The 54,300-nt window shown below is 66.3% G+C and carries 60 protein-coding genes (2 of these 60 only partly in view); 37 read left to right on the plus strand and 23 right to left on the minus strand.

The window, feature by feature from the left end; translation table 11 throughout:
- A protein-coding gene (locus tag I6J77_RS05790; protein WP_204110893.1) for an anti-sigma factor crosses the window boundary here: on the minus strand, positions 1 to 274 show its beginning. Its footprint begins 524 nt before the window's first position; only the first 274 of its 798 coding nucleotides appear in the window; its start codon is at positions 272 to 274; its stop codon lies off the left edge, out of view.
- A complete protein-coding gene (locus I6J77_RS05795) occupies positions 261 to 833 on the minus strand; it encodes a sigma-70 family RNA polymerase sigma factor (protein ID WP_204110894.1) in 573 nt (190 codons plus the stop codon). Before I6J77_RS05795 ends, I6J77_RS05790 begins: the two co-directional genes overlap by 14 nt.
- 123 nt (positions 834 to 956) lie before the next feature.
- Between I6J77_RS05795 and I6J77_RS05800 the strand changes: the two genes are divergently transcribed.
- Both I6J77_RS05800 and I6J77_RS05805 read left to right on the plus strand, forming a co-directional pair.
- Positions 957 to 1,904, plus strand: coding sequence for a metallophosphoesterase (locus tag I6J77_RS05800; RefSeq protein WP_204110895.1), 948 nt, complete (start codon positions 957 to 959; stop codon positions 1,902 to 1,904).
- Positions 1,901 to 2,239, plus strand: a complete 339-nt coding sequence (locus I6J77_RS05805; RefSeq protein ID WP_204110896.1) for a cupredoxin family copper-binding protein — start codon at positions 1,901 to 1,903, stop codon at positions 2,237 to 2,239. The genes I6J77_RS05800 and I6J77_RS05805 overlap by 4 nt, the downstream gene beginning before the upstream one ends.
- A gap of 46 nt (positions 2,240 to 2,285) precedes the next feature.
- Here I6J77_RS05805 and I6J77_RS05810 read toward each other — a convergent pair whose 3' ends face one another.
- Both I6J77_RS05810 and I6J77_RS05815 read right to left on the minus strand, forming a co-directional pair.
- On the minus strand, positions 2,286 to 3,899 hold the full coding sequence (locus I6J77_RS05810; RefSeq protein WP_204110897.1) for a sulfotransferase: 1,614 nt from the start codon (positions 3,897 to 3,899) through the stop codon (positions 2,286 to 2,288).
- Between the two features lie 80 nt (positions 3,900 to 3,979).
- Positions 3,980 to 5,896, minus strand: a complete 1,917-nt coding sequence (locus I6J77_RS05815; protein ID WP_204110898.1) for a DEAD/DEAH box helicase — start codon at positions 5,894 to 5,896, stop codon at positions 3,980 to 3,982.
- Between the two features lie 143 nt (positions 5,897 to 6,039).
- Between I6J77_RS05815 and I6J77_RS05820 the strand changes: the two genes are divergently transcribed.
- The 5 genes from I6J77_RS05820 to fghA all read left to right on the plus strand — a co-directional run bounded on the left by I6J77_RS05820 (position 6,040) and on the right by fghA (position 9,336).
- The gene (locus I6J77_RS05820) at positions 6,040 to 7,101 is read left to right on the plus strand and encodes a hypothetical protein (protein WP_204110899.1); all 1,062 of its coding nucleotides are present in this window, start codon (positions 6,040 to 6,042) and stop codon (positions 7,099 to 7,101) included.
- A gap of 33 nt (positions 7,102 to 7,134) precedes the next feature.
- Positions 7,135 to 7,284: a hypothetical protein gene (locus I6J77_RS05825; RefSeq protein WP_204110900.1), complete on the plus strand. Its 150-nt coding sequence runs from the start codon at positions 7,135 to 7,137 to the stop codon at positions 7,282 to 7,284.
- A gap of 77 nt (positions 7,285 to 7,361) precedes the next feature.
- Entirely contained in the window at positions 7,362 to 8,009 is a 648-nt protein-coding gene (locus tag I6J77_RS05830; protein ID WP_204110901.1) for a hypothetical protein, read from the plus strand.
- Between the two features lie 58 nt (positions 8,010 to 8,067).
- On the plus strand, positions 8,068 to 8,403 hold the full coding sequence (locus I6J77_RS05835) for a hypothetical protein (RefSeq protein WP_204110902.1): 336 nt from the start codon (positions 8,068 to 8,070) through the stop codon (positions 8,401 to 8,403).
- A gap of 84 nt (positions 8,404 to 8,487) precedes the next feature.
- On the plus strand, positions 8,488 to 9,336 hold the full coding sequence (gene fghA, locus I6J77_RS05840; protein ID WP_304627170.1) for an S-formylglutathione hydrolase: 849 nt from the start codon (positions 8,488 to 8,490) through the stop codon (positions 9,334 to 9,336).
- Between the two features lie 65 nt (positions 9,337 to 9,401).
- Here fghA and I6J77_RS05845 read toward each other — a convergent pair whose 3' ends face one another.
- Both I6J77_RS05845 and I6J77_RS05850 read right to left on the minus strand, forming a co-directional pair.
- Positions 9,402 to 10,733 carry a DEAD/DEAH box helicase gene (locus I6J77_RS05845; protein ID WP_056717234.1) on the minus strand — a complete coding sequence of 444 codons (1,332 nt, stop codon included), beginning with the start codon at positions 10,731 to 10,733 and terminating at the stop codon, positions 9,402 to 9,404.
- Between the two features lie 162 nt (positions 10,734 to 10,895).
- Complete coding sequence (locus tag I6J77_RS05850) at positions 10,896 to 11,555, minus strand: class I SAM-dependent methyltransferase (RefSeq protein WP_204110903.1); 660 nt, start codon at positions 11,553 to 11,555, stop codon at positions 10,896 to 10,898.
- Between the two features lie 138 nt (positions 11,556 to 11,693).
- Here I6J77_RS05850 and I6J77_RS05855 point away from each other — a divergent pair, with 138 nt between their 5' ends.
- Positions 11,694 to 12,923 carry an MFS transporter gene (locus tag I6J77_RS05855; protein ID WP_204110904.1) on the plus strand — a complete coding sequence of 410 codons (1,230 nt, stop codon included), beginning with the start codon at positions 11,694 to 11,696 and terminating at the stop codon, positions 12,921 to 12,923.
- A 69-nt stretch (positions 12,924 to 12,992) separates the two neighbouring features.
- A complete protein-coding gene (locus I6J77_RS05860; protein ID WP_056765475.1) occupies positions 12,993 to 13,478 on the plus strand; it encodes a peptidylprolyl isomerase in 486 nt (161 codons plus the stop codon).
- A gap of 127 nt (positions 13,479 to 13,605) precedes the next feature.
- On the opposite strand, the gene I6J77_RS05865 is transcribed toward I6J77_RS05860, so the two are convergent.
- The 4 genes from I6J77_RS05865 to I6J77_RS05880 form a co-directional block, all read right to left on the minus strand.
- Positions 13,606 to 14,106, minus strand: coding sequence for a C40 family peptidase (locus I6J77_RS05865; RefSeq protein WP_204111407.1), 501 nt, complete (start codon positions 14,104 to 14,106; stop codon positions 13,606 to 13,608).
- A 140-nt stretch (positions 14,107 to 14,246) separates the two neighbouring features.
- Positions 14,247 to 15,611 carry a TonB family protein gene (locus tag I6J77_RS05870; RefSeq protein WP_239309200.1) on the minus strand — a complete coding sequence of 455 codons (1,365 nt, stop codon included), beginning with the start codon at positions 15,609 to 15,611 and terminating at the stop codon, positions 14,247 to 14,249.
- Complete coding sequence (locus tag I6J77_RS05875) at positions 15,499 to 15,885, minus strand: BlaI/MecI/CopY family transcriptional regulator (RefSeq protein WP_204110905.1); 387 nt, start codon at positions 15,883 to 15,885, stop codon at positions 15,499 to 15,501. The genes I6J77_RS05870 and I6J77_RS05875 overlap by 113 nt, the downstream gene beginning before the upstream one ends.
- Positions 15,886 to 15,991: 106 nt before the next feature.
- Complete coding sequence (locus tag I6J77_RS05880; RefSeq protein ID WP_239309201.1) at positions 15,992 to 17,338, minus strand: hypothetical protein; 1,347 nt, start codon at positions 17,336 to 17,338, stop codon at positions 15,992 to 15,994.
- A gap of 156 nt (positions 17,339 to 17,494) precedes the next feature.
- Between I6J77_RS05880 and hutG the strand changes: the two genes are divergently transcribed.
- Positions 17,495 to 18,274 (plus strand): N-formylglutamate deformylase, encoded by a 780-nt coding sequence (hutG, locus tag I6J77_RS05885; RefSeq protein WP_204110906.1) that lies wholly within the window; start codon positions 17,495 to 17,497, stop codon positions 18,272 to 18,274.
- A 33-nt stretch (positions 18,275 to 18,307) separates the two neighbouring features.
- On the opposite strand, the gene I6J77_RS05890 is transcribed toward hutG, so the two are convergent.
- The 7 genes from I6J77_RS05890 to asnS all read right to left on the minus strand — a co-directional run bounded on the left by I6J77_RS05890 (position 18,308) and on the right by asnS (position 24,356).
- Positions 18,308 to 18,739, minus strand: coding sequence for a RidA family protein (locus tag I6J77_RS05890; protein ID WP_204110907.1), 432 nt, complete (start codon positions 18,737 to 18,739; stop codon positions 18,308 to 18,310).
- Entirely contained in the window at positions 18,736 to 19,401 is a 666-nt protein-coding gene (gene can / locus I6J77_RS05895; RefSeq protein WP_204110908.1) for a carbonate dehydratase, read from the minus strand. The genes I6J77_RS05890 and can overlap by 4 nt, the downstream gene beginning before the upstream one ends.
- A complete protein-coding gene (locus I6J77_RS05900) occupies positions 19,398 to 20,918 on the minus strand; it encodes an aldehyde dehydrogenase (RefSeq protein WP_204110909.1) in 1,521 nt (506 codons plus the stop codon). Before I6J77_RS05900 ends, can begins: the two co-directional genes overlap by 4 nt.
- Before the next feature lie 79 nt (positions 20,919 to 20,997).
- A complete protein-coding gene (locus I6J77_RS05905; protein WP_204110910.1) occupies positions 20,998 to 21,789 on the minus strand; it encodes an SDR family NAD(P)-dependent oxidoreductase in 792 nt (263 codons plus the stop codon).
- A 16-nt stretch (positions 21,790 to 21,805) separates the two neighbouring features.
- Positions 21,806 to 22,120: a hypothetical protein gene (locus I6J77_RS05910; protein ID WP_056717224.1), complete on the minus strand. Its 315-nt coding sequence runs from the start codon at positions 22,118 to 22,120 to the stop codon at positions 21,806 to 21,808.
- Complete coding sequence (locus I6J77_RS05915; protein ID WP_056717223.1) at positions 22,117 to 22,941, minus strand: MalM family protein; 825 nt, start codon at positions 22,939 to 22,941, stop codon at positions 22,117 to 22,119. The genes I6J77_RS05910 and I6J77_RS05915 overlap by 4 nt, the downstream gene beginning before the upstream one ends.
- A 14-nt stretch (positions 22,942 to 22,955) precedes the next feature.
- A complete protein-coding gene (gene asnS / locus I6J77_RS05920; RefSeq protein WP_204110911.1) occupies positions 22,956 to 24,356 on the minus strand; it encodes an asparagine--tRNA ligase in 1,401 nt (466 codons plus the stop codon).
- Positions 24,357 to 24,506: 150 nt separating this feature from the next.
- Here asnS and I6J77_RS05925 point away from each other — a divergent pair, with 150 nt between their 5' ends.
- The 7 genes from I6J77_RS05925 (at position 24,507) to radA (ending at position 30,600) form a co-directional block, all read left to right on the plus strand.
- Entirely contained in the window at positions 24,507 to 24,833 is a 327-nt protein-coding gene (locus I6J77_RS05925; protein ID WP_056765495.1) for an iron-sulfur cluster assembly accessory protein, read from the plus strand.
- A 209-nt stretch (positions 24,834 to 25,042) separates the two neighbouring features.
- On the plus strand, positions 25,043 to 25,471 hold the full coding sequence (rpsF, locus tag I6J77_RS05930) for a 30S ribosomal protein S6 (protein ID WP_007804738.1): 429 nt from the start codon (positions 25,043 to 25,045) through the stop codon (positions 25,469 to 25,471).
- A gap of 14 nt (positions 25,472 to 25,485) precedes the next feature.
- A complete protein-coding gene (gene rpsR, locus I6J77_RS05935; protein ID WP_007081973.1) occupies positions 25,486 to 25,716 on the plus strand; it encodes a 30S ribosomal protein S18 in 231 nt (76 codons plus the stop codon).
- A 144-nt stretch (positions 25,717 to 25,860) separates the two neighbouring features.
- Complete coding sequence (gene rplI / locus I6J77_RS05940) at positions 25,861 to 26,310, plus strand: 50S ribosomal protein L9 (protein WP_056717220.1); 450 nt, start codon at positions 25,861 to 25,863, stop codon at positions 26,308 to 26,310.
- Between the two features lie 287 nt (positions 26,311 to 26,597).
- Positions 26,598 to 27,992: a replicative DNA helicase gene (locus I6J77_RS05945; RefSeq protein WP_204110912.1), complete on the plus strand. Its 1,395-nt coding sequence runs from the start codon at positions 26,598 to 26,600 to the stop codon at positions 27,990 to 27,992.
- A 19-nt stretch (positions 27,993 to 28,011) separates the two neighbouring features.
- The gene (alr, locus tag I6J77_RS05950; protein ID WP_204110913.1) at positions 28,012 to 29,100 is read left to right on the plus strand and encodes an alanine racemase; all 1,089 of its coding nucleotides are present in this window, start codon (positions 28,012 to 28,014) and stop codon (positions 29,098 to 29,100) included.
- Positions 29,101 to 29,214: 114 nt separating this feature from the next.
- Positions 29,215 to 30,600, plus strand: coding sequence for a DNA repair protein RadA (gene radA, locus I6J77_RS05955; protein ID WP_204110914.1), 1,386 nt, complete (start codon positions 29,215 to 29,217; stop codon positions 30,598 to 30,600).
- A gap of 7 nt (positions 30,601 to 30,607) precedes the next feature.
- On the opposite strand, the gene I6J77_RS05960 is transcribed toward radA, so the two are convergent.
- The gene (locus tag I6J77_RS05960; protein WP_204110915.1) at positions 30,608 to 31,405 is read right to left on the minus strand and encodes an inner membrane protein YpjD; all 798 of its coding nucleotides are present in this window, start codon (positions 31,403 to 31,405) and stop codon (positions 30,608 to 30,610) included.
- 95 nt (positions 31,406 to 31,500) lie between these two features.
- On the opposite strand from I6J77_RS05960, the gene ffh reads away from it, so the two are divergent.
- From ffh to rplS, 5 genes are all read left to right on the plus strand, one after another.
- Complete coding sequence (gene ffh, locus I6J77_RS05965; RefSeq protein WP_204110916.1) at positions 31,501 to 32,883, plus strand: signal recognition particle protein; 1,383 nt, start codon at positions 31,501 to 31,503, stop codon at positions 32,881 to 32,883.
- 163 nt (positions 32,884 to 33,046) lie between these two features.
- The gene (gene rpsP / locus I6J77_RS05970; RefSeq protein ID WP_056717214.1) at positions 33,047 to 33,301 is read left to right on the plus strand and encodes a 30S ribosomal protein S16; all 255 of its coding nucleotides are present in this window, start codon (positions 33,047 to 33,049) and stop codon (positions 33,299 to 33,301) included.
- 2 nt (positions 33,302 to 33,303) lie between these two features.
- Positions 33,304 to 33,819: a ribosome maturation factor RimM gene (gene rimM / locus I6J77_RS05975; RefSeq protein WP_007804751.1), complete on the plus strand. Its 516-nt coding sequence runs from the start codon at positions 33,304 to 33,306 to the stop codon at positions 33,817 to 33,819.
- A 36-nt stretch (positions 33,820 to 33,855) separates the two neighbouring features.
- Positions 33,856 to 34,629 carry a tRNA (guanosine(37)-N1)-methyltransferase TrmD gene (trmD, locus tag I6J77_RS05980; RefSeq protein WP_056717213.1) on the plus strand — a complete coding sequence of 258 codons (774 nt, stop codon included), beginning with the start codon at positions 33,856 to 33,858 and terminating at the stop codon, positions 34,627 to 34,629.
- Between the two features lie 42 nt (positions 34,630 to 34,671).
- Entirely contained in the window at positions 34,672 to 35,079 is a 408-nt protein-coding gene (gene rplS, locus I6J77_RS05985) for a 50S ribosomal protein L19 (protein ID WP_056717212.1), read from the plus strand.
- Positions 35,080 to 35,187: 108 nt separating this feature from the next.
- On the opposite strand, the gene I6J77_RS05990 is transcribed toward rplS, so the two are convergent.
- Positions 35,188 to 37,230 carry a GGDEF and EAL domain-containing protein gene (locus tag I6J77_RS05990; protein ID WP_204110917.1) on the minus strand — a complete coding sequence of 681 codons (2,043 nt, stop codon included), beginning with the start codon at positions 37,228 to 37,230 and terminating at the stop codon, positions 35,188 to 35,190.
- Positions 37,231 to 37,362: 132 nt separating this feature from the next.
- Complete coding sequence (epmB, locus tag I6J77_RS05995) at positions 37,363 to 38,373, minus strand: EF-P beta-lysylation protein EpmB (protein ID WP_204110918.1); 1,011 nt, start codon at positions 38,371 to 38,373, stop codon at positions 37,363 to 37,365.
- A gap of 88 nt (positions 38,374 to 38,461) precedes the next feature.
- Between epmB and efp the strand changes: the two genes are divergently transcribed.
- The 7 genes from efp to folE2 all read left to right on the plus strand — a co-directional run bounded on the left by efp (position 38,462) and on the right by folE2 (position 44,156).
- Positions 38,462 to 39,040, plus strand: coding sequence for an elongation factor P (gene efp / locus I6J77_RS06000; protein ID WP_007804756.1), 579 nt, complete (start codon positions 38,462 to 38,464; stop codon positions 39,038 to 39,040).
- A gap of 139 nt (positions 39,041 to 39,179) precedes the next feature.
- Positions 39,180 to 40,511 carry a TRZ/ATZ family hydrolase gene (locus I6J77_RS06005; RefSeq protein WP_056765520.1) on the plus strand — a complete coding sequence of 444 codons (1,332 nt, stop codon included), beginning with the start codon at positions 39,180 to 39,182 and terminating at the stop codon, positions 40,509 to 40,511.
- A gap of 12 nt (positions 40,512 to 40,523) precedes the next feature.
- Positions 40,524 to 40,775: a YciI family protein gene (locus I6J77_RS06010; RefSeq protein WP_056717208.1), complete on the plus strand. Its 252-nt coding sequence runs from the start codon at positions 40,524 to 40,526 to the stop codon at positions 40,773 to 40,775.
- A gap of 89 nt (positions 40,776 to 40,864) precedes the next feature.
- On the plus strand, positions 40,865 to 41,569 hold the full coding sequence (gene ubiG, locus I6J77_RS06015) for a bifunctional 2-polyprenyl-6-hydroxyphenol methylase/3-demethylubiquinol 3-O-methyltransferase UbiG (protein ID WP_204110919.1): 705 nt from the start codon (positions 40,865 to 40,867) through the stop codon (positions 41,567 to 41,569).
- Positions 41,566 to 42,249, plus strand: coding sequence for a phosphoglycolate phosphatase (gene gph, locus I6J77_RS06020; protein WP_204110920.1), 684 nt, complete (start codon positions 41,566 to 41,568; stop codon positions 42,247 to 42,249). The genes ubiG and gph overlap by 4 nt, the downstream gene beginning before the upstream one ends.
- Positions 42,246 to 43,100, plus strand: coding sequence for a phytoene synthase (locus tag I6J77_RS06025; protein WP_204110921.1), 855 nt, complete (start codon positions 42,246 to 42,248; stop codon positions 43,098 to 43,100). The genes gph and I6J77_RS06025 overlap by 4 nt, the downstream gene beginning before the upstream one ends.
- Before the next feature lie 108 nt (positions 43,101 to 43,208).
- Positions 43,209 to 44,156 (plus strand): GTP cyclohydrolase FolE2, encoded by a 948-nt coding sequence (gene folE2 / locus I6J77_RS06030; protein WP_204110922.1) that lies wholly within the window; start codon positions 43,209 to 43,211, stop codon positions 44,154 to 44,156.
- Between the two features lie 37 nt (positions 44,157 to 44,193).
- Here the strand turns inward: folE2 and yidD are convergent, their stop codons facing one another.
- Positions 44,194 to 44,466: a membrane protein insertion efficiency factor YidD gene (gene yidD, locus I6J77_RS06035; protein WP_204110923.1), complete on the minus strand. Its 273-nt coding sequence runs from the start codon at positions 44,464 to 44,466 to the stop codon at positions 44,194 to 44,196.
- 115 nt (positions 44,467 to 44,581) lie between these two features.
- Here yidD and dksA point away from each other — a divergent pair, with 115 nt between their 5' ends.
- Complete coding sequence (gene dksA / locus I6J77_RS06040) at positions 44,582 to 45,814, plus strand: RNA polymerase-binding protein DksA (RefSeq protein ID WP_239309202.1); 1,233 nt, start codon at positions 44,582 to 44,584, stop codon at positions 45,812 to 45,814.
- Between the two features lie 178 nt (positions 45,815 to 45,992).
- Here the strand turns inward: dksA and I6J77_RS06045 are convergent, their stop codons facing one another.
- Together I6J77_RS06045 and cysS are read right to left on the minus strand one after the other, a co-directional pair.
- Complete coding sequence (locus I6J77_RS06045) at positions 45,993 to 46,430, minus strand: SufE family protein (protein ID WP_204110924.1); 438 nt, start codon at positions 46,428 to 46,430, stop codon at positions 45,993 to 45,995.
- Between the two features lie 73 nt (positions 46,431 to 46,503).
- The gene (gene cysS / locus I6J77_RS06050) at positions 46,504 to 47,934 is read right to left on the minus strand and encodes a cysteine--tRNA ligase (protein WP_204110925.1); all 1,431 of its coding nucleotides are present in this window, start codon (positions 47,932 to 47,934) and stop codon (positions 46,504 to 46,506) included.
- 190 nt (positions 47,935 to 48,124) lie between these two features.
- Here cysS and I6J77_RS06055 point away from each other — a divergent pair, with 190 nt between their 5' ends.
- From I6J77_RS06055 to I6J77_RS06085, 7 genes are all read left to right on the plus strand, one after another.
- Entirely contained in the window at positions 48,125 to 48,664 is a 540-nt protein-coding gene (locus I6J77_RS06055) for a glycine zipper 2TM domain-containing protein (RefSeq protein WP_204110926.1), read from the plus strand.
- Positions 48,665 to 48,966: 302 nt separating this feature from the next.
- The gene (locus I6J77_RS06060; protein WP_204110927.1) at positions 48,967 to 49,974 is read left to right on the plus strand and encodes an N-acetylornithine carbamoyltransferase; all 1,008 of its coding nucleotides are present in this window, start codon (positions 48,967 to 48,969) and stop codon (positions 49,972 to 49,974) included.
- A gap of 6 nt (positions 49,975 to 49,980) precedes the next feature.
- Positions 49,981 to 50,601: an FMN-binding negative transcriptional regulator gene (locus I6J77_RS06065; RefSeq protein ID WP_204110928.1), complete on the plus strand. Its 621-nt coding sequence runs from the start codon at positions 49,981 to 49,983 to the stop codon at positions 50,599 to 50,601.
- Entirely contained in the window at positions 50,598 to 51,071 is a 474-nt protein-coding gene (locus I6J77_RS06070) for an OsmC family protein (protein WP_204110929.1), read from the plus strand. Before I6J77_RS06065 ends, I6J77_RS06070 begins: the two co-directional genes overlap by 4 nt.
- Positions 51,072 to 51,093: 22 nt before the next feature.
- Positions 51,094 to 52,287, plus strand: coding sequence for an argininosuccinate synthase (locus I6J77_RS06075; RefSeq protein WP_204110930.1), 1,194 nt, complete (start codon positions 51,094 to 51,096; stop codon positions 52,285 to 52,287).
- Positions 52,284 to 53,384: an acetylornithine deacetylase gene (locus tag I6J77_RS06080; RefSeq protein ID WP_204110931.1), complete on the plus strand. Its 1,101-nt coding sequence runs from the start codon at positions 52,284 to 52,286 to the stop codon at positions 53,382 to 53,384. Before I6J77_RS06075 ends, I6J77_RS06080 begins: the two co-directional genes overlap by 4 nt.
- Positions 53,381 to 54,300, plus strand: the 5' portion of a protein-coding gene (locus tag I6J77_RS06085; protein WP_204110932.1) for an acetylglutamate kinase. The gene runs 397 nt beyond the window's last position; only the first 920 of its 1,317 coding nucleotides appear in the window; the start codon lies at positions 53,381 to 53,383; its stop codon lies off the right edge, out of view. The genes I6J77_RS06080 and I6J77_RS06085 overlap by 4 nt, the downstream gene beginning before the upstream one ends.

Consider the following 54,300-nt stretch of genomic DNA (forward strand, 5'->3'; position numbering starts at 1 on the left):
CCCAGACGGTGGACGTGCGCCGCGGACGGAGTGCCGCTGGCGGCGCGGCGTGGTCGTGTCGCGGCGTCCAGCGTTCGCGCAGTGCTGCCGACGCGCGCCGGTACAGGTCCGGCTGCGCCAGCGCCAGCGCGCTGCGCAGCCGCTCGTGTTCGCGAGCGCGGGCGGCGCAGGCGGCGCAGCCTTGCAGGTGGTCGGCCATCGCCGCGCTCTGCGCGACGTCGAGTTCGTCGTCCAGCCAGGCGTGCAGCAGCAGTCCGGCGTCAGCGCAAATCATGATGGCTGGCCTCCCCGACGCAATGGGTCAATTCGAGTTTCAGCCGCTCGCGGGCGCGGGCGAGCCGTGACATCACCGTGCCGATCTTCTGGCCGGTGATGGCGGCGATCTCCTTGTAGGAGCACTCCTCCAGCTCGCGCAGCACGATGGCCTCGCGCCACGGTGGCGGCAGCCGTTCCAGTGCCTGCCGCAGCAAGCCGACGTCGACCGCAAGCAGGGTCAGCGCCTCCGGCGAGGCCTGCTCGTCGGAGAGTACGTGGACATCTTCGTCCAGCGGTTCGAGCAGATGTCCCGGCGGCGTCCTGGTGCGCATCGTGAAGTACGTGTTGCGCACGATGGCGAGCAGCCACACGCGTGCGTCGCCACCGCGGAAGCTGTCGAAGTAGCGCAGGGCGCGCAGCATCGCCTCCTGCACCACGTCCTGCGCATCGGCGTCGTCGCGGGCCAGCCAGCGCGCGAGGTTCCAGGCGGCGTCCAGCCACGGCAACACCACCGCTTCGAAGCGCGCGCCGATGGCGGGCTGCGGTGGCGGGGATGCGGCTGGCGCTTCGTTGGGCATGTAAGGAGTTACCGCGCTGCCGGCGACTTTATTCCCGGCCCCGAAAAAGCGGAATAGGCCGCCGAGGCGCGCGGTAATCCATGGCGAAGGGCGCCTTCCGTGCCCGCCTTGGAGCGAACGAACATGTCAGACCAGCAAGACAACGAGAACCCGGGTCGCCGCCGGTTCATGGAGTGCATGGCCTGGGCCGGCGCCGGCACGCTGCTGCTGATGAAGGGGGGCGTGCTGCACGCGCGCAGCCTGGGGGACGATGCGGGTGGGGCGATGAAGGACGCCACCTTCAGCTTCGTCCAGGTCAGCGATTCGCATATCGGCTTCCGCTTTGCGCCGAACCCGGACCCGGTCTCGACGCTTCGCGCCGCGTTGGCCCAGGCCGACGCGCTGCCGGCCAGGCCGGACTTCCTGCTGCATACCGGCGACATCACCCATCTGTCGCGGCCGGATCAGTTCGCCGTGGCGGCCGGGCTGATGCAGGAATCGCGCGTCGGCCGCGGCAAGGTGTGCTACGTGCCAGGCGAGCATGACGTGATCGGCGACAACGGCGCCGAGTTCTTCCGCCGCTTCGGCGAGCGGCAGCAGGCGGGCGGCTGGTACAGCTTCGATCATCGAGGCGTGCACTTCGTGGGCCTGATCAACGTGCTGAACCTGAAGGCCGGCGGGCTGGGTCATCTCGGCGCCGAGCAGCTCGCGTGGCTGAAGAAGGATCTGGCGCCGCTGTCCGCCGAGACACCGGTACTGGTGTTCGCGCACATGCCGATGTGGTCGTTGTACCCGGCGTGGGGCTGGGGCACCGAAGACAGCCTGGAGGCGATGGGCTACCTGCGCCGCTTCGGCTCGGTCAGCGTGCTCAACGGTCACATCCACCAGATCCAGCAGAAGGTGGAAGGCAACATCACGTTCTATACCGCGCGCTCGACCGCCTATCCGCAGCCGGCACCGGGCGTGGGGCCGGCGCCGGGGCCGTTGAAGACGGTGGCGCCGGGCGCGCTGCACAGCTACCTCGGCATCCGCAGCGTGCGGCATGTGCAGGGCGGGCACGCCCTGGCCGTCACTGAGGAGGTGATGCCATGAGCCGGCTTGCCTGCGCGATGTGCCTGCTGCTGGCCCTGGGCGGTGGCGCGGCGATCGCTGCCGAGGTCACGGCGAATCATGCGGCGACGAAGCAGATCGAGATCCGCAACTTCATGTTCGCGCCGAACACGCTCACTGTCCCGGCGGGTTCCAGGGTGACGTGGATCAACCGCGACGAGGAGCCGCACACCGTGGTCAGCGCAAACGGGCAGTTTGCGCCGTCGAAGGCGCTGGACAGCAACGACCGTTACGTGACCACGTTCAGCAAGCCGGGCACCTACGTGTACTACTGCACGGTGCACCCGTTCATGACCGGCACGGTCGTCGTGAAGTGACCGCGGGCGGGCCGCTGCCGACGCGGCGGGTATCCCCTGTCCGCGCTCAGCCGAGCATCGGCAGGCCCAGGCCGAAGCGCAGCGGATCGAGCAGGGCGCCGTAATGCTCCGCGCGTGCCGTGTCGTGACGCAACGGCTGGCGTACCTGCGCCGCGCTGGCCGTGCGCACGTTGCGCGAGGCGCGATGGTAGTCGAGGCAGGCCGGGTCGAACGGCAGGTCGCAGAACGCCAGCAGCGCGCGGATCTCGTCTTCCGGTGTGGCCAGCAAGGCCTCGTAGCGCTGGATGCGGATGCGCTGCGGCTCCGCTGCCTGCCAGGCGCCCATGATCCGTTCGTAGTCGCGGACATAGGCGGCGATGTCGGTCAGCGTGCAGGCGAAGTGCGGCAACTTGTAGAACTGCTGCTTGTAGCAGGACCAGCCCGCTTCCAGCGCATCGCGGCGGGCATCGATGATCGGTGCGCCCGGCAGCATCGCGCCCAGCACGCCGGCCAGCAGCCAGTTCGACGGCAGCTTGTCGGTATGCCGGGGCTTGTGTCGGCGCCAGCGGGCGGTGAGCTCCAGATAGCGGCGGCCAAGTCGTTGCCAGTCGTCCGCGCCGGCCTCGCCGAGCCATTGCAGCAGGGGTTTCCGCCGCCGCGCGGATTCCTCGCCGAGCACCTGTTCCAGTTCGGTGAGCTCGCTGGCGCCTTCCACCTCGGGATGGGCGGCAAGGATCTGCTCGAACAGGGTCGAGCCCGAGCGTGGCAAGCCCACGATGAAGATCACTTCGCGCCCGAGGCCCGCATCGATGGGCGGCGGTAGCCGCCGGGATGCCGCAAGCAGGGCTTCGGCGTGGCCGTGGAAGGCCGAGGCTTGCCACGGCCTGATCTCGCGCAGTGCGGCATTGGCGCGATTCAGCGCGTGGAAGGCTTCCTCGTAGCGTCCCTGATCCTCGCAGACCTTGCCCAGCGCGAAACCCATCGCGATGCGATCGGCCGGGGCGATGCCGGGCTGTCGCAAGGCGGTGCCCAACTGTTCGCGATCCGCGTCCGACAGCGGCCGCGTCTTCATGTTTGCCAGCCCGCGCCAGGCATCGCCGCAGGCCGGATGCAGGGCCAGTGCGGCACGGTAGCGTGCGTCGGCTTCGTCGAAGCGGCCGGCGTGGACCAGGGCATCGCCGAGCAGGATCAGCGCCGGCAGGAAATCCGCCGCCAGCGCATGCGCCTGCTGCAGCGCCTCGATCGCGTCGTCGGTGTCGCCATGCAGCTGCAGGTTTCGGCCCAGGTTGAACCACGGCATCGGCGCAGCCGGCGCCAGCGCGCAGGCTTGCCTCCAGCTGGCGAACGCCGCCTCCATGTCTCCGCGTGCCTGCTGCACACCGCCCAGGTCCGACCAGGCCAGCGCATAGTCGGGCCATTGCGCCAGCACCTGCTGCAGGCAGGCCTGCGCCTCGTCCTGGCGTTGCGCGCGGGTGTGCAGGATGGCGTACAGGCGCAAGGCCTCGGGATGTTCCGGGGCGAGTTCGAGGGTCGTGTCCAGCGCCTTGCGCGCCGGCGCTTCGGCGCCATCGCGAATGGCGCGTGCGGCCGCCTGCAACTGTTGCAAGGCCGCCGGCGGCAGGCCATCGATGCGCGGCTCGGAGCCGCTGGGCGGTTGCTGTTCGGCGTTGCGGCTGGGCATGCGACGGGTTCGCGGTGGCGATGATCCGTCGATGTTACGTGGTCGCGCCGCCGCTTATCGAGCGGCGCGACCCGAAGCGCCTACTTGCGCTTTGGCGGCTTGCCGCCGGCGGGGCGCGGCTTGAAGCCGCCGGGCTTCCTGGAACCGCCCGGCTTGTGCGACGGCGGCGCGCTGGTGCCGGTGTCGGTGCCATCCCACTCGTGGATGCGCAACTGCTGCTGCACCACCCAGACCTTCTTCAGGTGCTCGAACACTTCCTTGGGCATGCCGTCGGGCAGGTCGATCAGGCTGTAATGGTCGCGGATGCTGAGGCGGCCGATGTACTGGCTTTCCAGGCCGGCCTCGTTGGCGATCGCGCCCACGATGTTGCCCGGCTTCACGCCATGCTCGTGACCCACCTCGATGCGGTAGGTGCGCTTGCCCTCCTCGGTGGCGTGCGCGCGCACCGGGCGCTGGCCGAACTCGCGCGGCGGGGCGCGGTCGTGGGCGCCATGTTCGCGCGGGCGATGTTCGGCGGGCCTGGAGTCGTGCGACGACGGGTGGCTGGCAGCGCCGGCTTCGCGTGCGTGGGGCGGACGGCGATCGCTGCTGCGCTCGCGCGGCGCAGCGCGTTCGACCCGCTCGCGCGAGGCCGGTTCGTACTTCTCGCGCTTGGGCGGCGGCGAGAGCAGCAGCGGCTGGTCGCCCTGGGCGATGCGCGCCAGCGCGGCGGCGATCTCGATCGCCGGCACGTTGTGCTCCTGCTCGTACTGCTCGATCAGTTTCTGGAATTCGCCGAGATCATCCTGCGCCAGCATGTCGGTGATGCGCTGCTTGAACTTGCCGATGCGCACGTCGTTGACCACCTCGACCGACGGCAGCTGCATCTGCTCGATCGGCTGGCGGGTGGCGCGCTCGATCGCGCCCAGCATGCCGCGCTCGCGCGGGCTGACGAACAGGATGGCCTCGCCGCTGCGGCCGGCGCGGCCGGTGCGGCCGATGCGGTGCACGTAGCTTTCGGTGTCGTAGGGGATGTCGTAATTGAACACGTGGCTGATCCGCTCCACGTCGAGGCCGCGCGCGGCCACGTCGGTGGCGACCAGGATGTCGAGCTTGCCGTCCTTCAACTGCTGGATCACCCGCTCGCGCTGCGGCTGGGCGATGTCGCCGTTGATCGCGGCGGCGGCCAGGCCGCGCGCCTGCAGCTTGCCGGCCAGTTCCTCGGTGGCCTGCTTGGTGCGCGCGAAGATGATCATCGCGTCGAACGGCTCGGCCTCGAGGATGCGGGTCAGCGCATCGAGCTTGTGCATGCCGCTGACGAACCAGTAGCGCTGGTGGATGTTCGCCGCGGTGGTGGTGGAGGACTTGATGGTGACCTCGACCGGCTCCTTCAGATGCCGCTGGGCGATCTTGCGGATCACCGTGGGCATGGTCGCGGAGAACAGTGCGACCTGGCGCTGCGGCGGCGTCGCCTGCAGCACCTTCTCGACGTCGTCGATGAAGCCCATGCGTAGCATCTCGTCGGCTTCGTCGAGCACCAGGTATTTCAGTTCCGACAGGTCCAGCGTGCCCTTGTCCAGGTGATCGATGACCCGGCCAGGCGTGCCGACCACGACGTGCACGCCGCGCTTGAGCGAGTGCAGCTGCGGGCCGTAGCTCTGGCCGCCGTAGATCGGCAGCACCTGCAGGCCGCGCATGTGGGTGGCGTATTTCTGGAACGCCTCGGCCACCTGGATGGCCAATTCGCGCGTGGGCGCCAGCACCAGCGCCTGCGGCTTGCCGGGCTTCAGGTCGATGCGCGAGAGGATCGGCAGCGCGAACGCGGCAGTCTTGCCGGTGCCGGTCTGCGCCTGGCCGAGCACGTCGCGCCCTTCCATCAGTGGGGGAATGGTCGCGGCCTGGATCGGCGAGGGCGACTCGTAGCCGACATCGGTCAGTGCGCGCAGGACGTCGGGATGCAGCTCAAGCGCAGCGAAGCCGGCAACAACCGGAGCGGAGTCGGAAGAAGGGGACGACATGGGAGTACCTCGGGGGGCGCGATGAACGTCGCGCGGGTTTTGAGGCCGCATTGTATCACTGTGCCCGGCCGGCTCGCTGTCTTGCCTTGACGGGGAAGAGTTTCGGTCGGTAGAGTCCGCCGCGCTGTCACAGGGAGTGTCACGTGCAAATGGATTATTGCTTCACGTTCTCCGAGCTTTCCGGGGAGCGCTGGCTGGCGACGGATGCCAGGGCCGGTGTGGCCTACAAACTTTCCCGTCACGCCATGCTTCTGCTTGTTTCGCTCCAGGCCAGTGAAACCCGGCGATCGGCGCACGCGCGCTATTGCGTCGAAGCGCGCAGCAGCATGGATTTTCCGGCATTCGAACTGGCGGCAGCGCAAGTCCTGGAACAGTTGCGACGTCAGGCGCGTCCGCCGCGCCGGCAGCTTGCGGCCAGTATGACCGTGGTGCCCCACTGGCTGGTGGACATGCTGGCCGAACCACTGCGGGCACTGGTGAGCCGTCCGGTCTGGATCTTCAACTTCGCGATCGGCGTCGCCCTGTTTGCCGCCCTGTTTGCCTGGCAGGGGATGCCCGCGTTACCCGATACGCCGGGGGCGGTCGGAACCTTTGTCGCCCTGCTCCTGCTGAGTGCGCTGTTTCACGAACTGGGCCATGCCAGCGCGATAAAGCGGTTCGGCCACGTCGTGGGAAATTTCGGCGTTGGCATCTACTGGATATACCCGGTTTTCTATACCGAATTGCTGTGCCTCGATGCCCTGGCTGTCGGGGATCGGTTATGGGTCAATCTTGCCGGCATCCATTTCCAGCTGATGTTCTCGAGCGTGGTGGCGGTTCTTGCGTTGTCGCTGCAGCTGCCTGTACTCGGGTTGTGTTCCGAACTCATCACCCTGTTCACCGTGGTGCAGTTGCTTCCGCTGGGACGATCGGACGGCTACTGGATACTGCTTGATGTCAGCGGAAGCTGGGACGTGAGGCTGGCGAGTTTCTGCAGGATATTCAGTGGGGTCATGACGGTGGTGCTGATCGCCTTCATGGTCAGGGTGTCGATCGCACCCCTGATCGTCGCGATGACTCGCGCCGGAGGGCTGGCTCCCGTGGCAAACATCATCTTCAAACCGTCCAGCCTGCTGGTGCTGGCCCAGACGGTCTTGGCCATCATCGGTTGCCGGTCCCTGCTGGCGCGGTTGCCCTGGTTCAAAAGGCGAAGTCACGCCGCCTGAAGAGCGTGACGTCAAAGCAAAGGAAGTTTTTCAATGGAAAGCAGCAACGAAGTTTTCGAAGTGGAAGCAGCCAGCGGTCGTCTTGAGTTCTTCTGGCACGAGCTGTGGGGCTGGATCACCGGGCACTGCAGCCTCGGCGGACCGGACGGCAGCTATGGTGTCTCGTGCGATCAGGATTTCTGATCGCATTGCCGTAATTGAAGCGCCGGCTGTTGCTCGCCGGCGCTTTGACGAAGTGTTTCGTCGGAGGAATGCCGCAGATGTCGACTTCAAGAAAATATGCCTGCCTGGTGATGCTTGTGCTTTTCGCATTCACCAGCGGACTGCAAGCCAAAGAACGCCACTACGCACAGCTCTACAGTTGGGCGCAGGGTGTCCAGTGGGTCAATGCGCGACCCGATCGGCAGTATGTCGAGGCCTTCATCCAGGTACGCAGCCACGAGCGCAATATCCCGATCGAGAAGGTCCGCCTGGTCATCCATGCTTCCGGCGGCGATCGCATGGTGGCGTTGCCGGCCTCCGGCGTACTGACGTTGCCCATCGACGGTGACCTGATCACCGGAGATCCGGTGGTCGAGTTCAGCAGCCGCGTGGGGGTCACCGTCGTCATCCGTGCGTCCGCGCCGCCGCGCCAGGATTTCGACTACGGATTGATCGGTGCCATGGTCAGGGAATACACGGAAACGGTCTCCCGACAGAATTTTCTGCCGGATCAGTTCCAGTCCGTCCACGTGCGTGGGCTGGCCTTGCGCGGCGATGGCATCGCTGTTCATTCGTCCTGCGGGGTGGTTGCCAGGAAGCGTGGCGACGCCCTGGTCATCGACTACGACTCGCAGTTGCCGGCAGATTGCAAGGTTGAGCTTTCGCGAATGCCTGACTCGATGGAGTTGATGTTCAAGTGGTTCTAGTGCCGTCGCTGGTCGGGCGTGATCCTTGGCGCCAGGAAATTTGCAAGGAATCGAGCACATGAAGAAGCGGGTTTTTGCACTGGTCTGCGTCGCTGCGATGGTGGCGGGTACGGCCTCCCTCGGCGTCGCGCATGATCGGCAGGAAGCTTCCCTGCCGGCCAGTTCAACGGCGGTCTTGCCGGACCAGGCGAAAGGCGTCGAGACCGGAACGACAGGCGAATCATCGCCCCGGAATTTTCAGCGCGCGAATCGGTTGGCGGACACGCTCTCGGGAGGTTTCGGCAGCGCGGCAGGCAAGCCGACGGTGCGGCGCCGGCAGGTGCCGGTCAGTCCGTATCGGCAACCCCCACCCGTGCAGACCGGCCCGGTGTTCCGGGGAGGCGGCATTCGGTAAGTCGGCCGCCACCAGCTGGCACGCATGCGGGCGTCCGCCATGCATGGTTATGATCACGGCCAATTGGTTGGCGAGTAGTTGAGCATGAGCGGGATCGAAACCCTTTCCGAGCAGATCTGTTTCGACGGTGTGCAGGGCGTCTATCGCCACGAATCGGAGGCCTGCGCCGGCCCCATGCGGTTTGCGCTGTACCAGCCACCGCAGGCAGCGACGGGCCCTTGCCCGGTCCTGTATTTCCTCGCCGGGCTCACCTGCACCGAGGAAACCGCCACCGTCAAGGCCGGTGCGCAGCGCCTGGCGGCGCAATTCGGCATGGTACTGGTGATGCCCGACACCAGCCCGCGCGAAACCGGCATCGCCGGCGCTACCGGCGACTGGGAATTTGGTGAGGGTGCGGGCTTCTACGTCGATGCCACGCAGCCGCCGTATGCCGCGCGTTTCAACATGCATCGCTACGTGGTCGACGAGTTGCCGGCATTGATCGCCGGACAGTTCCCCGTCGACATCTCGCGCAGCAGCATCTGCGGACACTCGATGGGAGGACACGGCGCGCTGACCATCGCCTTGCGTCATCCCGGCCGCTACCGCTCGGTGTCGGCTTTTGCGCCGATCGTGGCGCCCAGCCAGGTGCCGTGGGGGCAGAAGGCGTTGCCGCGCTACCTCGGCAACGATCCGGCGGCGTGGGCCGATTACGATGCCTGCGAACTGGTGCGCCGGCGGACCTTCGAGGGCACCATCCTGATCGACCAGGGCGAAGCCGACGCCTTTCTGGAGCGCCAGCTGAAACCGGAGCTGTTCGATCAGGCTTGCGCGGAGGCGGGTCAGTCGCTGCTGCTGCGGCGGCATCGGGGTTATGACCACAGCTACTGGTTCATCAGCAGCTTCATCGACGACCATCTGCGCCATCACGCCAGGGCTTTGGGCCTGGTCTGAATATCGATGGGCAGAAACGAAGATGGCGGCCCGGGGGCCGCCATCTCGTATCGGCGTTCGAAAATTCAGGCCTTGGCGGCCGGACGCGAGTTCGAACGGCGGCGCTGGTTGCCTGCAGCATGGTCACCGCGGCTACCCTGCGGCGCGTAGCCATTCGGTCGCGCCGCACCGGCGGGCTTGCCCTGACGCGGCGCGCGCTGCTGCTGACGCTGACCACCGCCACCCTGCTTGGGACGTGGCGCGCCGGCGTCCAGGCGCAGCGGTGCGGAGGGCTCGTAACCGGTCACTGCGGTGATTGCGATGTCCTGCTTGAGCAACTTGCGGATGTCGAACAGCAGGCCGGACTCGTCATGGCTGACCAGCGACAGCGCCAGGCCTTCCATGCCGGCGCGCCCGGTGCGGCCGATGCGATGCACGTAATCCTCGGCCACCGACGGCAGGTCGAAGTTGATCACGATCGGCAACTGCTCGATGTCGATGCCGCGGGCGGCGATGTCGGTGGCGACCATCACCGTGACGCGGCCGCTCTTGAAGTCGCTGAGCGCACGGGTGCGGGCGTTCTGGCTCTTGTTGCCGTGGATCGCGGCGCTGCGCAGGCCGGAGGCGTTGAGGAAGGTCACCAGCTTGTCGGCGCCGTGCTTGGTGCGGCTGAACACCAGGGTCTGCCGACGGCTGTCCTGCGACAGCACGTGCAGCAGCAGGTCGCGCTTGCGCGAGGCGTCGACCGGATGCACCTGGTGGCTGACCAGGGTGGTGACGGTGTTCGGCGCGGAGACCGAGATCTCCTTCGGGTTGTGCATGAACTCCATCGCCAGCGTCTTGATCGCCGGCGCGAAGGTGGCCGAGAACAACAGGGTCTGGCGGCGCTTCGGCACCGACTGCAGGATGCGCTTCAAGGCCGGCAGGAAGCCCATGTCGAGCATGCGGTCGGCTTCGTCGAGGATCAGCGTTTCCACCGCGGACAGATCCAGCGTGCGCTGCTGCATGTGGTCGATCAGGCGGCCGGGGGTGGCGATGACGATGTCGACGCCGCGGCGCAGCGCGTTGATCTGCGGGCCCATGCCGACGCCGCCGAAGATGGTGGTGGCGCTGATCTGGATGAACTTGCTGTAGTCACGGATGTTCTCGTGAATCTGCGCGGCCAGCTCGCGGGTCGGGGTGAGGATCAGCGCACGCGGGCGCCGGGTCATGGTCTGGCCGCTGGTGGACAGCTTCTGCAGCAGGGGCAGCGCGAACGCCGCGGTCTTGCCGGTGCCGGTCTGGGCGGCAGCAAGCAGGTCGTGACCTTCCAGCACGGACGGGATCGCCGCGGCCTGGATCGGGGTGGGCTGGGTGTAGCCGTAATCGGCAAGCGCACGCAACAACGCGGGCGCAAGGCCCAGCGAATCGAAAGACATGTAACACTCCTGAGCAACCCGGAGTGTTCATACCGTGTTGCAGACTAAGGGGAAGGGGCGACGGTGTGTCGCAACGTTCGTGGGGGCGAACGCGGAGCGGAGTATAGCCGATCCGACGAGGCCGTGCGCGCGGACCGTTCGTGAAACTGAACGGCCAGCCGATCAGGCCTGCGGTCGGCGCGCCACGATCAGGTAGCTGTTGAACGGCGTGCGCCCGCGCAAGGGCTCGATGCGCACGTCCAGCCCGACGTCCTCCAGCGGCGCCCGCAGCTCGCTGGCGCTGGGATAGTGCTGCGGACCGCCGGGAATCCAGCCCGATGCATGCAGGAAGAACTCCTCGATGCGGGTGGCGTGAAACCGCCAGTTCCGTTCGCGCAGCACGTTGCGGATGATCAGTCGACCGGCCGGGGCAAGGTGGCGCGCGGCGGAACGCAGCAGGTCGGGCTGGCGGGAGGCGGGCAGGTAGTGCAGCACGTCCAGCACGGTGACGTCACCCTGCACCGACGGCAGCTCGGCCGCGTCGGCGTGTTGCAGTTCCATCAGGTCTTCGAGTCCGCCGCGCTGGGCGGCGAGCCGGCCGGAGGCGATCTTGCGCGGATCGTGGTCCAGCCCGAAGTAGCGCCGCTTCCGGCCCTGGGTGTTCAGATACTGTCCGAGCAGGCCGATGCCGCAACCGATGTCCAGCAGGGGCAGCGAACTTTCGTCCAGCAGCGCCGCGGTGGCGGCGTAGACCGGGTCGCCGGCCAGCTTGCCGCGGACATAGCCGCGCTGGATGACGTTGTCATAACGGCTTGCGATGCGCTGGCGGCTGCGATGATCCATCCGGGTCCCGCGTCTGGAGAGGTCTCTGCAGCCTAAGGCATCCGCGGCATGCAGGCCATGCGGGCATGTCCCGCCCGTTTGTGCGGCGTCGGGCATACGATAGCGATCAGTCTTTGGGCCACTCAAGGAAAGGTCGCGATGTCACTGCTTGCACCCCTGCGTGAACTCGATTCCACCCAGCGCCATACCGTGCTGGCAAGTTTCCTCGGCTGGACGCTGGATGCCTTCGACTACTTCCTGCTGACCTTCGTGATCGTCACGGTGGCGAAGGAGTTCGAGGTGGCCACGACGCAGGTGATCTATGCGCTGTTCCTGACCCTGGCCGCGCGCCCGCTGGGCGCCCTGCTGTTCGGGCGACTGGCCGATCGCTTCGGGCGACGCCCGATCCTGATGCTGGACGTGGTGCTGTTCTCGGTGTTCGAACTGGCCACCGCGTTCGCGACCTCGCTCACCATGTTGCTGGTGCTGCGCTTCCTGTTCGGGGTCGCGATGGGCGGCGAATGGGGCATCGGCGCGTCGCTGGCGATGGAGTCGATCCCGGCGAAGGCGCGCGGAGCCGTGTCCGGCCTGCTGCAGAGCGGTTACCCGTGCGGGTTCTTCCTGGCGGCCCTGGCGAACTGGCTGCTGGTGGATCACATCGGCTGGCGCGGGCTGTTCGTGGTCGGCGCGATTCCGGCCTTGCTGGTGCTGTACATCCGGCGCAAGGTGCCGGAATCGACGGTATGGCAGGCCGGCCAGAGCACCGGTCGTCGCCCCGGCCTGCTCGAATCCATGAAGGGGCACTGGAAGCTGGCGATCTATCTGATGCTGCTGATGATGGCGTTCAACATGTTCAGCCACGGCTCGCAGGACCTCTATCACACCTTCGAGGAATCCAGCCTCCATCTGCCGACCGGTTCGACCGCGGCCTTCGTGCTGGTGGCCCTGCTCAACCTCGGCGCCCTGGTCGGCGGACTCTACTTCGGTGCGCTTTCGGAGCGGATCGGTCGGCGCAAGGCGATGATGATCGCGGCCCTGCTGGCGATCCCGGTGATCCCGCTGTGGATGCACGGCGGTTCGCTGATCCTGCTCGGCCTGGGTGCCTTCCTGATCCAGGTGATGGTGCAGGGCGCCTGGGGCGTGGTGCCGAGCCACCTCAACGAGCTGTCGCCGGCACTGGTGCGGGGTACCTTGCCCGGTTTCGCCTACCAGATGGGCAACCTGCTGGCGGCGGTCACGGCAACCGCGCAGAACTGGCTGGCGCAGCGGCATGGCGGGGATTTCGCGTTCGCCATGTCGTGGTGGATGGTCGGGGTTGCCCTGCTGCTGGCGCTGCTGCTGTGGCTGGGGCCGGAGGCGCGCGGGGTGGGGCTTGCCGCGGAGCCCTGAGGCCGGTTGCCATCCGTCCGCCGGCGGGCTGCTAGAATCCCCCGTTTGATCCCATCGACGAGACGCGCAATGAAGGCTGGCAAGGACAAGGTCATCGCAATCCACTACACGCTGACCGTGGATGGCGAAAAGGTGGAAAGCTCGCATGACCGCGACGAACAGTTGTGGATACTGCTGGGCCACGGCCAGCTGATTCCGGGCCTGGAAACCGCGCTTGAAGGCCACGAAGCGGGCGACACGCTGTCGGTGGACGTGGCTCCCGCCGATGCCTACGGCGAGCGTCAGGAAGGCCAGATCCAGCGCATGTCGAAGAAATACTTCCCGCAGGCAAACCGCCTCAAGCCGGGCATGACCACCGTGCTGAGCCTCAAGGAAGGCGGCCAGCGCGCGGTGACCGTACACAAGGTCGGCATGAGCGCGATCGATGTGGACCTGAATCACCCGATGGCCGGCAAGACCCTGCATTTCGACGTCACGGTTGGCGAAGTGCGCGACGCCACCGAAGAAGAAATCCAGCACGGCCACGCCCACGCGCCGGGCGCCGAAGCGCACTGAAAGTGCGCTTCATCAAGTAGAAGTAAAACGGCGCCCTTGGGCGCCGTTTTTCGTTCGCCCTCTCCCCTCCCAGGGGAGAGTTGGAGTGGGGTCGTCACGGTCTACCCGAAACCCTGTTCCCCCACACTCAATCCAGCACCCGCCTCCCATAAGCAAAGTGATCCCCCCAGTACGGCCCGTCGATGTCGTCCAGCCGCACCGTGCCGCCGCTGTTCGGTGCATGCACGAAGCGTCCCTTGCCCACGTACACGCCGACATGGCTGATCGCGCCGCCGATGTCGAAGAACACCAGGTCGCCGCTGGCCAGTTGGGTCATCTTGCGCACCTTCTTGCCATCCGCCGCCATCTCGTGGGAGGTGCGCGGCAGCTTGATGCCGGTGGCAGTGCGATAGATGTAGTCGACCAGGCCGCTGCAGTCGAAACCGCCCGCCGGGGTGTTGCCGCCCCAGCGATACGGCGTGCCGACCAGTCCGATCGCGCGGAACAGGATGTCGTTCGCCTCGCCGGCGCTGGCCGCCGAGGGCGCGCGCGGCGGCAGGTCGGCCAATGCGGAGTGCGAGGTCTTGTAGGCGGGTTGCGGCCGGCGTGGATTGCCGGAGCAGGCGGCCAGCGCGGCTATCGCCAACATCGGCAAGGCAAGATGCGCAGCTCGTGAGAGCGTGCGCGAGGCGACATGGCTGGCGGCGGGCTGCGGACTCACAAGACAACCTCGGCAGGGATGTGCCGAGGTTATCAATTCAATAATTCACATGCAAATCAAAAGGATTTTCAGCTTTTTGAATTTTGTTTCTCAGCTTCACCCCTGCCCGGGCCGTCGGTGAGAGGGGCCAGCATGAATTTCACGGGTACGCGCGCGTAGCCTTCGATCGGCTTGCCATCCTTCATCTGCGGGTTGAAACGCCATTGCCTGGCCGCGTTGGTCGCCGCCGCGATGAGGTCGCCGGATACCGTGCTGCTGTACTGCGGATCGTAGGTGATGCTGCCCACCGTGCCGTCGGCATGAACCAGGACCTTGAGCACGACCGTGCCTTGTTCGTGGTTCTTGATCGATGCGGCCGGATACCGCGGTTGCATGTTCACGTTGTGGGCGATGTCCGAGGACGCACTCTGGTCGGATGCCGGAGTGGACTGGGCCTGCGCGACCAGCGTGCTGCCGGCCATCAGCGCCGCCAATCCGAAGTAGCCGATGCAACGGCGCAGTGCACCGGGACGATGACGCTGGATCATGATGAGTCGCTCCTTCAGTTGTGGCTCGGCGAGCCAGGGGATCAAGGCCGGCACGGGCGAGCTGGCGGCACTGTGCATGAGGACATTGGCGTAGCCGGATTCGTCCTGCGGCGCCAGGCGCAGCACGCGTGCATCGCATGCCAGTTCCTGGTCGAGCCGAAACCGCGGCAAGGCAAGCCAGGCCAGCGGGTGGAACCACAGCAGGGCCGAGGCGATTTCGGCGAGCAGGTTCCACAGCACATCGCCGCGACGCAGGTGGGCCAGTTCATGGCGCAGGATCAGTTGCCGTTCGGCGGCGCTGAAGCGCTGCATGAAATCCGCCGGCAGCAGCAGCAACGTGCGCCGTGCCGATGGCAGCAGGGCCGGGCCCGCCGGGTGCAGTCGCAGGCGGGAGCCATCGAGCGCCTTCATATCCCGCCGCAACGCCGTCAGCATGGACTCGGGCAGGCGACGACTTTGTCGATGCAGGCGAATGAGATGCACGAGAAGTCGCAGCAGGCACACCGCGGTGCCGGCCAGCCATGCCGGGTACAGCCATGGAGCGATGGATCGCGGCTGGAACGGCGCAGCCAGACCGGTATCCGGGCCGGGAAGCACCTGCAAGGTCGGCAGCGTGATCCAGTGGATCGGTGCCGCGGGCAGCCAGGGAAGACTGGCCAGCAATGGTGGCAGCAGCCATAACAGGAACGCAGGGTCGGCACCGAATGCCCGGCGCAATGGGCGGCGCGCCAGCAATACGAGAACCATGCCGACGGTCGTCAGGAGCAGGGAGCGTAGTACGGTCGCTTCCATGTCAGTGCTCCTTCTTCTCGATCGCATCGAGCAGCTTGCGCAACTCGGCGATGTCCTTCGCGCCCAGTTTCTCGTGCGCGCTGAAATGCACGAGCAGCGGCGAAAGCCGGCCACCAAACACCCGGTCGAGCAGGCTGCGGCTTTCCTGCGATTGCCATTGCTCGCGCGTCAACGCGGGCGAATACAGATAGCGCCGGCCATCCTTTTGTGCCGTTGCCGCACCCTTGCCCAGCAAGCGGTTGAGCAGGGTGCGGATGGTCTTCTCGTGCCAGTCGCTGTCCAGCTGGAGTGCGGCCACGATGTCTTCGGAGCTTTGCGGCGCCTTGCGCCACAACACTTCCATCACCCGGCTTTCGGCTTCGCTGATCGGCGGAAATGGTCGGGTCATGGCGCGTCCTTTGGATTACATTTGTAGTTCACCAAAGACTACATGCGTAATCCGGGCAGCGCAAGTGGTTCCCATGGGCCTCTTCGGATCGAAAACCCGCAATCTCTCAGTGCCTTTCAACGGTGATGGTCTGTGTGGTCAAGGTCTGTCCGTTGAGGCCCCAGGCGCGTAGCCGATAGCGACCCGGGCGCAGGTACAGCTTCGACACGACATCGCCTTGCATGAAGGCGTAGCGATCGGCGGCGACCGCCGTGTCCGGTTCGTCGAAGACGTGGGCGTCGATCACGCAGGGGAACGTCACCTTGCACAGCGACGAGCGAATGGGGTAGGGCGCCCGATCGCTTTCCTGGGCCAGCCAGTCGGGGCGCAGTCTGACGATCGGGTCCGGCAGCATGAGGTGGTCGCGATCGGAGCTGTGCACATTCGAGGTCGGCCGATAGAGGCCGCTTTCGCCAAAGCGGTGGGTGCCAGCGGGCAACAGCACGTTCATCTCGTATGCGTCCGGGTTGTCGCTCCAGGGCTTGCCGGTCGTGCGGCTGATCAGCACGATGGGCCCTGAAGAGGGAAAGGCCCTGACCAGTTGCCGATATGCATCATCCTCGGAAGGGATCTGCTCGCGGAACCGGGTCTGATCGATGGACAGTGGCTCGATGCCACTCAATTGCTGCAGACGGGCCGCCATCGGTTGGGTATTGCCAAGACGGCCCCTTGCCTTGTCGATATGCGCATAGCCTGCATGAACCAGGACTTTTGCGTGCGGGTCCCGGGCGAACGTCCTTCGGTACAGGTTGTCGGCCTGCCTGGACTCCCGATCGGTCTGCGAGCTGGCATCCACGTCATAGGGGACCAGGGTGTAGCCCAGACGAATCGCCGTCCGGACGATTTCGCCGTAAGTCGGCTCATGCAGGTATTGCGTTCCGCTGTCCTCAATGGGGTAGCCGCGCTGCATCAGCTGCGTATCCTTGTCCGACAGGGCCTCGATGGCCAGGTAGTCGAAGCCGAGCGCGCGCAGGCGCGGCAGCAGGGCCAGAGTCAGCAACCGGGTATGGGCGTCGTGATGTGCCTCGTTCACCATCACCAGGCGGCGATCCCTGGCCATGCCGGTGATGGCATCCACGGCATCTGTGGAAGTCCAGTCGGTCGGCGTCGGCAAGCTGGCATCCGCCGGAATGTGGCTCTTCAACGGAAAGTCGAACAGGGCCTCGTTGTAAAGGCCCAGCTCGTTCTCGACCGACGCAAACATCTGCAGGGCCAGCTGTTGGTCCGCCTTCGGGAGCTTCGACGCTTCTTTCAGCAGGTACATGTAGCGCGCCAGGTCGTTGGGCTGTTGCTGGGCCTCGCGGAACATCGTGCTGGCAGCCGGGCTGAAATTCTGCGCGGAGGAAGGCGCAGCCAGTGATATGGCAGCGCAAAACGTCACCGACGCGATACGGGAAGACATCCGGTTCGGCATGGCGGAACCCTCGGGGATGACCCGTTGCCAGCGTGCTCCCGAAGCCGTCGCCAGACAAGTACCCGACAGGCTCGAACGGCATCATGCCTCGATACGGTGCCGGTTTTTTCCGTCCCTGGATGAAGCCCTTCCGGAAGGCATGGGTACAATGCCCGGATGACGACTTTCACCTTGCGGCGCGGCCGCATGCCGCTGTTGATCAGCCTGCCGCACGACGGCGCCTTCATTCCCGCCGGACTCGCGGCGCGCATGCATCCTGCCGCGCGGCGATCGCCGGATACGGACTGGCATGTGGGACGACTGTACGAACCGCTGGCGCAGGCGCTGGGCGCCAGCGTGCTGAAACCGCAGGCATCCCGTTACGTGGTTGACCTGAATCGTCCCGCCGATGGCCATGCCCTGTACCCGGGGCAGCGCGAGACGGGGCTGGTGTCGACCATCGGCTTCGATGGCGAGGCTCTCTATCGCGACGGGCTGGAACCGGATCAGGAAGAAGTCCGGCGCCGGATCGACGAATACTGGCTCCCCTATCACGACGCCCTGGCACAGGAACTGGCCCGGTTGCGTACCGAGCATGGTCGGGTGGTGCTGTGGGAAGGGCATTCCATCCGCAGCCAGGTACCCATGCTGTTCGAGGGGCGCTTGCCGGATTTCAACCTCGGCACGGCGAGCGGAGCCAGTTGCACGCCGGCCCTGCAGGAACGCCTGCAGTCCTGCCTGGCTTCGCAGTCACGCTTCAGCTTTGCGGTCAACGGACGCTTCAAGGGCGGCTACATCACCCGCCATTACGGCGCGCCGGAGACGGGCGTGCAGGCGGTGCAACTGGAACTGGCCCAGCTCAACTACATGGACGAAGAGAGCTTTGCCTACGACGAGGCCAGGGCATCGTCGGTGCAGGAACTGATCGGGCTGTTGCTGCAGGCCTGCCTGGCCTGAGGGAGCGCTTGCGCCCGGACACGCTGCCGCGGATCAGTGCGGCTCGGCGGGAAGGGCGGCCACGCACTTCAGCTCGATCGCGATCGGCGTCGGCAGGGCCACGATGCCCACCGTGGTGCGACAGGCATCCACGCCGGCGAAGCACTCCGCATACAGCCGGTTGTAGGTCGCGAAATCGCGCTGCATGTCGGTGAGGAAGACCGTCACGTCGACCAGGTCGGTCCAGGCCGCGCCGCTGGCTTCCAGCACGGCTCGCACATTGGCGAATACCTGGCGGCATTGCGCCTCGATGTCGTAGTCGACCAGCCGGCCGTCGGCGTCGAGCACGTTGCCGGGAATCGCGTTGCTGCCGGGCTGGCGAGGGCCCACTCCGGACAGGAACAGCAGGTTGCCGACCCGCCGCGCGTGCGGATACGCGCCCACCGGCGCCGGCGCTGCGTCGGTGCGGATGGCCGCGCCGCTCATGCCGCGCCTTCCCAGCGGCGGGTCAGTTCGGTGACCGCCTCGTGATAGGCGTCGGGCAGTTGCTCGCGGCCACGCACGTCGAGACCGAGATCGTGGATATGGCCGTTGTCCAAGCCGTAGATCCACGCATGCACGGCCAGCTGCTGGCCGCGCTCCCAAGCTTCGCGGACCACCGTGGTATGGCATACGTTGAGTGCCTGCTCCAGCGCGTTCAGCTCGCACAGGTGGGCATGGCGCATCGCGAACGACTGCGCCGGGTCGAGCTTGTCGGCGTGCTTCATGGCGATGTCGGTGATGTGCCGCAACCAGTTGTCGATCAGGCCCAGCCGGCTTTCCTTCAGCACCGCGCCCACGCCGCCGCAACCGTAGTGGCCCACCACCAGGATGTGTTTCACCTGCAGGACATCGACCGCGAACTGGATGGTGCTGAGCGCGTTGAGGTCGGTGTGCACCACCACGTTGGCGACATTGCGATGCACGAAGATCTCGCCCGGAGGCAAGTCGACGATCTGGGTCGCTGGCACGCGCGAATCCGAGCAACCGATCCACAGGTAGCGCGGCGCCTGCTGCTGCGACAGCTGTTCGAAAAAGGTCGGGTCCTGCGCGGTGACCTGATCGGCCCAGCGTCGGTTCTTGGCAAGCAGGTCTTTCAATGAATTCATCGGGACTCCATGGATTGGGCTGAAGCGTCCTGGCGAGGTGCGGGAAGCGCGCCATAGGCGATGCAGATGTTTTTCGGCTCGGTGAAGAAGTGCAGCGCCTCGCTGCCCCCCTCGCGACCGACCCCGGATTGCTTGACGCCGCCGAACGGCGTGCGCAGGTCGCGCAACAGCCAGCAGTTGATCCAGACGATGCCGAATTCGAGCTGGCCGGCCATGCGATGCGCGCGCGACAGGTCCTGCGTCCACAGCGAGGCGGCCAGGCCGTAGCGGCTGTCGTTGGCGATCGCCAGCGCCTCGGCTTCATCCTCGAAGGGAATCAGGCACACCACCGGGCCGAAGATTTCCTGCTGGTTGGTCTGCGCCGCCGAAGGCAGGCCTTCGATCACCGTCGGGGCGATGAACCAGCCATCGGCGCAGCGCCCGGGCAGGGTGAGCGCGCCGCCGCCGCAAAGGACCTGGCCGCCTTCGTGGCGGGCCTGTTCGATGCAGCCCAGCACCTTGTCGTAGTGCGCTTGCGAAACCATCGCGCCGAGGTCGCTGTCGGCCGCATCCGGATCGCCCACGCGCAACGCCTGCACCCTGGCCAGGTAGCGCTGGCGAAAAACGTCGTAGATCGATTTCTGCACCAGCAGGCGTGAGCCGCACAGGCAGATCTCGCCCTGGTTGGCGAAACCCGAGCGCACGATGGTGTCGAGGTTCGCGTCGGAAAGGTCAGCGTCGGCGAACACGATCGCCGGGTTCTTGCCGCCCATTTCCAGCGAAAGCTTCTTGAAGTGGGCAGCGGCGACGCCGGCGATCCGTGCGCCGGTGACCGTGCTGCCGGTGAAGGAGACGGCCTTGACCGCGGGATGTTCGACGATCGCCTGGCCCACGCCCGGGCCGCTGCCATGCACGATGTTCAGCACGCCTGCCGGAAAACCGGCTTCGATGCTCAGTTCACCCAGCAGGGCGGCGGTGCACGGCGTGACTTCCGACGGCTTGGCCACCACCGTGTTGCCCGCGGCCAGCGCCGGTGCGATCTTCCAGGTGAACAGGTACAGCGGCAGGTTCCACGGGCTGATGCAGCCGACCACGCCCAGCGGCTGGCGCAAGGTGTAGTTGATCGCGCCGCTGCCGGGCGCGCCGGTTTCCATCGCGTGCGATTCGCTGCCCCAGCTGATGATCGCCGCGGCAAAGTAGCGGAGGTTGCTGACCGCCCGGGGAATGTCGAGTCGACGCGCCAGACTCAGCGGCTTGCCGCTGTCGCGCGATTCCAGCGCGGCGAATTCTTCCAGGCGCGCCTCGATCAGGTCGGCCAGCCGCTGCAGGTGATGCGCGCGCTGATCGATCGGCGTGTTCGCCCATGCGGGCGCCGCGCGGCCGGCCGCTTCCACCGCGGCGGCGACGTCGCTGGCGTCCGAATCGGGACATTGCATGAAGACCGCGCCGGTGGCGGGTTCGTGCACGTCGAGCCAGGTATCGCGGAGTGGCGCCCGCAGGCGACCGTCGATCAGATTGGCTAGGCGCGGTATGGACATCCGCGCAAGTCTAGAACCAGCCGGCGGTGATTGCACCGGACGCTGGCGTATGCACGGCGTCCCCGGGCGACCTGGCGGATCAGCTCAATGCGCGGGTGCGACCGCCGTCCACGGCAATGCTGACGCCGTTGACGTAGGCGGCAGCAGGGGTGCACAGGAAGGCGATCACCGCCGCCACCTCGCTGGCCTCGCCGAAGCGCCTGGCCGGAATGGTGGCGATCAGGCCTTGGGCAATTTCGTCTTCGCTCTGGCCACTGGCCGCGGCTTTGGCGCCCAGCAGGCTGTCCAGGCGATCGGTGCGGGTGTAGCCAGGCAGCACGTTGTTGACGGTGATGCCATCGGCCGCCAGTTCGCCGGACAGGGTCTTGGCCCAGCCCGCCACCGCGGCACGCACGGTGTTGGATACGCCCAGTCCCGCGATCGGTTCCTTCACCGAGGTGGAGATCACGTTGACGATGCGGCCGTAGCCGCTGCTGCGCATGCCGGGCAGCACCGCCTGCAGCAAGGTCTGGCCGGCCAGCAGGTGCTGGCGGAACGCGGTCTCGAAAGCCGCGGTGGTTGCGCTGCTGGCCGCTCCGCCCGGGGGGCCGCCGCTGTTGTTGATCAGGATGTGCACGGCTGACGTGGTGGCAACTTCCGCGGCGGTGGCCTGCAACGCGGCGGTATCCAGCATGTCCACGCTGCGCCATTGATGCCGCTGCCCGGCGTGGTTGCACGGCAGTTGTCCGGCGAGCTGTTCCAGCCTGTCCGCCGAGCGCGCCAGCAAGGTGACGCTGGCGCCCAGGCCAGCCAGCTCGATGGCGCTGGCGCGGCCGATGCCTTGCGAGGCGCCGCAGACCAGCGCGTGGCGTCCACCCAGATCCAGTTGCATGGTCATTCTCCGCGAGTCAGTGCAGCCACAGACGCATCGCCAGCGCGCCGAGCCAGCAGGCCCAACCCAGCCACTGGCTGTAGCGCCAGATCGCCTGCCAGCGGTTGATCGCCACATCGCCAAGCGCCGGCAGCGCCGGCGAGCGCAGTACCTGCTGCATGCTGGCCCAGGTACGAAAGCCCGAGAGGCGGCCGCCGGCGGCATCGGTGATGACCTGCCAATGCTGCGGGTAGCGCTGGCGCAGGAGCGCGGCGACGCGAAACGGGGCCACGTACGACAGCACGAACAGGCCGACGCCGCAGGCCAGCAGGCCAAGATAGAGGATGATCATGGCGGGCTGCTGTGGCGGCTGGTGTTGTTGCTACTGGCCCAGGGCAGGGGCAGTGCGGTACGCAAGGTGTTCAACACGCCATCGCCCTTCGCGGCCTTCTTGCACACCGCATTGTCGAGCGCCTTCTCATACGTCTTGTTCATCAGGCCGACCCACAAGGTGCCATCCGGGCCGTGCGGAATGCTGAAGCTGCCGGTGGAGTTCATCTGCAGCGAGGCGGCGGTCGAGGTCGAGATCGAGGCGGGCGACTGCTCCCAGTAGGTCTTGCCGGATTGCTGCTCGGCCGAGCTGTAGACCAGCAGGTAGCGCGCCTTCGCGTTGTCGATCTTCAGGCTGCCGAACGCGCCGGTGGTTTCGTCGCTCCAGCCCATGTGCTCGCACAGGCCGATGTCTTCCGAACGCAGTGGCTGGAACGCTTCGTCCAGCAGCACCGCGGTGGGCGCGAACAGGTAGCTGGCGTGCAGCCAGCGGCCGTTCAACTCAGACTTCAGCGCGACCTGGTAGGGCAGCTTCACGCCGATCGGCAGCCGGAAGGCGAGGAAGTAGCTCTGCGTGCCGTTGAGGTTGGCGACCATGCTGCCGCTGCCCAGCACGAATTTCTGCGGTTCCCACGGCAGCGTGCTGCGGTAGGAGAAATCGGCGAAGCTGCTGCAGCAGGGGCTGGCCTGCATCAGCTGCGCCTGCGCCAGCTTCAGCGCGTCGCCGGTGTTCTCCGACGGCGGGCGCAGGTTGGGCGGCAGCAGGGACTTGGCCGTGTGGCAGCCGCCCAGCAGGACGCTGAAAAACAGTGTGGCGATGAGGGCGGGGAGTCGAAGCTGCATGGCGACGGGTTTGCTCAGAATTCCGCCGTGCCGGCGGCGCGGGGGTAGGGGATGGCATCGCGGATGTTGGACAGGCCGCAGATGTAGACCAGCAGGCGCTCGAAGCCGAGGCCGAAGCCGGCATGCGGTACCGTGCCATAACGGCGCAGGTCGCGATACCAGCCGTAGCTGGCCGGGTCGAGGCCGAACTGCACCATGCGCCGATCGAGGTAGTCGAGTCGTTCCTCGCGCTGGCTGCCGCCGATGATCTCGCCGATGCCCGGCGCCAGCACGTCCATCGCCGCCACGGTTTTCTCGTCGTCGTTCAGGCGCATGTAGAAAGCCTTGATCGCCTCGGGGTAGTTCATTACGACCACGGGGCGGCCGATATGTTTCTCGGCCAGGTAGCGCTCGTGCTCGGTCTGCAGGTCGATGCCCCAGGCGACCGGGTATTCGAATTTCTCGCCGGACTTCTTCAGGATCTCGATCGCGTCGGTGTAGTCGATGCGCTCGAAGGGCTTGGCGATGAACGCCTCCATCCGGCTGATCGCGTCCGGTTGCACGCGTTCGGCGAAGAACGCCATGTCGTCGGCGCGTTCGTCCAGCACGGCCTTGAAGATCGCCTTGAGGAAGGCCTCGGCGCAGTCCGCGTCGGCGGTGAGGTCGGCGAACGCGATCTCCGGCTCGACCATCCAGAACTCGGCCAGGTGGCGGGCGGTATTGGAGTTTTCGGCGCGGAAGGTGGGGCCGAAGGTGTACACCTTGCTCATCGCCAGGCAGTACGCCTCGACGTTGAGCTGGCCGGACACGGTGAGGAACGCCTCGCGGCCGAAGAAATCCTTGCGGAAGTCGATCTTGCCGTCGCTCGTGCGCGGCAGGTTGGCCAGGTCCAGGGTGGACAGCCGGAACATGTCGCCGGCGCCCTCGGCGTCGGAGGTGGTGATGATCGGCGTGTTGATCCAGAAAAAGCCCTGCTCGGTGAGATGGCGGTGGATCGCCGTCATCATCGTGTGGCGCACCCGGGTCACCGCGCCGAACAGGTTGGTGCGCGGGCGCAGGTGGGCGACCTCGCGCAGGAATTCCATACTGTGCTGCTTGGGCTGGATCGGATAGGTTTCCGGATCGTCGACCAGGCCGGTGACGATCACCTCGTCCGCCTGCAGTTCGAAGCTCTGGCCCTTGCCCTGAGACGGCACCAGGGTGCCGCTGACGATCACGCCGGCGCCGGCGGTGAGGTGCTTCACCTCGCTCTCGTAGTTGCCCAGGGTGGCCGGCACCACGGCCTGGATCGGATCGAAGCAGGAGCCGTCGGTGACGTTGACGAAGGACAGGCCGGCCTTGGAATCGCGGCGCGTGCGCACCCAGCCACGTACCGTCACCGTGCTGCCGGCGTCGAGCTTGCCGGAAAGAGCCTGCTTCACACTGACCACGGCCATCGGTTGAAACTCCTGCTGCCACGCCGCATCTGGACGTGTAATGGATGAGTGTTCCCTGCGCGCCAGCGCATGGGAGCAAACCGCCATGATAATGTAGCTGCCGCCCGTGCTGCGACTTTCCGGGTCAACTCCGAGGTTCGATCTGCCGTCATGAGCATCACCATCACTTCCGCCGCCAACGAGCGCATGCGCCACTTCCTGGCGGCCACCCCGGCCGCTGCCGGCGTGCGTTTCGGCGTCAAGCGTACCGGCTGCTCCGGCTTCGCCTATGTGGTGGACCTGGCCGAGTCGATGGGCGAGGGGGATCGGGTGGTCGAGGTGGACGGCCTGCCGCTGATCGTCGACGACAAGAGTCTGGCGCTGGTCGATGGCACCGTGATCGACTTCCAGCGGCAGGGCCTGAATGCCAGCTTCGTGTTCCACAACCCGAACGCCACCGGCGCCTGCGGCTGTGGCGAGAGCTTCACGGTCAGCTGAGCCAGGCCAGGGGCTGCGTCTGACTGGCCGGTTCCCGCTCTGCACCCGGCGCCAGCCCTGTTTCATCAATGACTTGCGCCGGCCTCCGCCGGCACCGTACAATTCCGCTTCTGTCCGCACCCCAACAGGTGCCGGCAGGACACTTGCCTCACCGCAACGGCGGGAGGCTGCGAGGCCGCAAGGCCGCATCCACAAGGAGTCAACCCACAATGACCCTGCGTCATTACGAAGTTGTGTTCATGGTCCATCCGGACCAGAGCGAGCAGGTCCCCGCGATGCTCGAGCGCTACAAGGCGCTGATCGAGACCGACGGCGGCAAGATCCACCGTCTGGAAGACTGGGGCCGTCGTCAGCTGGCCTACCCGATCGTGAACCTGGCCAAGGCACATTACGTGCTGCTCAACATCGAAGTCAGCCAGAACGCGCTGAACGAGCTGGAGTCGGGTTTCCGCTTCAACGACGCCGTGCTGCGCCATCTGGTGGTCCGTCGTGACGAGGCTGACATCGAGCCGTCCTTCATCCTGAAGTCGAAGGAAAAGGATGACGCCAAGTCCACCCGTCGTCGCGACGACGAGGGTGATGGCGAAGGCCGCGGCGGTCGTGACGACCGCGACAACGATCGCGACAGCGACGACTGATCAGGAGCACAGCCATGTCCAAGTTTTTCCGCCGCCGCAAGTTCTGCCGCTTCACTGCCGAAGACGTGAAGGAGATCGACTACAAGGATCTCAACACCCTGCGTCAGTACGTCACCGAGAACGGCAAGATCGTGCCGAGCCGCATCACCGGCACCAAGGCGCGCTACCAGCGCCAGCTGGCCACCGCGATCAAGCGCGCCCGCTTCCTGTCGCTGCTGCCGTACACCGACAACCACGACGTCTAAGACACGTCAGGGGCGGGGAGCAGGAAACGGGGAACGTTGGCATCGCGCCAGCCTTCCCGTTCCCCGATCCCCGATCCCCGCTCTTCGGACACCCGTCCTCTGGCTGCGCCGGGCCACACCGGCGCTAACGAAAAGAGAAGCATCATGGAACTCATTCTTCTGCAGAAAGTCCGCAACCTCGGCACGCTCGGTGACAAGGTCACCGTGAAGCCGGGCTACGGTCGCAACTTCCTCCTGCCGCAGGGCAAGGCCGTTCGCGTCAACGCCGCCAACCTGGCTGCGTTCGAACAGCGTCGCGCCGAATACGAAGCCAAGGCCAACACCGCCCTGGCCGAGGCCGAGGCACGCAAGGCCAAGCTGGCCGACGCGTCGGTGACGATCACCGCGCATGCCAGCGCCGAAGGCAAGCTGTTCGGTTCGGTTGGCCCGCGTGACATCGCCGAGGCCCTGACCACCGCAGGTCACGAAGTTCACAAGAACGAAGTGATCCTGGGCGAAGGTCCGCTGCGCAACACCGGCGAATTCGACGTCGTGATCAGCCTGCATGCCGACGTCCAGACCACCGCCAAGGTGATCGTGGTCGGCGACAAGTAAGTTCCGGATCATCGGAAAGCAGCCGGGCGCCGCGAGGCGCCCGTTTGTTTTTGAGGGGCAGGGAGTGGGGAGTGGGGAATGGCGGTAGCCAGGCTGCCGTGGCTTCTTGCTCTTTCCGAATCCCCATTCCCGCGCTCAAGCCTTATCCCCATCCATCCCCAGCTTATCCACAGACTTGTTGTCTCGACGGGCGAGACGCCGCCGCGCATGATGGTGTCGGTATGAGCAGCCACGAAGCGTCGGCGCATTGCATGCCGCCCGTGGGGCAATTCTCCTGAGGTCAGTCCATGTCTTTCGTGCCCGAACGCAAACCTTCCTCTCCGGCCATCGAGGCGTTGCGGGTGCCGCCGCATTCCATCGATGCCGAGCAGGCGGTGCTGGGTGGCCTGATGCTGGCGCCGGACGCGCTGGACAAGGTGGCCGACCGGCTGGCCGAGGATGATTTCTATCGCAAGGATCACCGGCTGATCTGGCGTGCGATCAACGAGCTGGCGAACAAGGGCATGCCGTGCGACGCGGTGACCCTGGGCGACTGGTTCGAGAGCAACGGCCTGGCCGAGATGGTCGGTGGCGCGGCCTACCTGATCGAACTGGCCAACAGCACGCCGAGCGCAGCCAACATCGCCGCCTACGCCGAGATCGTGCGCGAGAAGTCGGTGATGCGTCAGCTGATCGACGCCGGCACCTCGATCACCGAGGACGGCTACCGGCCCGAAGGCAAGAGCGTGCAGGAGGTGCTGGAAAGCGCCGAGCAGCGGGTGTTCCACATCGCCGAATCCGGCGCACGGGGCAAGAAGGATTCCGTCTCGATGCGCGAAGCGGTGAAGGACGCCTTCCGCCTGCTTACCGAGCGCTACGAGAACCGCGGCCAGCTCACCGGCATTTCCACCGGCTTCATCGATCTGGACAACCTCACTTCCGGACTGCAACCGTCGGACCTGATCATCGTGGCGGCGCGCCCGTCAATGGGCAAGACCGCATTTTCCGTGAATATCGCCGAGGCCGCCGCGATGCGCGGCAAGAAGGCGGTGGTGATCTTCTCGATGGAAATGTCCTCGTCGCAGCTGGCGTTCCGCCTGATTTCGTCGGTCGGGCGCATCCACCAGCAGCATCTGCGCAACGGCACGCTGGAGGAGGAGGACTGGCCGCGCGTCTCCAACGCGATCGCCCTGTTGTCCGAGGCCAAGATCTTCATCGACGACACGCCCGGCCTGTCACCGGTGGAACTGCGTTCGCGCGCGCGTCGCCTGCACCGCGAGCACGGCGGGCTGGGCCTGATCGTGATCGATTACCTGCAGCTGATGCAGGTGCCCGGCAACAAGGAGAATCGCGCCACCGAAATTTCAGAAATTTCGCGTTCACTGAAGGGACTTGCCAAGGAGCTGAACGTGCCGGTGATCGCCCTGTCGCAGTTGAACCGCTCGCTGGAACAGCGCGCGGACAAGCGCCCGATGATGTCCGATTTGCGCGAATCGGGCGCCATCGAGCAGGACGCCGACGTGATCATGTTCATCTACCGCGACGAGTACTACAACAAGGAATCGCCGGACAAGGGCATGGCCGAGATCATCATCGGCAAGCAGCGCAACGGCCCCACCGATACCTGCAAGCTGACCTTCCTCGGCCATTACACCAAGTTCGAGAACTACGCACCGGACTCGTTCGTCGGTTCATTCGATTGATGCTGCGCTCCCGTCCACGATGAGCCGCGCCACCGTCGCCACCATCCATCTCGGCGCCCTGCGCCACAACCTGGCGCGGCTGAAGGTGCTGGCTGCGCCGGCGCAGGTGATGGCCGTGGTCAAGGCCGATGCTTACGGGCATGGGCTGGAACGGGTCGCACGTGCGCTGGACAGCGAGGCCGATGCCTTCGCCGTGGCGGCGCTCGGTGATGGCCTGCGCCTGCGCGCTGCCGGGCACCGCCAGCGCATCGTGGTGCTGTCCGGTCCGGACAGCGCCAGTGACATCGCCGAGATGCAGCGGCTCCAGCTGGATGCCGCGATCCATCATGACGCCCAGTTGCAGTGGCTGGCCGGGGCCGACGCCGCGCGCGGACGCCTGCGCGTCTGGTTGAAGGTCGACAGTGGCATGCACCGGCTCGGCTTCGCGCCCGCACGGGTGGCTGAGGTGCACGCGCAACTCGCCTCGATGACGGGTGTCGATCCGGAAATCGGCCTGCTGACCCACTTCTCCGACTCCGAAGTGTTCGGCGGCGTGCAGACGGCAGCGCAGGTCGCCTGCTTCAACCAGGCCACGCAGATGTTCGCCGGCCCACGTTCGCTGTCCAATTCCGCCGCCGTGCTCGGCTGGCCCGAGGCGCGGGGTGACTGGGTGCGCACGGGCGGCCTGCTTTATGGCTTGTCCGTCGTGGAAGGCAGCAGCGGCGAAGACTTCGGCTTCCGTCCCGCGATGACGCTGTCGACGCGATTGATCGCGATCAACGCGGTCGGCAAGGGCGAGCGCATCGGCTACAACGGCACCTGGACCTGTCCCGAAGACATGCCGATCGGCGTCGCCGCCGTCGGCTACGGCGATGGCTACCCGCGCAGTGCCGCCGCGGGCACGCCGGTCCTGGTCGGTGATCGACGGGTGCCGCTGATCGGCCGCGTCTCGATGGATCTGATCACCCTGGACCTGCGCACCGCGCCGGAGGCGAAGATCGGTGATCGCGTGGTGCTGTGGGGGCCGGAGCTGCCGGTGGAAATCATCGCCGCGCAATCGGCCACGATTTCCTATGACCTCACCTGCGGCATGACGCGCCGGGTGCTGTTCGTCGAAGACGAGCATTGATCGGTCGGTCCGCATTCGAAGACGAAAGCTGACGGCGTCATGCGCGTTGGCGTCTCGCGGTTTGCGATGGCCGCAGGCTAAGCTTCCCGCATCGTATCCCGCTGGAAAACTTTCATGGCCAAGGCCAAGACCGCCTATGTCTGCACCGAATGCGGCGCCGAGCACAGCAAGTGGCAGGGCCAATGCATCGAGTGCGGGGTGTGGAACACGCTCAGTGCGATCGTGCTGGAGCCGGCCACGGCGGGCAAGTCGTCGGTGGGCGCGCAGCGTTCCAGCTATGCCGGCGCCGCCGCGGGTTCGCCGAAGATCACGCCACTGACTGAAGTGATGTCGACCACCGAGGCGCGCACGCTGACCGGCATCGGCGAACTCGACCGCGTATTGGGCGGCGGACTGGTGCAGGGTTCGGTGGTGCTGATCGGCGGCGATCCCGGCATCGGCAAATCGACCCTGCTGCTGCAGGTGCTGGGCACCCTGGGCCTGCAGTTGCCCAGCGTCTACGTCACCGGCGAAGAATCGCTGGCGCAGGTCGCCTCGCGCGCGCAACGCCTGGGCCTTTCGCTGGACCCCTTGCGGGCGCTGGCCGAAACCTGCATCGAACGCATCCTCGAACAGGCGATGACGACCCGGCCGAAGGTGCTGGTGATCGATTCGATCCAGACCATCTGGACCGAACTGCTCACCGCCGCGCCCGGCTCGGTGTCGCAGGTGCGCGAATCCGCGGCCAAGCTCACGCGCTTCGCCAAGGAGACCGGCACCTCGGTGTTCCTGGTCGGTCACGTCACCAAGGAGGGTGGCATCGCCGGCCCGCGCGTGCTCGAGCACATGGTCGACGCGGTGCTGTACTTCGAGGGCGAATCGGGCAGCCGCTTCCGCGTGCTGCGCGCGTTCAAGAACCGCTTCGGCGCGGTCAACGAACTGGGCGTGTTCGCGATGTCGGACAAGGGCCTGCGCGAGGTGCCGAATCCGTCGGCGATCTTCCTGTCCTCGCATACGGGACCGACCTCGGGCAGCGCGGTGATGGTCACTCGCGAAGGCACCCGGCCGCTGCTGGTCGAAGTGCAGGCGCTGGTCGACCAGTCCTCGCTGGGCAATCCGCGCCGGGTCACCCTGGGACTGGAGCAGAACCGCCTGGCGATGCTGCTGGCGGTGCTGCATCGGCACGGCGGCGTGGCTGCGTACGACCAGGACGTGTTCGTCAACGTGGTGGGCGGCATCCGCGTGCAGGAAACCGCAGCCGATCTGCCGGTGTTGCTGGCGGTGCTGTCCAGCTTGCGCGATCGGCCGTTGCCCGAGCACATGATCACCTTCGGCGAGGTGGGATTGTCTGGCGAGATCCGGCCGGTGCCGAACGGCGAGGAGCGCCTGAAGGAAGCGGCGCATCACGGCTTCAGGCGTGCGATCGTGCCGAAGGCCAACACACCGAAGAACGGCAGGGTCGGCGAGATGGAGGTGGTCGGCGTGGAGCGGCTGAGCGAGGCGATCGACGCCTGCCGTTGAGCGCGGCCTATACCGGGCGGTGCAACACCAGCTCCAGCACCGCCTTGCTGCCGAAGAACGCCAATACCAGCACGGCCATGCCGATCAGGGTCAGGTTCACCGCGCGCGAGCCGCGCCAGCCATGCCGCCAGCGTCCGTAAAGCAGCACGCCGAAGACCAGCCACGCGACGATGGACAGCACGGTCTTGTGCACCAGGTGCTGACCGAACAGGTTGTCGACGAACAGCACGCCGGTCAGCAGGGTCAGCGAAAGCAGCACGAAGCCGGCGCTGATCAGGCGGAACAGCAGGGTTTCGGTCAGCGTCAGCGGCGGCAATGCGCGCAACCAGCGGCCGAACTGGCGATGCCGCAATGCCCGTTCCTGGATCGCCAGCAGGATCGCCAGCACGGCGGCGATCGACAGCACGCCGAAAGCGACCAGCGCCACCGTGACATGCAGCTTGATCTGCCAGTCCATCGACTGCGGCAGGGTGGGCGGGGCCAGGAAGCTGTCCACCGCCACCAGCGCCGCGGTCAGCGGAAACACGATGACGCCCAGCGCGGCCACCGGGCGCGAGGCATTCACCAGCAAGGTCAGCGCCGACACGACGAAGGCGACCAGGGACAGTGCGGCGAAGAAATGCAGGTCCAGCGCGCCCCGGTGAATGCCGAGCAGGATGCTGGCATGCAGCAGCACGGCCCCCCCGGCCAGGCCAAGTGCCAACCGGTTCAGCGGCTGGCCGCTGCCCAGCAGCGGACGGGCGAGCACCGCCGCCGCGGCGAGGTAGAGCACGATGGCGATCAGCGCAAGCAGGTGTGTGGTCATAGCCCGGCAGTGTCGCACAGGCCCTTGCCGGCTTGCATGCCAAGGCGGTCGCCGCGTCCGTTATAATCGCCCCTTTCCCGTTTGCCGGTTCCGCCATGTTCGAGTCGCTCAGCCAACGTCTTTCCACCACCGTCAACCGCCTGCGTGGCCGCGGCCGGCTGACCGAGGAAAACATCCGCGAGGCGCTGCGCGAGGTGCGCATCGCGCTGCTCGAGGCGGATGTGGCACTGCCGGTGGTGCAGGCGCTGATCCAGCGGATCAAGGTGCGCGCGGTCGGTCAGGACGTGGTCAAGAGCCTGTCGCCGGGCCAGGCGCTGATCAAGGTGGTCAGCGACGAGCTGACGGTGGTGATGGGGGCGGCCAACAGTGAGCTGAATCTGGCCCAGCAGCCTCCGGCGGTGGTCCTGATGGCTGGCCTGCAGGGCGCCGGCAAGACCACCACGGTGGCGAAGCTGGCGCGGCTGCTGACCGAGCGCAAGAAGAAAAAGGTGATGGTGGTCAGCTGCGACGTCTACCGTCCGGCGGCGATCGAGCAGTTGCGGACGCTGGCCGAGCAGGTCGGGGTGAAGTTCTTCCCGTCCGAGGCGGGTCAGGACCCGGTGGCCATCGCGAAGGCCGCCGTGGCCGCGGCGCGCCGCGAAGTGGTCGACGTGCTGATCGTCGACACCGCCGGTCGCCTGCACGTGGACGAGGCGATGATGGCCGAGATCAAGGCCTTGCATGCCGCGATCACCCCGATCGAGACCCTGTTCGTGGTCGACTCGATGACCGGCCAGGATGCTGCCAACACGGCCAAGGCGTTCAACGAGGCACTGCCGCTGACCGGCGTGGTGCTGACCAAGACCGATGGTGATGCCCGCGGTGGCGCGGCGCTGTCGGTGCGCTATGTCACCGGCAAGCCGATCAAGTTCCTGGGCGCGGGCGAAAAGAGCGACGCGCTGGAGCCGTTTCATCCCGATCGCCTGGCCCAGCGCATCCTCGGCATGGGCGACGTGCTGTCGCTGGTCGAGGAGGTCGAGCGCAAGGTCGACCAGGACAAGGCGCAGAAGCTCGCCCAGAAGGTGATGAAGGGCAAGCGCTTCGACCTGAACGACATGAAGGACCAGTTGGAGCAGATGGGCAACATGGGCGGACTGGCCGGCCTGATGGACAAGCTGCCCGGCGTGTCCGGCCTGCCGGACAGCGTCAAGTCCAAGGTCAACGACGGCGAGATGAACAAGATGATCGCGATCATCAATTCGATGACCAAGAAAGAACGCCGTCACCCCGATCTGCTGAACGGCTCGCGCCGCGCCCGCGTGGCGCGCGGCTCCGGCACCCAGCCGGCCGACGTCAATCGGGTGTTGAAGCAGTACATGCAGATGGAAAAAATGATGTCCAAGCTGTCCAAGGGCGGCACCAAGGGCCTGATGCGGCAGATGCGTGGCGCCATGAAGGGCATGGGCGGCATGGGCGGCGGTTTGCCGCCGATGCGCTGAGGGTCGCCGGACGCTCTACCGAAACCGCCTCGCGGGAATGGCGGCGTAGTGATGGGGTACTCGCGAAGCCCTTCCCTTTTCCCGAAAAACCGCTAAAATGCCCCGTTTACCGCGCACGGCTCTCGTGTGCCTGCCGCCGGTTCGGCAATTCTGGAGTTTTACCATGGTCAAGATTCGTCTTTCGCGCGGTGGCGCCAAGGGCCGTCCGTTCTACCACGTTGTCGTGACCGATCAGCGCAGCAAGCGCGACGGCCGCAACATCGAGAGCGTCGGTTATTACAACCCGGTTGCGTCGGGCAAGGACAAGCGCCTTGAGCTGAACGTCGAGCGCGTGAAGGAATGGGTTGGCAAGGGCGCCCAGCTGACCGACAAGGTCGCTGCCCTGGTCAAGGAAGCCGGCAAGCAGCAGGCTGCCTGAACGTGACAACGGCCGGTCGACGCGTCCTGATCGGGCGCATCGTCGGGCTGTATGGCGTGCAGGGCTGGCTCAAGATCGAATCCTGGGCCGAGCCGCGCATGCGGATCTTCGACTACCAGCCGTGGCTGCTCGGTGCAGCGCCCGGTGCGGAGCTGGAGATCACCGGAGCGAAGGGTCGCCTCCAGGGCAAGGGCATGGTTGCCCAGTTGCCCGGGATCGACGATCGGGAAAAGGCGGCGGCGTTGATCGGTACCGACATCCATGTCGCCCGTGAGCAGCTGCCTCCTCCGGCGAAGGACGAGTATTACTGGGTCGATCTCGAGGGACTCGAGGTCGTCACCACGCAGGATGTGCAGCTGGGGCGGGTCAGTCATCTGTTCGCCACGGGTGCCAATGATGTCGTGGTGGTCCGGGACGGTGCGCGCGAGCGCCTGATCCCCTTCATCCAGGGTTCGTATGTGCGTTCGGTGGACTTGTCCGCAGGGCGCATGGTGGTGGACTGGGATCCCGAATTCTGACGTCGCCGTTTTTTGCGGACTAAAGGGTCAAGGATCATGCGCATCGACGTCGTCAGCCTGTTTCCCGACTTCGTGCGCCAGTGTGCCGAGGTCGGTGTGGTGGGACGCGCGCAGCAGCGCAAGCTGCTTCAGGTGGAAACCTGGAACCCGCGCGACCATGCCACCGACAGGCATCGCAGCGTGGACAGCAGCTCGTATGGCGGCGGTCCGGGCATGGTGATGATGATCGAGCCCTTGCGCACGACCTTGAAGGCCATGCGTGAGGCGGCACCGGAGCCGGTGCATCTGGTTTATCTCAGTCCGCAGGGAGCGCGGCTGACGCAGGGCAGGGTGGAGGCGCTGGCGAAACTGCCGCGCATCGGCCTGCTCTGTGGGCGTTACGAAGGTGTGGACGAGCGTCTGCTGGCGCACGAGGTCGACGAGGAGCTCTCCATCGGCGATTATGTGCTGTCCGGCGGCGAGCTTGCCGCGGCGGTGATCATCGACGCGGTGGGGCGTTTGCAGGATGGCGCGTTGAATGACGCGGCATCGGCCGAGCAGGATTCATTCTCGAATGGATTGCTCGATTGCCCGCACTATGCAAAACCGGTGCAGGATGCACTGGGTTCGGTACCGGAGGTGTTGCTGTCCGGTGACCATGCGGCGATTGCCCGCTGGCGCCTCAAGCAATCGCTGGGACGGACCTGGTTGCGCCGCCCGGACTTGTTGTCACGGCATGGACTGGATGCAGCTTCCCGGGCCTTGCTGGATGAATTCCGTCGTGAACATCCCCTGCGGGGACAATCACGGCAAGACGATGCGGTCGAGTGACCGCAACATTGCTTTCGATTTAAGTGAACCGACAGGTGCGCCATGAACAAGATCATTGAACAGTTTGAGTCCGAGCAGATCACCCGCCAGCTGCCGGAATTCGGCCCCGGCGACACCGTTGTCGTGAACGTCAAGGTGAAGGAAGGCAATCGCGAGCGCGTGCAGGCTTTCGAAGGCATCGTCATCGCCCGGCGCAGCCGCGGCCTGCATTCGGCCTTCACCGTGCGCAAGATCTCGCACGGCACCGGCGTGGAGCGCGTGTTCCAGGCGCATAGCCCGGCCATCGACTCGGTGTCGGTCAAGCGCAAGGGCAAGGTCCGCGGCGCCAAGCTGTATTACCTGCGTGGTCTGGAAGGCAAGGCTGCGCGCATCAAGGAAGACGTGGCCGCCGCCGCTGCCGCCAAGGCGAGCGCCAAGGCTGCCGCCGCTGCTGCTGCCGCCGCCGAGTAATTCCGGCACTGCGCGGTTGCGCATGAAAAACCCGCGGATCGCTCCGCGGGTTTTTTGTTGCCTGCCGCCTGCCCAGAGCCCGCCGGGATGCCCCGGCGAGCAGCCGCTTCAGTCCAGCCGCTGCGGGATCTGCAGGAAGTTGCCCTGCACGAAGTCCACGCCACAGGCGAACAGCAGCGAGGTGCTGGTCGCGTCCTCGACCCATTCGGCGATCGTCTGACGCTTCAGTTCGTGGGCCTGCTGGCAGATCTCGGTGATCTTCTTCTGGCTTTCCGGATGCTGCGGCAGGTCGGCCATGTAGCTGCGGTCGATCTTCAGATAGTCCGCATCGATGTGGTTGAGCAACTGGAACGAGTTGAGGCCTGAACCGAACTGCTCCAGTGCAAAGCGTCCGCCGATCTTCTTCCAGCCCTTGAGGAATTCCTGCGCCGGACGCAGCAGGGTCATGATCTTGCTTTCCGTCATCTCCAGCACCAGCTGGCCGCGCTTCAGCCCCGCCTGGCCCAGCCGCTGGCCCAGCCACGGCAGCAGGCTTTCATCCTGCAGCGAGGCGGCCGTGAGCTTGACGAAGAAGGTGGTCTGCTGGCCCTGCTTTTCGCGTTGCTGCAGGGCCGTGATGGCCTGGTCGAGCACCCAGCGGTCGATGGCCGCGGTGAGGTTGTGCTTCTCGGCGATCGGCATGAAGAAGCCCGGCAGAACCTCGCCCTGCGGGCCGTTCATGCGCAGCAGGATTTCCGAATACTCGCCCTCGACGTCCTGCAGGCTGATCGTCTGCTGGTGATACAGCACCAGCCCCTCTCCGGTCAGTGCCTTCTGCAGCAGTTCCAGCCAGTGACGGTCCTTTTCCGCATCCGCCTTTTCGCGCGCCGCCGGGTCGTGCAGTTCCACCTGGCTGCCGCCCAGGCTCTGCGCCGTGCGCAACGCATGGCTGGCCTGGTTGAGCAGCGATTCCGCGTTGGCGTTCTTCTCGCCGAGCAGGCTGCCACCGACGCTGGCGGTGACCGTGATCGAACGGCTGCCGGCGTCGAAGATCTCGCTACTGATGCTGTGTTGCAGCTTGGCGATCCATTCGCGGACGTCTTCGTCGGTGCGTGAATCGAGCAGCACACCCAGGGTGTGTTCGGCCAGCATGCCGGCCACGTCGTCCGCTCCCAGCAGCATGCGGATGCGGTCGGCGAAGCCGGACAGCAGCTCGTCGGCCTTGCCCAGGCCGATGCCGCTGACCAGCGAGGCCCAGTTGTCCGGCTCGATCAGCAGCAGCGACTGCCCCTTCTTGCCCTTGGCCGCGGCGGTGACCGCATCGTCCACCTGCGCCAGCATGTGCGAGCGGTTGTACAGCCCGGTGACCGGGTCGCGCTGGAGCTGCTCCATCACGGCGGGGTCGACCATCTGGCGGCGGAACACGATCTGCAGGCAGCGCTCGCCCTCGAACGTGGCTGGGGTGAATTCCACCGTGGCGTCGAAGCGGGTCTCGTCGGCGCGACGCGCGCGCAAGGTGAGCTGCGCGGGGAACTTGCCCTGGTGTGCCTGTCCCTTGAGCAAGGCCTTCATCTCGTCGGCGTTCGCCGCGTCGACCATGTCCAGCAGCGGCAGGCCGAGCAGGTCGTCGAAGCTGTCGTAGCCGAAGGTGTCCAGATAGGACTGGTTGGCACGCACATGCATGCCTTCGTGGACGTAGGCAATGGCGTCGGTGGAGGAGTCGAGCAGGGCGTCGCAGCGGCGCTCGGTCTCGCGCAGCGCGGTGTGCAGCCAGCGCACCTGGCGGCGCGTCTGCAGCGCGTCGAATTCGCGCTTGAGCACGGCGATCAGCTGCTTCGGATGGTTCCGCGAGGCGACGCCGCGGGCGCCATGCACGAACAGGTTGGCGACCAGTTCGCTTTCCATCTCGTTGACCAGGGCCAGCAGTGCAAAGTCACGCCCGTAAGCGTCCAGCACCTTCATCGCCTCGTCCAGGCTGATCGTGGTGACGGCCGGGTCGAACATCACCAGGTCCGGCTCCAGCTCGTTCACCGCCGCCTGCATCTGCTCGACATTGGTGGCGCGTGCGGGCCGCACGGCGATGCCGCTGTTGCGCAACAGGCTGATGATCTGTTCGGCCTCTTCGAGCGAGCTTTCGACGAAGAGGATCTTGATGACATATTCTTTTTTCATGGGGCGTGCTGCAGTCCGGTGATCATCGCGGGCGGTTCGGGGTTCGGACATGGCCTTGGGCCATTCGTGTTTGTAACGGATTCCGCCAGCAGCCGCCAGCAGCAAGCCGCCTAAAGGTGACGGCGGGAGGTCTCACAGGGGGCGTTTGGACGTATCGCCGCCCACTTCGCGGACCAGCCGCGGCACCAAGTAGCCGGGAAGCCTGGCGCGCAGGGCCTCCATCAACGCGAGGGCGCGGGAATCGTTGACCTCGAAATGGGCGGCTCCCTGCACGCGGTCGAGCTGGTGCAGGTAGTACGGCAGCACGCCGGCGGCAAACATCCGCTCGGACAGGGCGGCCAGCGCGTCCGCGTCGTCGTTGACCCCGCGCAGCAACACCGACTGGTTGAGCAGGGTGGCGCCGGCCGCCTTCAGCCGGTCACAGGCCGCATCGACGTCGGCATCGAATTCGTTGGCGTGGTTGGCATGCAGCACCACCACCTTCTGCAGCGGCAGGGCGCCGAGCCAGCTCACGAATTCCTCGTCGATCCGCTCGGGCAGCACCACCGGCAGGCGGGTATGGATGCGCAGGCGGATCACCTGGGGCAAGACAGCCAGACCGCAGCCCAGTTCGTCCAGCTTGTGGGTGGCCAGCGCCAGCGGGTCCCCGCCGGACAGGATCAGTTCGCGAATCGACGGGTCGGCCCGGAGCCGGGCCAAGGCGTCGCGCCACTGCGAGGCGGCGGCGATCTCCTCGCCATAGGGAAAGTGGCGGCGGAAGCAGTAACGACAATTCACCGCACAGCTGCCGCTGGCGATCAGCAGGGCGCGGCCGTCGTACTTGTGCAGGAAGCCCTGTCCGGCCCTGGACGCCATGTCGCCCACCGCGTCGGCCGTGAAACCCTCGACCTGGTCGTGTTCGGCCCGTTGTGGCAGCACCTGCAGCAGCAGGGGGTCGGTCGGGTCGTTGCGGCGCATCCGCGCCACGAAGCCACGCGGAACCCGCAGGGCGAAACCGGCGTCATCCGGCGGCAGCAGATCGGTGCGGTGGCCCAGGCCGACCGCCTGCAACAGCTCGCCGGGGTCGGTGATGGCGTCCCGCCACAGTTCGCGCCAGCCGGTTGCGGCGGACGATAGGCGGGAATGGGGGCTTGCGGTTATCATGTCGGGCCTTGGATCGGGCGGTGACGCCCGTGACAGACACCCATTTTAGCCGCCCCTCGGGCGAAAACGACTCCGGAGCAGATAGCGCATGGCGACCCTTGGCCTCAACGACGTCAAAACGGGCAAGAAGATCCTTCACAACGGCGATCCCTGGATCATCACCGAAGCGGACTTCATCAAGCCCGGCAAGGGTCAGGCGTTCACCCGCATCCGCATCCGCAACCTGAAGGACGGCCGCACCACCGAGCAGACGCTGAAGTCCAGCGACTCGTTCGAGGAAGCGGACGCCACCGACACCGACATGCAGCTGTCCTTCATCGACGGCATCGGCAAGGACAAGGTGTGGCACTTCATGAACATGGAAACCTTCGAGATGGTGCCGGCCTCGCTGGCTGCCATGGGCGATGCGTGGAAGTGGCTGAAGGGCGAGGAGGAGTGCGTGGTCACCCTGTTCAACGGCGGCATCGTCGCGGTGCAGGCGCCGAAGTTCGTCGAGCTGAAGATCGTCGAGACCGATCCGGGCGTGCGCGGCGACACCTCGGGCGGCGGCGGCAAGCCGGCCACGCTGGAGACGGGAGCCGTGGTGCGCGTGCCGCTGTTCGTCAACCAGGATGAAGTCATCAAGGTCGATACCCGCACCGGCGAATACGACAGCCGCGTCAAGTGAGTGATGGGAGCCTCGTGCTCCCGTCGCTGGTCAAGGCGGACATGCCCACCGGCATGACCGACAAAGCGAATGGGGCGGGCGCCGCAAGGTGTGCCGCCCCATGTCGTATTCAACAGCAGCCGCTGCATGGAGCAGAACTATGAGCCAGTCCCATCCGCAACCCGTCGACCTGATCATCGAGGCACGCTGGGTGGTGCCGGTGGAGCCGCATGCGGTGGTGCTGGAGGATCACGCGGTGGCGGTCGACGGCGACCGCATCGTGGCCTTGCTGCCGATCGCCGACGCTCGCGCGGCCTATGCGCCGCGCGAGCGGGTCGAGCTGGGCGAGCACGCATTGATCCCCGGCCTGGTCAACAGCCACACGCACAATCCGATGACCCTGCTGCGTGGCCTGGCCGACGACCTGCCGCTGATGGTGTGGCTGCAGCAGCACATCTGGCCGGCCGAGGCCAAGGTGATCGGTCCGGAGTTCGTGCGTGACGGCGTCGAGCTGGCGGTGGCCGAGATGCTGCGCGGCGGCACCACCTGCGCCAACGAAAATTATTTCTTCCCCGACGTGATCGGCGCCACCTACCGCAAGCTGGGTTTTCGCGCGGTGGTCGGCCTGCCGGTGATCGAGTTTCCCACCGCCTGGGCGAAAACCCAGGACGAGTACTTCGAGCGCGCCGGCGAAGTGCATGACAGCTTCCTCGGCGACAGCCTGCTGACCACCGCGTTCGTGCCGCATGCGCCTTACACGGTGTCGGACGAAAGCTTCGAGCGCATCCGCGTGCTGGCCGACCAGCTCGACATCCCGGTCCACCTGCACACCCACGAAACCGCGCAGGAGGTGGAGGACGAAAAGGCCAAGAGCGGGCTGCGACCGTTCCAGCGCCTGCAGAAGCTGGGCCTGGTCAACGACCGGCTGGTCGCGGTGCACATGACCCAGCTGACCGAGGGCGAGATCGCCGCGTGTGCGGCCGCCGGCGTGTCGGTGGTGCACTGCCCGGAGTCGAACCTCAAGCTGGCTTCCGGCTTCTGCCCCGCCGAGAAGCTGCGCGCCGCCGGCGTCAACGTGGCGATCGGCACCGATGGCTGCGCTTCCAACAACGACCTGGACATGTTCGGCGAAATGCGTACCGCGGCCCTGCTGGCCAAGGCAGTCGCCGGCGATGCCGCCGCGTTCGATGCGGCCTTCGCGTTGCGCGCGGCCACGCTCAACGGCGCCAGGGCGATCGGACTGGAAGCGAAGATCGGCTCGATCGAGGTGGGCAAGCAGGCGGACTTCGCCGCCGTGCGGCTGAGTGACCTGGAGACCCAGCCGATGTTCCACGTGATCTCGCAGCTGGTCTATGCGACGGGTCGGCACCAGGTCAGCGACGTGTGGATTGCCGGCGTGCGCAAGCTCGCCGCGCGCGAGCTGGTGGACATGGACACCGGCGCGATCCTGGCCCGCACGCGCGCCTGGCGCGAGCGCATTGCCTCGGCTTGAGGGAGACCTTCCATGAACCGCTACCTGATCCTGTTGATGCGCCGCCCCCATCTCGACCCTGCCGTACTACCGCTGCATCGGGCGTATCTGGAGGGCCTGCGCGAACAGGGGCAGGTCGAGCTTTACGGCGGCTTCGGCGACAAGTCCGGCGGTGCCTACGTGTTGCGTGCCAGCGACATGGCGCAGGCGACGGCCATCGCGCACAACGACCCGGCGCACATCAGCGGCGGATGGGACATCACCGTGCATGAATGGCTGACCTGAATCCTTGCACTCGTCCGTGAGCACAGGAATCCGGCCGGCCACGCCGGGCCACACTCTTCAACAAACTCATTGCCATCGTGGATTCGAACATGACCACCACCAACGTGAGCCCCGAGGAAATCGCCCGTTTCGACAGCCTGGCGGCGCGCTGGTGGGACCCTGACGGCGAGTCGCGTCCGCTGCATGACCTCAACCCGGTACGCGCGGCGTACATTGCCGCGCGCGCCGACCTGCGCGATGCGAAGGTGGCCGACGTCGGCTGCGGCGGCGGCCTGCTCAGCGAAGCGCTGGCGCGCGCCGGTGCCCGGGTCACCGGCATCGACCTGGGCAGCAAGGTCATCGACGTGGCGCGGCTGCACCTGTACGAATCGAAGCTGAGCGTGGATTATCGCGTGCAGTCCTCGGCCGAACTGGCGGCAGTCGAAGCAGGGAGTTTCGACGCGGTGTGCTGCATGGAGCTGATCGAGCACGTGCCGGACCCCGAAGCCCTGGTGAACGACCTCGCCACGATGCTGAAACCGGGAGCGCGCCTGTTCATGTCCACCATCAACCGCACCCCGGCCGCGTTCGGCGCGGCCATCATCGGGGCGGAGTACGTGATGCGCATGCTGCCGCGGGGCACCCACCATTACGCCCAGTTCCTGAAGCCGTCCGAACTGGGCCGGCTGCTGCGTCATGCCGGGCTGGAGCTGGAGGATGTTTCCGGGCTGGGCTACAACCCGCTCACGCGCAAGGCGTGGCTGGGCAGGATCACGGCGGTCAACTACGTGCTGTGCGCACGCAAGCCGGCATGAGCCGTCCGCTCCCGGAAAACGTTCAAGGCGTGCTGTTCGATCTGGACGGCACCCTGCTCGACAGTGCTCCGGACCTGTACGCGGCCCTGCTCGCCCAGTGCGCGGAGGAGGGCGCGGTCCCGCCGCCTTACGCACCGGTGCGCGAGGTGGTGTCGCGCGGCGCGCGCGCCGTGCTGCGCTGCGCGTTCGCCGGGCGCGGCGAGGACGGCGTGCTGGCCCTGGTGCCCCGTTACCTGGAGCTCTACCGGCAGGTCATGGCCCGGCAGACCCGCGCCTTCGAGGGCGTGGACGACTTGCTGGCGCGGATCGAGGCGCGAGGCTTGCGCTGGGGCATCGTCACCAACAAGGCGGCCTTCCTCACCGATGAACTGGTGCGACGCATCGGCTGGAGCGAGCGGGCCAGCGCCGTGGTTTCCGGCGATACCCTGCCGGTGAAGAAACCCGATCCGGCGCCGGTGCTGCTGGCCTGCGAACGCGCAGGGCTGACGCCGGCGCGTTGCCTGTTCGTCGGCGACGATCGGCGCGACATCGAGGCCGGCGCCGCGGCCGGCCTGTACACGGTGGCGGTGAGCTGGGGGTATCTCGACGGCGGCGACCCGCATGGCTGGGGCGCCGACGTGGTGCTGAACCATCCGGCCGAACTGGCAGCATTGCTGCAACTGGAATCGAGCGTCGCATGATCGAGCTGGTCGAACAGAGTGCGGTACTGCAGGGCTTCATCGACAAATGGCTGGCGGTGCAGCCGCAGCAGCGGATCGCCCTGGCGTTTGTCGACGGCCGCCGTTACCCGGGCCATGTCGCGCTGGCCGCGCTCGAACAGGAGCTGCTGGGCGCCGCCTACGGCATCCGCGAACCGCAGGTGGCCGCGGCCAAGCTCAACTGGTGGGCCGAGGAGCTGGCCGGTGCCGCGGCCAGCGGCGGCCGTCATCCGCTGAGCCAGGTGCTGTTCGACGACGAGCGGGCGCACGCCATCGCCAGCGAACTGTGGCTGGCGCCGGTCATCGCGGCCATGGCACAGCTGGAGCAGGGCACGGCGGCGGATTTCACGGCGCAGATCGCCGCGGCGATGCCCCTGCATGGCGCGCTGGCTGCGCTGGAGACGGCCTGGTGGTATGGCGCGGCGGCGTCGGCCGAGCGGGCCGCGCAGGTCGCCGTGCTGAATCACCTGTTGTACGCGCTGCTGCGGCTGGATACCGATGCCGAGCGCGACCGCCTGCCGCTGCCGATGGCGCGGCTGGCGCGACATGGCCTAGATCGCACCCAACTGCGCAGCGCCAGCGCGGCGCGGCAGCAGGCGATCCAGGCGCAACTGGAAGACCTGCTGGGCAGCTGGCGCGCGTCGACGGCCGTGAGTGGTCCGCTCAGCGTGTTTCGCTCACTGGAGTCCCGCCACGCCAGCAAGCTGGCACGGCGCGCCGCGCGTTCCGGCGATGCGCTGGCCACGCTGCAGGCCGGTCAGCCGCGTACCGGACTGTCGACCACCTTGCAGGCGTGGCAGGCAGCACGCGCGTGGCAGCGTCAGCGGCCGTAATTCGTTCAAGACGCAGCGTTTCCCCCGCGCCACTATTGCGCCGTGGGCTGCGTGCCCCAAGATTGCTTGCTTCACCGGCGAGTTGCTTCGCCGAGATCAGGACCCGCCATGCCGAACCAGGAAAATACCGCCCGTCTGCTGCCCGACGTTGCCGTCCATGCGCAGCCCCATCTTGCCGGCGCGCTGGACTGGGTCGGCATGGCCGACATCCAGGTGCCGGTGCTGTTCGATGCCGGCGATGGCCAGCCGCAACGTGCCAGTGCGCGGGTGGGCGCCTTCGTCAACCTGAAGCGGCCCGACAAGCGGGGCATCCACATGTCGCGGCTGTACCTGCAGGTCGAGCAGGCACTGAGCACGCAGACGCTGGGTGCCGACATGCTGCATGCGCTGCTGCGCGGCTTCCTCGATTCGCATGGCGACCTGTCCGACCGCGCCTGCCTCAGCATCCGTTTCGAACACCTGGTGCGCCGCCCTGCGCTGAAGAGCGCCAACAGCGGCTGGCGCGCCTATCCGGTCTGCATCGAAGCCAGCCTCACCGGCGACGAGTTCCTGCTCGAATTCGGCACCGAGGTGATCTACTCCTCGACCTGTCCGGCATCCGCCGCCTTGTCGCGCCAGTTGATCCAGGACCAGTTCGCCAGCGACTTCGGCGCGGATCAGCCGCTCGACCATGCCGCCGTGCTGGCCTGGCTGGGCAGCGAGAAGGGCATCGTGGCCACGCCACACGCCCAGCGCAGCGTGGCGCGTCTGCGCGTGCGTCCCGTGCCGGGTGCCGGCTTCCACCTGGTCGGCCTGATCGATGGCGTCGAGCACGCGCTGGGCACGCCGGTGCAGACGGCCGTGAAGCGCGAGGACGAGCAGGCTTTCGCGCTGGCCAACGGTGGCAACCTGATGTTTTGCGAAGACGCCGCCCGGCGCATCCAGAAGTCCCTCGATGCGGACGCCACCCTCAGCGACTTCCATATCCGCGTGGAGCACCAGGAAAGCCTGCACCCGCATGATGCGGTGGCCTACGCCAGCAAGGGCGTGGAAGGCGGCTACGGCTCCGCGCCGTAGCCAACGGCTGCGGCAGGCGTCGCGCACCGTCGCCTGCTCACTGCGTGTCGACGGAATCCCCCTGATGCCGGCAGCGGGAAAAATGAAAGTGCTCGGGCACCGGATCATCGCCGCCGTCGCACAGCGGCTGGCAGCGCAGCAGCCGCCAGCCGGTCAGCAGGCTGCCGCGCCAGGGGCCGAAGCGCGTGACGGCAATCCGTGCATAATCGGAGCAACTGGGCTGGAAGCGGCAGCGCGGGCCGAGCAGGGGACTGAGCCAGCGCTTGTACAAATGCAGCAACCACAGTATGAATCGGGTCGGGATATTCACGGTGCCGGAACAGCCTGCATCGGGTAATGGTACAAGTATTCCAGAAGCAGGCTTGCTGGTGCAGCATACATGGGCTATAACACCCGGCCGCCACGGCCACTAACGGTGAAGGGATATGGCGAAAACGACGCGTAGTTCGACCGCCGCCAAGGCGCAGAAAGCCAAGGCTTCGTCTGGAAGCAAGGCCGGCAAGTCGACAGTTGCAGGCAAGGGAGCGACCGTGAAGAACGCGAGCAGGACACCGGCCAAGGCGGCGTCGAAGGCCGTTGCCAAGACCAGGCCGAAGGCCGCAGCCAAACCCGCAAGCAAGCCGGCGGCGAAGAAAGCCGCGTCGAAAAAGCCGGTCAGCAAGCCCGTCGCCAAGTCACCAGCCAGCAAGTCACCAGCGAAGAAATCACCGGCGAAGAAGTCCGCCCCGGTCAAGGCTCCCGTGTCGAAGAAAGTCGCCACGAAGGGCGCCGCGAAGAAGGCTGCCGTGAAGAAGGCGCCACCCGCCAGGGTCGTCGCGAAGAAGCCTGTCGCCGGCAAGGCTGTCGCGAAGAGCGGCAAGCCTGCCGCGGGCAAGGCCCGCAGCGCCGCCAAGCCAGCCAAGGTCGTCGCCAAGCCGGCCGTCGCGGCAAAGCCCGCGGCCAAGCCGGCGCCGAAGCCGGTGGCCAAGCCGGCCCCGAAAGCGATCAAGTCCGCCGAAAAGACGGTGGCGAAACCGGCACCGGTAGCTGCCGCAAAACACGTATCCCCGGCACCCGCCAGCACCCTGTTCAAGGGCAAGGTGGCGAGTGCAACCGCCATGGTGACACCGCGCGCAGAAACCGCCGCGCACCATGCCTCTTCCTCCAAGAAACAGAAAACGTCGTCTTCAATGAATAAACTTGCTGCAAAAAAACTCGATAACGGTATCACCCAGGAAGACGGGCGATACGCACTGTCCTCCACCACCAACATCAGCTTGCCCAAGGGTTACCGTCCCTCGCCCGACGAGGAGTACATGAACCCGATGCATCTGGCGTACTTCCGCAACAAACTGCGCGACTGGCGCGACCAGCTCGTCGAGGAGTCGCGTCAGACCATGGACAACCTGCGCGAGGAAGTTCGCGATGTGGGTGACGAGGCCGAGCGCGCCACCCGCGAAACCGAGAACTCGCTGGAACTGCGCACGCGCGATCGTTACCGCAAGCTGATCTCCAAGATCGACAAGGCGCTGCGCCGGATCGAGGAAGGCAGCTACGGTTTCTGCGAAGAGACCGACGAGGAGATCGGCGTCGATCGTCTCGATGCGCGACCGATCGCCACCTTGTCGCTGGATGCGCAGGAACGCCGCGAGCACCTGCAGAAGCAGATGGGCGACTGAGGGCTGTGCTTTTGCGCTCATCCATGAGCGCAAAGATCAAACCGGCATCCATGCCGGACTCTTCAAAAAAACGCCCCGCTTCGAGCGGGGCGTTTTGCGAGAAGTGAGTGGAGATGAGTGAGAGAAGGCAACGGCGTCTCGCGCTCCGGCTTTTCTCTCACTTCTCACTCCTCTTTACTCACTCCTGGCTCGCCATCACCTTGGCGTACTCCTTCAGTTTCGTCAGCGTGGCGGCCAGGCCGTTCGAGCGCGTGGGCGACAGGTGCTTGGCCAGGCCGATGGTGCCGATGAAGTTGGGTTCGGTGGCGAGGATCTCGGCCGCCGGGCGGTCGGAATAGACGCGCAGCAGCAGGGCGAGCAGGCCGGACACGATCGCCGAATCACTGAAGGCCTCGAAGTGCATGTTCGAGGCATCGCCGGAGGGCACCAGCCACACCATCGACTGGCAGCCGTGCACGCGGTAGAGGTCGTTCTTGTGCGCCTCGGGAAAGTCCGGCAACTGCTTGCCGAGGTCGATCAGATACTGGTAGCGCTCGGTCCAGTCACCGAAGAAGGCGAATTCCTCGGCAATCTGCTGCTGCGCCTGTTCGGCGCCGGTGCTGGCAATGGCATTCATCCGGGCATTATCGCGCATTAGGGCAAAGCCAAGAGGTTGTCGCTACACAAAAATGCCGTTGTCACTCTCTAGGCTATTTTCTAACCCTATGCCAAGACACCTTGCCTCCGGGCAGATCTTCAAGCGCGATACCACTATCGCTAAGGGCATTACGTATGAGATCCGCTCGCTTCCAGTCTTTTTGTGCCCGAGCTTCGTTGCGCTCCCGGATACGTTCGTCGATTTGTTCATCTGTAAAATCTCCGTCCCGGAGCCGAACGTTGGGTGTAGGGGACTTCAATCTCATTGTTGCGGTGATAGTGGGCTGCCAACGGAACCATGCTTCCGGTGATTGTTGCAGCAGGCCGAGTAGGGCAGCGCCGCCAAGCAATGCGGCCTTGGCTTCGGCACTGCCGGACTGACGCGCGGCATCGGCCAGCACGGACAGCTCGGCCAGCGCCTGGGGCGTGTTGAGGTCGTCGCACAGCGCCGCTTCGATCCGCGGCGGCACCGGCAGCTCACCTGTCGGCAGGGCCACGTCGGTCAGGTCGCGCAGTACGCGATACCAGCCATCGAGCGTGCTGGTGGCTTGCTGGATGGCGGCTTCGGACCAGTCCAGCGGCTGCCGGTAATGGCCGCTGAGCAAGCGCAGGCGCAAGGCTTCAGCCGGATGCAGCTTGAGCAGTTCGTGCACCAGCAGCACGTTGCCCAGCGACTTGGACATCTTGCGGCCATCGAACGTCAGCATGCCGTTGTGCATCCACCAGCGTGCGAACACCTTGCCGCCGTGGGCGCAGGTGGACTGCGCCACCTCGTTCTCGTGGTGGGGGAACAGCAGGTCGACGCCACCGGCGTGGATGTCGATGGTCTCGCCCAGGTGCGCAGCGCTCATCGCCGAGCATTCGATATGCCAGCCGGGGCGACCGCGACCCCACGGGCTGTCCCAGCCCGGCAGTTCGAGGGTGGAAGGCTTCCACAGCACGAAATCGCCGGCGTTGCGCTTGTACGGCGCCACTTCCACCCGCGCGCCGGCGATCAGTTCATCGGGATCGCGGCCGGACAGCTTGCCGTAGTCGGCGAACGAACCGACGTCGAACAGCACGTGACCCTCGGCGGCATAGGCATGGCCACCGTCGATCAGCGCTTCGATCATCGTGACGATCTGCGCGATATGGGTGGTGGCATGCGGCTCGATGTCGGGCGGCGCCACGCCGAGCCCGGCCATGTCGTCGCGGTAGGCCTGGGCGAAGCGGTTCGTGATCGCGTCGATCTGCACACCCTGCTGCTGCGCGGCGGCGTTGATCTTGTCATCCACGTCGGTGATGTTGCGGGCATACACGACGTGGGGGTAATGCCGTCGCAGCAGGCGCACCAGCACGTCGAACACCACCGGCCCACGCGCATTGCCGATGTGCACGTAGTTGTAGACGGTGGGGCCGCACAGGTACATCGTCACGCGCTCCGGGTCGAGCGGGGCAAACGGTTCGGTGCGACGGGTCAGGCTGTTGTAGAGCGATATCGGCATGGTGGAATCCGCGGCATGGGCCGTCCGGACAGGGGGTTCGGCCAGCCCGGCATCTTAACAAGGTGTAAGTGGCCGAGTCGCGCCGGCTTCCCGTTGACTGATTCTAAGGGTGTATTCAGCGTGAATTTGCTGCAATGGCTGCCAGTACGCGCGCCTGCGCGAGTGGTGTTTCAGTAATTGGGAGGTCGTGATGACCAAGCTGTGGATTTCCGCGCTCGCACTTGCCCTGCTGGCGGGCGGCGTTTGTGCACAGGATGTGCGTTACGCCAACCCCAACAATGGCAACAATGACGACAACGCCCACTACGGCTGGGCCGACGTGTTGCGCGCCGACCCGGTGCTGGGCGTGACCCGCACCGAGGTGCCGCGCCAGGAATGCTACGACCAGCCGGTGGTGCGCCACGAAGGCGGCAACAGCACCGCGGGAACCGTGCTCGGCGCCGTGATCGGCGGCGTGCTGGGCAACACCGTGGGCAAGGGCGACGGACGCAAGGCCGCCACCGTGGCCGGCGCCGTGGCCGGCGGCGCGATCGGCAACCGGACCAACCGTGGCCGCGACTACGAAACCACCCAGACCCAGTGCCGCGAGGTCAGCTCGGTCAGCGAACAGCGCCGGATCATCGGCTACGACGTGGAATACCGCTATCGCGGCGAGGTCTACACCTCGCGCCTGAGCTACGACCCCGGCGAGCGCCTGCGCGTCCGGGTACGGGTCGACCCGGCCGACTGACCTCCACCAGCAACGCCGCCAGCCTTGGCGGCGTGGCTTTTCGGGACACCCGAATTTTTTGTTGCACGGCAGCGAAATTGTCGGCATGATGCCCGACAGTCACCCGGAATCCCCATGTCCACAGCCGTCTATACCGCCACCGTACTGACCAGCGCCCGCGCGGCCGCTGGCATGACGTCGCGTGCGCGCCGACCGTTGTATGGATACTCGGCCGGGTAGGCAGTCGCACGCGTTTGACGGTGCATCGACGACGAAACCCGGCCTCTGCGCCGGGTTTTTTGTGTTTTGGATTGGAGTAAATCATGGCTCTACGGCATTTCATCACCACCCAGGATTACAGCCGCACCGAGATCGACGCGCTGCTGGAACAGGCGGCATCGTTCAAGCGTTCCCCGCGTGGCCAGCAACTGGCCGGCAAGTCGATCGCCTTGCTGTTCTTCAATCCGTCGATGCGTACCCGCACCAGCTTCGAGCTGGGTGCATTCCAGCTGGGTGGGCACGCCATCGTGCTGGCGCCGGGCAAGGATGCGTGGCCGATCGAGTTCGAGGTGGGCAGCGTGATGGATGGCGACACCGAGGAGCACATCGCCGAGGTGGCGCGCGTGCTGAGCCGCTACGTCGACCTGATCGCGGTGCGCGCCTTCCCGAAATTCCAGGACTGGGCGGTGGACCGGCAGGACAAGGTGGTCAAGGCCTTCGCCCAGTACGCCACCGTGCCGGTGATCAATATGGAAACCATCACCCATCCCTGCCAGGAGCTGGCCCACGCGCTGGCGATGAAGGAGCACCTGGGCGACCTCACCAGGAAGAAGTACGTGCTGACCTGGACCTACCACCCGAAACCGTTGAACACCGCGGTAGCGAACTCGGCGCTGCTGATCGCGACGAAGATGGGCATGGACGTGACCTTGCTGTGCCCCACGCCCGACTACGTGCTCGACGAGCGCTACATGGCGTTTGGCCGTCTGAACGCCGAGCAGAACGGCGGTTCGCTGAAGGTCAGCCACGACATCGAGGAAGCCTATGCCGGCGCCGACGTGGTCTACGCCAAGAGCTGGGGCGCGTTGCCGTTCTTCGGCCAGTGGGACAAGGAGAAGCCGATCCGCGAGGCGAACAGGCACTTCATGGTGGACGAGGCAAAGATGGCGCTGACCAACCACGGCTTGTTCAGCCACTGCCTGCCGCTGCGCCGGAACATCAAGGCCACCGACGCGGTGATGGATGCGCCGTACTGCATCGCCATCGACGAGGCCGAGAACCGCCTGCACGTGCAGAAGGCGGTGATGGCGTCGCTGATCGGGCAGGGCTGAGCCGGCATGTACACGCCGAAGCATTTCCAGGAAACGCGGAGCGAGGCCTTGCACGGGCTGATCCGGGCGTATCCGTTCGCCACCGTGGTGACCCACGGGGCCGGCGGGCTGGCGGCCAATCACTTGCCATTCGAACTGGTCGATGGCGTGCTGCATGGCCATGTCGCGCGCGGCAACGAGCTGGCGCAGCAGGACGGCGCCGAGGTGCTGCTGGTGTTCCAGGGTCCGGACGGCTACATCAGTCCGAACTGGTATCCGAGCAAGCACGAGACCGGGCGCGAGGTGCCGACGTGGAACTACGCGGTGGTGCACGTGCATGGTCGCTTGAAAGTGATCGATGACGCGGCCTGGCTGCGCCGGCTGCTGGAGACGCTGACCGACCACCATGAGGCGGGCCAACCACAGCCATGGAAGATCACGGATGCGCCGGAAGACCACATCGAGAAGTCGCTGCGCGCCATCGTCGGTCTCGAAATCAGCATCGACCGCATCGAAGGCAAGTTCAAGTTGAGCCAGAACCATCCCGCGCGCAATCGCGCCGGCGTGATCGCCGGGCTGCGCGAGCGCGACGGCGATGGCGACGTGGAGCTGGCCGCACTGATGACCCAACAGGAGCCAACGCCGTGACTCATCAACATCACTATCGCGTCGACGTGGAGTGGACCGGAAACCTCGGGACAGGCACCGACGGCTACCGCAACTATAGCCGCGAGCACGTGATCCGCATCGCGGGGAAACCCGAGCTGGCCGGCTCGTCCGATCCGACCTTCCGCGGCGACGCCACCCGGCACAATCCCGAAGACATGCTGGTCACCGCATTGTCCACCTGCCACATGCTGTCCTACCTGCACATGGCCACCGTGGCCGGCGTGGTGGTGACCGCTTACACCGATGCCGCCGAAGGCACGATGGCCACCGAAGGCGACGGCGGTCGCTTCGTGGAGGTAGTGCTGCGTCCCGTGGTGACGATCAGCGCCGCCAGCGATCCGGCCAAGGCCGAGGCCGCTCACGATGCCGCGCACCATGCCTGCTTCATCGCCAACTCCGTGAATTTCCCGGTGCGCTGCGAGCCGCGCATCGTCGTCGCATCCGACTGAATCAATCCAGGATCTGCAAGCCATGAGCAAAGACATCGTCCTCGCCTTCTCCGGCGGCCTCGACACCAGCTTCTGCGTGCCCTACCTGCAGGCGCAGGGCTGGGCCGTGCACACCGTGTTCGCCGATACCGGCGGCGTGGATGCCGAGGAGCGGGCCTTCATCGAGGCCCGCGCGCAAGAACTGGGCGTGGCCAGCCACGTCACCGTCGATGGCGGTCCGGCGATCTGGTCCGGCTTCGTCAAGCCGTTCGTGTGGGCGGGCGAGGGCTACCAGGGCCAGTACCCGCTGCTGGTCTCCGATCGCTACCTGATCGTCGAGGCCGCGCTGAAGCGCGCCGCCGAGCTGGGCACCAAGGCGATCGCGCATGGCTGCACCGGCATGGGCAACGACCAGGTGCGTTTCGACTTGGCGGTGAAGGCGCTGGGCGACTACCAGATCGTGGCGCCGATCCGCGAGATCCAGAAGGAGCACACGCAGACGCGCGCCTATGAGCAGAAATACCTGGAAGAGCGCGGCTTCGGCGTGCGCGCCAAGCAGCAGGCCTACACCATCAACGAGAACCTGCTGGGCCTGACCATGTCCGGCGGCGAGATCGACCAGTGGCAGGCGCCCGGCGCTGGCGCGGTGGGCTGGTGCAAGCCGCGTGCCGAATGGCCGTCCGACCCGCTGCGGGTGAAGATCGGTTTCGTGGGCGGTGAAGCGGTGACGCTGGACGGCGAGAAGATCGCCGGGCATGCGATGCTGGCGAAATTGAACCATCTGTTCGCCCAGTACGGCGTGGGCCGCGGCCTTTACACCGGCGACACCACGATCGGCCTGAAGGGCCGCATCATCTTCGAGGCGCCGGGCCTGACCGCGCTGCTCACCGCGCACCGCGCCCTGGAAGAAGCGGTGCTCAGCAAGCAGCAGAACCGCTTCAAGCCCGAGGTGGCGCGCAAGTGGGTGGAGCTGGTCTACGAAGGCTTCTTCCACGACCCGCTGAAGACCGATCTGGAGGCGTTCCTGGCCTCCAGCCAATCCACCGTCAACGGCACGGTGACGCTGGAAACGAACGGCGGCAGCGTCGGCGCGGTGGCCGTCGAGTCGAAGCACATCCTCAACGCCAAGGGTGCCACCTACGCCCAGTCGGCCGACTGGGGTGTGGAAGAGGCCGAGGGCTTCATCAAGCTGTTCGGCATGAGCAGCACGCTGTGGGCCGAGGTCAATCGCGGATGAGCGCGCTGCTGGACGCCACCCTGGAGCACCTGCGGGCGCTGGTCGGTTTCGACACGCGCAATCCGCCGCGCGCGATCGACACCGGCGGCATCTTCGACTACCTGCGTGCGCAGCTGCCCGGCTTCGTGGTCACGGTGACCGACTTCGGCGCCGGTGCGGTGGCGCTGCATGCGGTGCGCGGCGAGCCGAAATACCTGTTCAACGTGCATCTGGACACGGTGCCGGATTCGCCGGCGTGGACGGCCGATCCGCATGCGTTGCGGGTGACCGCGGATCGCGCGATCGGCCTCGGTGCCTGCGACATCAAGGGTGCGGCGGCCGCGTTGCTGGCGGTGGCCAATGCCAGCGACGGCCCGCTGGCGCTGCTGTTTTCCACCGACGAGGAAGCGAACGACCCGCGCTGCATCGCCGGCTTCCTGCGCGATGCGCATGCCTACGAGGCGGTGATCGTGGCCGAGCCGACCAGGGGCGAGGCGGTGCTGGCGCATCGTGGTATCCAGTCGGTGCTGATGCGCTTCGCGGGCCACGCCGGCCATGCTTCGGGCGAGCAGCAGCCCAGCGACAGCGCGCTGCACCAGGCGATGCGCTGGGGCAATGCGGCACTGGATTTCGTGGCGGCGCAGTCGCACGAGCGCTTCGGCGGACTCACCGGCCTGCGCTTCAACATCGGCCGGGTCGAGGGCGGCATCAAGGCGAACATGATCGCGCCCGCGGCGGAAGTGCGCTTCGGTTTCCGTGCGCTGCCGACGATGGACCCGGACCAGTTGCTCGCGCGCTTCCGCACGTTGGTCGAGCCGCAGCCGGTGGAGTTCACCGAAACCTTCCGCGGCGCCTCGCTGCCCGCCGGCGACACGGCGAACGCAGAGGCGAACCGGCTGGTCGCCCGCGATCTCGCCGACGAGCTGGGCATTCCGGTGGGCAACGCGGTGGACTTCTGGACCGAGGCGGCGCTGTTCTCCGCCGCCGGCTACACCGCCTTCGTCTACGGCCCCGGCGACATCGCCCAGGCCCACAGCGCCGACGAATGGGTCGCGCTGGATCAGTTGCAGCATTACGCAGAGGTCATTCACCGGATCGTGGAAAGCAAAATCGCATGAGCACAGGCAACCACACCCGCAAGACCATCGTGCGCCTGCTTTCGAGCATGGGCAGCGCGAAGGAAATCCAGCAATACCTCAAGCGCTTCTCCGAGGTCGACGCCAAGCGCTTCGCCGTGGTCAAGGTCGGCGGTGCAGTGCTGCGCGACGAGCTGGCCGACCTCGCCTCGTCGCTGACCTTCCTGCAGCAGGTGGGGCTGACCCCGATCGTGCTGCATGGCGCCGGCCCGCAACTGGATGAGGAGCTGGCCGCTGCCGGCATCGAGAAGCAGACGATCAACGGCCTGCGCGTGACCTCGCCGAAGGCGCTGGGCATCGTGCGCCGCGTGTTCATGCAGCAGAACCTGAAGCTGGTGGAAGCGCTGCAGTCGATGGACACCCGCGCCACCGCGGTGCCGTCGGGGGTGTTCCTGGCCAGCTACCTGGATCGCGACACCTACGGCATGGTCGGCAAGGTCGACAGCATCAACCTGGCGCCGATCGAGGCCAGCCTGCGCGCGAATTCGATCCCGGTGATCGCCAGCCTCGGCGAGACCGACGAGGGACAGATCCTCAACGTCAACGCCGACGTCGCCGCGAACGAACTGGTACGCATGCTGCAGCCGTACAAGATCGTGTTCCTCACCGGCACCGGCGGCCTGCTCGACGAGCACGGCAAGCTGATCGACTCGATCAACTTGTCGACCGAGTTCGACCACCTGATGGCGCAGCCGTGGATCAACGGCGGCATGCGTCTGAAGATCGAGCAGATCGCCGACCTGCTGGCCGATTTGCCGTTGACGTCATCGGTGTCGATCACCCGGCCGGCGGAACTGGCCAAGGAGCTGTTCACCCACAAGGGTTCCGGCACCCTGGTCCGGCGCGGCGAGAAGGTGCTGACGTTCGACTCGTGGGACGGCATTGACCTGGCGCGCAT

It is taken from the genome of Rhodanobacter sp. FDAARGOS 1247 (genome assembly GCF_016889805.1).
Taxonomy (GTDB): domain Bacteria; phylum Pseudomonadota; class Gammaproteobacteria; order Xanthomonadales; family Rhodanobacteraceae; genus Rhodanobacter.

Coding starts and splice junctions, on each gene's coding strand:
- I6J77_RS05795 (WP_204110894.1), bottom strand. CDS start 833: ATGCCCAACGAAGCGCCAGCCGCATCCCCGCCACCGCAGCCCGCCATC.
- I6J77_RS05800 (WP_204110895.1), top strand. CDS start 957: ATGTCAGACCAGCAAGACAACGAGAACCCGGGTCGCCGCCGGTTCATG.
- I6J77_RS05805 (WP_204110896.1), top strand. CDS start 1,901: ATGAGCCGGCTTGCCTGCGCGATGTGCCTGCTGCTGGCCCTGGGCGGT.
- I6J77_RS05810 (WP_204110897.1), bottom strand. CDS start 3,899: ATGCCCAGCCGCAACGCCGAACAGCAACCGCCCAGCGGCTCCGAGCCG.
- I6J77_RS05815 (WP_204110898.1), bottom strand. CDS start 5,896: ATGTCGTCCCCTTCTTCCGACTCCGCTCCGGTTGTTGCCGGCTTCGCT.
- I6J77_RS05825 (WP_204110900.1), top strand. CDS start 7,135: ATGGAAAGCAGCAACGAAGTTTTCGAAGTGGAAGCAGCCAGCGGTCGT.
- I6J77_RS05830 (WP_204110901.1), top strand. CDS start 7,362: ATGTCGACTTCAAGAAAATATGCCTGCCTGGTGATGCTTGTGCTTTTC.
- I6J77_RS05835 (WP_204110902.1), top strand. CDS start 8,068: ATGAAGAAGCGGGTTTTTGCACTGGTCTGCGTCGCTGCGATGGTGGCG.
- fghA (WP_304627170.1), top strand. CDS start 8,488: ATGAGCGGGATCGAAACCCTTTCCGAGCAGATCTGTTTCGACGGTGTG.
- I6J77_RS05845 (WP_056717234.1), bottom strand. CDS start 10,733: ATGTCTTTCGATTCGCTGGGCCTTGCGCCCGCGTTGTTGCGTGCGCTT.
- I6J77_RS05850 (WP_204110903.1), bottom strand. CDS start 11,555: ATGGATCATCGCAGCCGCCAGCGCATCGCAAGCCGTTATGACAACGTC.
- I6J77_RS05855 (WP_204110904.1), top strand. CDS start 11,694: ATGTCACTGCTTGCACCCCTGCGTGAACTCGATTCCACCCAGCGCCAT.
- I6J77_RS05860 (WP_056765475.1), top strand. CDS start 12,993: ATGAAGGCTGGCAAGGACAAGGTCATCGCAATCCACTACACGCTGACC.
- I6J77_RS05865 (WP_204111407.1), bottom strand. CDS start 14,106: ATGTTGGCGATAGCCGCGCTGGCCGCCTGCTCCGGCAATCCACGCCGG.
- I6J77_RS05875 (WP_204110905.1), bottom strand. CDS start 15,885: ATGACCCGACCATTTCCGCCGATCAGCGAAGCCGAAAGCCGGGTGATG.
- I6J77_RS05880 (WP_239309201.1), bottom strand. CDS start 17,338: ATGCCGAACCGGATGTCTTCCCGTATCGCGTCGGTGACGTTTTGCGCT.
- hutG (WP_204110906.1), top strand. CDS start 17,495: ATGACGACTTTCACCTTGCGGCGCGGCCGCATGCCGCTGTTGATCAGC.
- I6J77_RS05890 (WP_204110907.1), bottom strand. CDS start 18,739: ATGAGCGGCGCGGCCATCCGCACCGACGCAGCGCCGGCGCCGGTGGGC.
- can (WP_204110908.1), bottom strand. CDS start 19,401: ATGAATTCATTGAAAGACCTGCTTGCCAAGAACCGACGCTGGGCCGAT.
- I6J77_RS05900 (WP_204110909.1), bottom strand. CDS start 20,918: ATGTCCATACCGCGCCTAGCCAATCTGATCGACGGTCGCCTGCGGGCG.
- I6J77_RS05905 (WP_204110910.1), bottom strand. CDS start 21,789: ATGCAACTGGATCTGGGTGGACGCCACGCGCTGGTCTGCGGCGCCTCG.
- I6J77_RS05910 (WP_056717224.1), bottom strand. CDS start 22,120: ATGATCATCCTCTATCTTGGCCTGCTGGCCTGCGGCGTCGGCCTGTTC.
- I6J77_RS05915 (WP_056717223.1), bottom strand. CDS start 22,941: ATGCAGCTTCGACTCCCCGCCCTCATCGCCACACTGTTTTTCAGCGTC.
- asnS (WP_204110911.1), bottom strand. CDS start 24,356: ATGGCCGTGGTCAGTGTGAAGCAGGCTCTTTCCGGCAAGCTCGACGCC.
- I6J77_RS05925 (WP_056765495.1), top strand. CDS start 24,507: ATGAGCATCACCATCACTTCCGCCGCCAACGAGCGCATGCGCCACTTC.
- rpsF (WP_007804738.1), top strand. CDS start 25,043: ATGACCCTGCGTCATTACGAAGTTGTGTTCATGGTCCATCCGGACCAG.
- rpsR (WP_007081973.1), top strand. CDS start 25,486: ATGTCCAAGTTTTTCCGCCGCCGCAAGTTCTGCCGCTTCACTGCCGAA.
- rplI (WP_056717220.1), top strand. CDS start 25,861: ATGGAACTCATTCTTCTGCAGAAAGTCCGCAACCTCGGCACGCTCGGT.
- I6J77_RS05945 (WP_204110912.1), top strand. CDS start 26,598: ATGTCTTTCGTGCCCGAACGCAAACCTTCCTCTCCGGCCATCGAGGCG.
- alr (WP_204110913.1), top strand. CDS start 28,012: ATGAGCCGCGCCACCGTCGCCACCATCCATCTCGGCGCCCTGCGCCAC.
- radA (WP_204110914.1), top strand. CDS start 29,215: ATGGCCAAGGCCAAGACCGCCTATGTCTGCACCGAATGCGGCGCCGAG.
- I6J77_RS05960 (WP_204110915.1), bottom strand. CDS start 31,405: ATGACCACACACCTGCTTGCGCTGATCGCCATCGTGCTCTACCTCGCC.
- ffh (WP_204110916.1), top strand. CDS start 31,501: ATGTTCGAGTCGCTCAGCCAACGTCTTTCCACCACCGTCAACCGCCTG.
- rpsP (WP_056717214.1), top strand. CDS start 33,047: ATGGTCAAGATTCGTCTTTCGCGCGGTGGCGCCAAGGGCCGTCCGTTC.
- trmD (WP_056717213.1), top strand. CDS start 33,856: ATGCGCATCGACGTCGTCAGCCTGTTTCCCGACTTCGTGCGCCAGTGT.
- rplS (WP_056717212.1), top strand. CDS start 34,672: ATGAACAAGATCATTGAACAGTTTGAGTCCGAGCAGATCACCCGCCAG.
- I6J77_RS05990 (WP_204110917.1), bottom strand. CDS start 37,230: ATGAAAAAAGAATATGTCATCAAGATCCTCTTCGTCGAAAGCTCGCTC.
- epmB (WP_204110918.1), bottom strand. CDS start 38,373: ATGATAACCGCAAGCCCCCATTCCCGCCTATCGTCCGCCGCAACCGGC.
- efp (WP_007804756.1), top strand. CDS start 38,462: ATGGCGACCCTTGGCCTCAACGACGTCAAAACGGGCAAGAAGATCCTT.
- I6J77_RS06005 (WP_056765520.1), top strand. CDS start 39,180: ATGAGCCAGTCCCATCCGCAACCCGTCGACCTGATCATCGAGGCACGC.
- I6J77_RS06010 (WP_056717208.1), top strand. CDS start 40,524: ATGAACCGCTACCTGATCCTGTTGATGCGCCGCCCCCATCTCGACCCT.
- ubiG (WP_204110919.1), top strand. CDS start 40,865: ATGACCACCACCAACGTGAGCCCCGAGGAAATCGCCCGTTTCGACAGC.
- gph (WP_204110920.1), top strand. CDS start 41,566: ATGAGCCGTCCGCTCCCGGAAAACGTTCAAGGCGTGCTGTTCGATCTG.
- I6J77_RS06025 (WP_204110921.1), top strand. CDS start 42,246: ATGATCGAGCTGGTCGAACAGAGTGCGGTACTGCAGGGCTTCATCGAC.
- folE2 (WP_204110922.1), top strand. CDS start 43,209: ATGCCGAACCAGGAAAATACCGCCCGTCTGCTGCCCGACGTTGCCGTC.
- dksA (WP_239309202.1), top strand. CDS start 44,582: ATGGCGAAAACGACGCGTAGTTCGACCGCCGCCAAGGCGCAGAAAGCC.
- I6J77_RS06045 (WP_204110924.1), bottom strand. CDS start 46,430: ATGAATGCCATTGCCAGCACCGGCGCCGAACAGGCGCAGCAGCAGATT.
- cysS (WP_204110925.1), bottom strand. CDS start 47,934: ATGCCGATATCGCTCTACAACAGCCTGACCCGTCGCACCGAACCGTTT.
- I6J77_RS06055 (WP_204110926.1), top strand. CDS start 48,125: ATGACCAAGCTGTGGATTTCCGCGCTCGCACTTGCCCTGCTGGCGGGC.
- I6J77_RS06060 (WP_204110927.1), top strand. CDS start 48,967: ATGGCTCTACGGCATTTCATCACCACCCAGGATTACAGCCGCACCGAG.
- I6J77_RS06065 (WP_204110928.1), top strand. CDS start 49,981: ATGTACACGCCGAAGCATTTCCAGGAAACGCGGAGCGAGGCCTTGCAC.
- I6J77_RS06075 (WP_204110930.1), top strand. CDS start 51,094: ATGAGCAAAGACATCGTCCTCGCCTTCTCCGGCGGCCTCGACACCAGC.
- I6J77_RS06080 (WP_204110931.1), top strand. CDS start 52,284: ATGAGCGCGCTGCTGGACGCCACCCTGGAGCACCTGCGGGCGCTGGTC.